Annotated in this window: 51 protein-coding genes, 1 tRNA gene and 3 pseudogenes (2 of these 55 only partly in view); 20 read left to right on the top strand and 35 right to left on the bottom strand. The window is 68.4% G+C overall.

Annotated features, from left to right (window positions below):
* A protein-coding gene (locus MMSR116_RS19090; protein ID WP_010686957.1) for a complex I subunit 5 family protein crosses the window boundary here: on the top strand, positions 1 to 338 show its end. Its footprint begins 1,417 nt before the window's first position; 338 of the gene's 1,755 nt are visible here — the last part of the coding sequence; its start codon lies off the left edge, out of view; its stop codon occupies positions 336 to 338.
* 551 nt (positions 339 to 889) lie between these two features.
* Here the strand turns inward: MMSR116_RS19090 and MMSR116_RS19085 are convergent.
* From MMSR116_RS19085 to MMSR116_RS19060, 6 genes and pseudogenes are all read right to left on the bottom strand, one after another.
* The gene (locus MMSR116_RS19085; RefSeq protein ID WP_010686959.1) at positions 890 to 1,864 is read right to left on the bottom strand and encodes a lytic transglycosylase domain-containing protein; all 975 of its coding nucleotides are present in this window, start codon (positions 1,862 to 1,864) and stop codon (positions 890 to 892) included.
* Between the two features lie 6 nt (positions 1,865 to 1,870).
* Positions 1,871 to 2,774 (bottom strand): annotated as a pseudogene (locus MMSR116_RS32570) (CsgG/HfaB family protein).
* 133 nt (positions 2,775 to 2,907) lie between these two features.
* Positions 2,908 to 3,408 (bottom strand): curli assembly protein CsgF, encoded by a 501-nt coding sequence (locus tag MMSR116_RS19075; protein WP_010686961.1) that lies wholly within the window; start codon positions 3,406 to 3,408, stop codon positions 2,908 to 2,910.
* Positions 3,409 to 3,412: 4 nt separating this feature from the next.
* Positions 3,413 to 3,988, bottom strand: coding sequence for a hypothetical protein (locus MMSR116_RS19070; RefSeq protein WP_010686962.1), 576 nt, complete (start codon positions 3,986 to 3,988; stop codon positions 3,413 to 3,415).
* A gap of 321 nt (positions 3,989 to 4,309) precedes the next feature.
* On the bottom strand, positions 4,310 to 4,633 hold the full coding sequence (csgH, locus tag MMSR116_RS19065; protein WP_010686963.1) for a curli-like amyloid fiber formation chaperone CsgH: 324 nt from the start codon (positions 4,631 to 4,633) through the stop codon (positions 4,310 to 4,312).
* Positions 4,634 to 4,733: 100 nt separating this feature from the next.
* Positions 4,734 to 6,821, bottom strand: coding sequence for a beta strand repeat-containing protein (locus MMSR116_RS19060; RefSeq protein WP_010686964.1), 2,088 nt, complete (start codon positions 6,819 to 6,821; stop codon positions 4,734 to 4,736).
* 1,650 nt (positions 6,822 to 8,471) lie between these two features.
* Here MMSR116_RS19060 and MMSR116_RS19055 point away from each other — a divergent pair.
* The gene (locus MMSR116_RS19055) at positions 8,472 to 8,900 is read left to right on the top strand and encodes a hypothetical protein (RefSeq protein ID WP_010686966.1); all 429 of its coding nucleotides are present in this window, start codon (positions 8,472 to 8,474) and stop codon (positions 8,898 to 8,900) included.
* A gap of 398 nt (positions 8,901 to 9,298) precedes the next feature.
* Entirely contained in the window at positions 9,299 to 9,493 is a 195-nt protein-coding gene (locus MMSR116_RS19050; RefSeq protein WP_158169068.1) for a hypothetical protein, read from the top strand.
* A gap of 223 nt (positions 9,494 to 9,716) precedes the next feature.
* On the opposite strand, the gene MMSR116_RS19045 is transcribed toward MMSR116_RS19050, so the two are convergent.
* Positions 9,717 to 10,331: a curlin repeat-containing protein gene (locus MMSR116_RS19045; protein ID WP_010686968.1), complete on the bottom strand. Its 615-nt coding sequence runs from the start codon at positions 10,329 to 10,331 to the stop codon at positions 9,717 to 9,719.
* A 1,251-nt stretch (positions 10,332 to 11,582) separates the two neighbouring features.
* On the opposite strand from MMSR116_RS19045, the gene MMSR116_RS19040 reads away from it, so the two are divergent.
* Positions 11,583 to 12,218: a response regulator transcription factor gene (locus MMSR116_RS19040; protein ID WP_010686969.1), complete on the top strand. Its 636-nt coding sequence runs from the start codon at positions 11,583 to 11,585 to the stop codon at positions 12,216 to 12,218.
* A gap of 10 nt (positions 12,219 to 12,228) precedes the next feature.
* On the opposite strand, the gene MMSR116_RS19035 is transcribed toward MMSR116_RS19040, so the two are convergent.
* Positions 12,229 to 13,034 (bottom strand): IS5 family transposase gene (locus MMSR116_RS19035; protein WP_085988008.1). Its coding sequence is split into 2 segments (ribosomal slippage): positions 12,229 to 12,704 and positions 12,704 to 13,034, totalling 807 coding nucleotides; the frame shifts between segments, so codons are not numbered across the junction.
* Between the two features lie 98 nt (positions 13,035 to 13,132).
* On the opposite strand from MMSR116_RS19035, the gene MMSR116_RS19030 reads away from it, so the two are divergent.
* Positions 13,133 to 13,357 carry a hypothetical protein gene (locus tag MMSR116_RS19030; protein ID WP_010686970.1) on the top strand — a complete coding sequence of 75 codons (225 nt, stop codon included), beginning with the start codon at positions 13,133 to 13,135 and terminating at the stop codon, positions 13,355 to 13,357.
* Between the two features lie 32 nt (positions 13,358 to 13,389).
* Here the strand turns inward: MMSR116_RS19030 and MMSR116_RS19025 are convergent, their stop codons facing one another.
* Both MMSR116_RS19025 and MMSR116_RS19020 read right to left on the bottom strand, forming a co-directional pair.
* Positions 13,390 to 14,643 carry an acyltransferase family protein gene (locus tag MMSR116_RS19025; protein ID WP_158169067.1) on the bottom strand — a complete coding sequence of 418 codons (1,254 nt, stop codon included), beginning with the start codon at positions 14,641 to 14,643 and terminating at the stop codon, positions 13,390 to 13,392.
* A gap of 185 nt (positions 14,644 to 14,828) precedes the next feature.
* On the bottom strand, positions 14,829 to 16,187 hold the full coding sequence (locus MMSR116_RS19020) for a hypothetical protein (RefSeq protein WP_158169066.1): 1,359 nt from the start codon (positions 16,185 to 16,187) through the stop codon (positions 14,829 to 14,831).
* Positions 16,188 to 16,777: 590 nt separating this feature from the next.
* Between MMSR116_RS19020 and katG the strand changes: the two genes are divergently transcribed.
* Positions 16,778 to 19,099, top strand: coding sequence for a catalase/peroxidase HPI (gene katG / locus MMSR116_RS19015; RefSeq protein WP_010686972.1), 2,322 nt, complete (start codon positions 16,778 to 16,780; stop codon positions 19,097 to 19,099).
* 297 nt (positions 19,100 to 19,396) lie between these two features.
* Here the strand turns inward: katG and MMSR116_RS19010 are convergent, their stop codons facing one another.
* A complete protein-coding gene (locus tag MMSR116_RS19010; RefSeq protein ID WP_010686973.1) occupies positions 19,397 to 19,594 on the bottom strand; it encodes a hypothetical protein in 198 nt (65 codons plus the stop codon).
* Positions 19,595 to 19,760: 166 nt separating this feature from the next.
* On the bottom strand, positions 19,761 to 20,432 hold the full coding sequence (locus tag MMSR116_RS19005; protein WP_010686974.1) for an FkbM family methyltransferase: 672 nt from the start codon (positions 20,430 to 20,432) through the stop codon (positions 19,761 to 19,763).
* Positions 20,433 to 20,687: 255 nt separating this feature from the next.
* On the opposite strand from MMSR116_RS19005, the gene MMSR116_RS19000 reads away from it, so the two are divergent.
* Positions 20,688 to 20,996: a hypothetical protein gene (locus tag MMSR116_RS19000; protein WP_010686975.1), complete on the top strand. Its 309-nt coding sequence runs from the start codon at positions 20,688 to 20,690 to the stop codon at positions 20,994 to 20,996.
* A gap of 102 nt (positions 20,997 to 21,098) precedes the next feature.
* Here MMSR116_RS19000 and MMSR116_RS18995 read toward each other — a convergent pair whose 3' ends face one another.
* From MMSR116_RS18995 to MMSR116_RS32565, 3 genes are all read right to left on the bottom strand, one after another.
* Positions 21,099 to 21,386, bottom strand: a complete 288-nt coding sequence (locus tag MMSR116_RS18995; RefSeq protein WP_244625491.1) for a hypothetical protein — start codon at positions 21,384 to 21,386, stop codon at positions 21,099 to 21,101.
* Between the two features lie 72 nt (positions 21,387 to 21,458).
* Positions 21,459 to 22,547 (bottom strand): helix-turn-helix transcriptional regulator, encoded by a 1,089-nt coding sequence (locus MMSR116_RS18990; protein WP_010686977.1) that lies wholly within the window; start codon positions 22,545 to 22,547, stop codon positions 21,459 to 21,461.
* Positions 22,548 to 23,018: 471 nt separating this feature from the next.
* The gene (locus tag MMSR116_RS32565; RefSeq protein WP_158169065.1) at positions 23,019 to 23,198 is read right to left on the bottom strand and encodes a hypothetical protein; all 180 of its coding nucleotides are present in this window, start codon (positions 23,196 to 23,198) and stop codon (positions 23,019 to 23,021) included.
* Positions 23,199 to 23,233: 35 nt separating this feature from the next.
* On the opposite strand from MMSR116_RS32565, the pseudogene MMSR116_RS18980 reads away from it, so the two are divergent.
* Positions 23,234 to 23,428, top strand: a pseudogene (locus MMSR116_RS18980) (hypothetical protein); the annotation flags it as partial.
* Between the two features lie 81 nt (positions 23,429 to 23,509).
* On the opposite strand, the gene MMSR116_RS18975 reads toward MMSR116_RS18980, so the two are convergent.
* On the bottom strand, positions 23,510 to 24,601 hold the full coding sequence (locus MMSR116_RS18975) for a tartrate dehydrogenase (RefSeq protein WP_010687319.1): 1,092 nt from the start codon (positions 24,599 to 24,601) through the stop codon (positions 23,510 to 23,512).
* Positions 24,602 to 24,704: 103 nt separating this feature from the next.
* Positions 24,705 to 26,632 (bottom strand): annotated as a pseudogene (locus MMSR116_RS18970) (chloride channel protein).
* A gap of 131 nt (positions 26,633 to 26,763) precedes the next feature.
* Here MMSR116_RS18970 and MMSR116_RS18965 point away from each other — a divergent pair.
* From MMSR116_RS18965 to MMSR116_RS18950, 4 genes are all read left to right on the top strand, one after another.
* Positions 26,764 to 26,840: transfer RNA gene (locus MMSR116_RS18965), tRNA-His, on the top strand.
* Positions 26,841 to 27,156: 316 nt separating this feature from the next.
* Complete coding sequence (locus MMSR116_RS18960; protein WP_039894879.1) at positions 27,157 to 27,507, top strand: hypothetical protein; 351 nt, start codon at positions 27,157 to 27,159, stop codon at positions 27,505 to 27,507.
* A 184-nt stretch (positions 27,508 to 27,691) separates the two neighbouring features.
* On the top strand, positions 27,692 to 28,258 hold the full coding sequence (hpt, locus tag MMSR116_RS18955; protein WP_010687321.1) for a hypoxanthine phosphoribosyltransferase: 567 nt from the start codon (positions 27,692 to 27,694) through the stop codon (positions 28,256 to 28,258).
* Between the two features lie 164 nt (positions 28,259 to 28,422).
* The gene (locus tag MMSR116_RS18950) at positions 28,423 to 28,788 is read left to right on the top strand and encodes a response regulator (RefSeq protein WP_010687322.1); all 366 of its coding nucleotides are present in this window, start codon (positions 28,423 to 28,425) and stop codon (positions 28,786 to 28,788) included.
* Between the two features lie 54 nt (positions 28,789 to 28,842).
* Here MMSR116_RS18950 and phnE (MMSR116_RS18945) read toward each other — a convergent pair whose 3' ends face one another.
* The 7 genes from phnE (MMSR116_RS18945) to MMSR116_RS18915 form a co-directional block, all read right to left on the bottom strand.
* A complete protein-coding gene (phnE, locus tag MMSR116_RS18945; RefSeq protein WP_010687323.1) occupies positions 28,843 to 29,667 on the bottom strand; it encodes a phosphonate ABC transporter, permease protein PhnE in 825 nt (274 codons plus the stop codon).
* Positions 29,664 to 30,470, bottom strand: coding sequence for a phosphonate ABC transporter, permease protein PhnE (gene phnE, locus MMSR116_RS18940; RefSeq protein ID WP_010687324.1), 807 nt, complete (start codon positions 30,468 to 30,470; stop codon positions 29,664 to 29,666). Before phnE (MMSR116_RS18940) ends, phnE (MMSR116_RS18945) begins: the two co-directional genes overlap by 4 nt.
* Positions 30,467 to 31,282 (bottom strand): phosphonate ABC transporter ATP-binding protein, encoded by an 816-nt coding sequence (gene phnC, locus MMSR116_RS18935; RefSeq protein ID WP_010687325.1) that lies wholly within the window; start codon positions 31,280 to 31,282, stop codon positions 30,467 to 30,469. Before phnC ends, phnE (MMSR116_RS18940) begins: the two co-directional genes overlap by 4 nt.
* A complete protein-coding gene (phnD, locus tag MMSR116_RS18930; protein ID WP_010687326.1) occupies positions 31,282 to 32,304 on the bottom strand; it encodes a phosphate/phosphite/phosphonate ABC transporter substrate-binding protein in 1,023 nt (340 codons plus the stop codon). Before phnD ends, phnC begins: the two co-directional genes overlap by 1 nt.
* A gap of 326 nt (positions 32,305 to 32,630) precedes the next feature.
* Complete coding sequence (gene efeB / locus MMSR116_RS18925) at positions 32,631 to 33,875, bottom strand: iron uptake transporter deferrochelatase/peroxidase subunit (RefSeq protein ID WP_010687327.1); 1,245 nt, start codon at positions 33,873 to 33,875, stop codon at positions 32,631 to 32,633.
* A gap of 75 nt (positions 33,876 to 33,950) precedes the next feature.
* Positions 33,951 to 34,838 (bottom strand): iron uptake system protein EfeO, encoded by an 888-nt coding sequence (gene efeO / locus MMSR116_RS18920; RefSeq protein ID WP_010687328.1) that lies wholly within the window; start codon positions 34,836 to 34,838, stop codon positions 33,951 to 33,953.
* 246 nt (positions 34,839 to 35,084) lie between these two features.
* Positions 35,085 to 35,270 (bottom strand): hypothetical protein, encoded by a 186-nt coding sequence (locus tag MMSR116_RS18915; protein WP_010687329.1) that lies wholly within the window; start codon positions 35,268 to 35,270, stop codon positions 35,085 to 35,087.
* 209 nt (positions 35,271 to 35,479) lie between these two features.
* Between MMSR116_RS18915 and MMSR116_RS18910 the strand changes: the two genes are divergently transcribed.
* Together MMSR116_RS18910 and ugpB are read left to right on the top strand one after the other, a co-directional pair.
* Positions 35,480 to 37,825 (top strand): sensor histidine kinase, encoded by a 2,346-nt coding sequence (locus MMSR116_RS18910; protein ID WP_010687330.1) that lies wholly within the window; start codon positions 35,480 to 35,482, stop codon positions 37,823 to 37,825.
* Complete coding sequence (gene ugpB, locus MMSR116_RS18905; protein WP_010687331.1) at positions 37,822 to 39,174, top strand: sn-glycerol-3-phosphate ABC transporter substrate-binding protein UgpB; 1,353 nt, start codon at positions 37,822 to 37,824, stop codon at positions 39,172 to 39,174. The genes MMSR116_RS18910 and ugpB overlap by 4 nt, the downstream gene beginning before the upstream one ends.
* Positions 39,175 to 39,291: 117 nt before the next feature.
* Here ugpB and MMSR116_RS18900 read toward each other — a convergent pair whose 3' ends face one another.
* From MMSR116_RS18900 to MMSR116_RS18880, 5 genes are all read right to left on the bottom strand, one after another.
* Positions 39,292 to 40,929 carry an ABC transporter substrate-binding protein gene (locus MMSR116_RS18900; protein ID WP_010687332.1) on the bottom strand — a complete coding sequence of 546 codons (1,638 nt, stop codon included), beginning with the start codon at positions 40,927 to 40,929 and terminating at the stop codon, positions 39,292 to 39,294.
* Complete coding sequence (locus MMSR116_RS18895; RefSeq protein ID WP_010687333.1) at positions 40,926 to 43,232, bottom strand: sensor histidine kinase; 2,307 nt, start codon at positions 43,230 to 43,232, stop codon at positions 40,926 to 40,928. The genes MMSR116_RS18900 and MMSR116_RS18895 overlap by 4 nt, the downstream gene beginning before the upstream one ends.
* A 262-nt stretch (positions 43,233 to 43,494) precedes the next feature.
* On the bottom strand, positions 43,495 to 43,710 hold the full coding sequence (locus MMSR116_RS18890) for a hypothetical protein (protein ID WP_010687334.1): 216 nt from the start codon (positions 43,708 to 43,710) through the stop codon (positions 43,495 to 43,497).
* A 15-nt stretch (positions 43,711 to 43,725) separates the two neighbouring features.
* Positions 43,726 to 44,007 carry a hypothetical protein gene (locus MMSR116_RS18885; protein WP_010687335.1) on the bottom strand — a complete coding sequence of 94 codons (282 nt, stop codon included), beginning with the start codon at positions 44,005 to 44,007 and terminating at the stop codon, positions 43,726 to 43,728.
* 141 nt (positions 44,008 to 44,148) lie between these two features.
* Positions 44,149 to 44,904, bottom strand: a complete 756-nt coding sequence (locus MMSR116_RS18880; RefSeq protein WP_051072319.1) for a response regulator — start codon at positions 44,902 to 44,904, stop codon at positions 44,149 to 44,151.
* Positions 44,905 to 45,038: 134 nt separating this feature from the next.
* Between MMSR116_RS18880 and MMSR116_RS18875 the strand changes: the two genes are divergently transcribed.
* The 4 genes from MMSR116_RS18875 (at position 45,039) to MMSR116_RS18865 (ending at position 48,882) form a co-directional block, all read left to right on the top strand.
* A complete protein-coding gene (locus MMSR116_RS18875; protein ID WP_010687337.1) occupies positions 45,039 to 46,793 on the top strand; it encodes a DUF3369 domain-containing protein in 1,755 nt (584 codons plus the stop codon).
* A gap of 149 nt (positions 46,794 to 46,942) precedes the next feature.
* Positions 46,943 to 47,074 (top strand): hypothetical protein, encoded by a 132-nt coding sequence (locus MMSR116_RS32285; protein ID WP_010687338.1) that lies wholly within the window; start codon positions 46,943 to 46,945, stop codon positions 47,072 to 47,074.
* A 208-nt stretch (positions 47,075 to 47,282) separates the two neighbouring features.
* Positions 47,283 to 48,446 carry an acyltransferase family protein gene (locus MMSR116_RS18870; RefSeq protein WP_010687339.1) on the top strand — a complete coding sequence of 388 codons (1,164 nt, stop codon included), beginning with the start codon at positions 47,283 to 47,285 and terminating at the stop codon, positions 48,444 to 48,446.
* A 190-nt stretch (positions 48,447 to 48,636) separates the two neighbouring features.
* The gene (locus tag MMSR116_RS18865) at positions 48,637 to 48,882 is read left to right on the top strand and encodes a hypothetical protein (protein WP_010687340.1); all 246 of its coding nucleotides are present in this window, start codon (positions 48,637 to 48,639) and stop codon (positions 48,880 to 48,882) included.
* A gap of 20 nt (positions 48,883 to 48,902) precedes the next feature.
* Here the strand turns inward: MMSR116_RS18865 and MMSR116_RS18860 are convergent, their stop codons facing one another.
* On the bottom strand, positions 48,903 to 49,184 hold the full coding sequence (locus tag MMSR116_RS18860; RefSeq protein ID WP_010687341.1) for a PilZ domain-containing protein: 282 nt from the start codon (positions 49,182 to 49,184) through the stop codon (positions 48,903 to 48,905).
* A 398-nt stretch (positions 49,185 to 49,582) separates the two neighbouring features.
* Here MMSR116_RS18860 and MMSR116_RS31405 point away from each other — a divergent pair, with 398 nt between their 5' ends.
* On the top strand, positions 49,583 to 49,720 hold the full coding sequence (locus tag MMSR116_RS31405) for a hypothetical protein (RefSeq protein ID WP_010687342.1): 138 nt from the start codon (positions 49,583 to 49,585) through the stop codon (positions 49,718 to 49,720).
* Between the two features lie 54 nt (positions 49,721 to 49,774).
* Here the strand turns inward: MMSR116_RS31405 and MMSR116_RS18855 are convergent, their stop codons facing one another.
* The 3 genes from MMSR116_RS18855 to MMSR116_RS18845 form a co-directional block, all read right to left on the bottom strand.
* Positions 49,775 to 50,980, bottom strand: coding sequence for a DUF2252 family protein (locus MMSR116_RS18855; protein WP_010687343.1), 1,206 nt, complete (start codon positions 50,978 to 50,980; stop codon positions 49,775 to 49,777).
* Positions 50,981 to 51,113: 133 nt separating this feature from the next.
* On the bottom strand, positions 51,114 to 52,277 hold the full coding sequence (locus MMSR116_RS18850) for an alpha-hydroxy acid oxidase (RefSeq protein ID WP_010687344.1): 1,164 nt from the start codon (positions 52,275 to 52,277) through the stop codon (positions 51,114 to 51,116).
* 221 nt (positions 52,278 to 52,498) lie between these two features.
* A complete protein-coding gene (locus MMSR116_RS18845; protein ID WP_158169062.1) occupies positions 52,499 to 53,716 on the bottom strand; it encodes a flagellin in 1,218 nt (405 codons plus the stop codon).
* A 476-nt stretch (positions 53,717 to 54,192) separates the two neighbouring features.
* Here MMSR116_RS18845 and MMSR116_RS18840 point away from each other — a divergent pair, with 476 nt between their 5' ends.
* The gene (locus MMSR116_RS18840) at positions 54,193 to 54,360 is read left to right on the top strand and encodes a hypothetical protein (protein ID WP_010687346.1); all 168 of its coding nucleotides are present in this window, start codon (positions 54,193 to 54,195) and stop codon (positions 54,358 to 54,360) included.
* Between the two features lie 203 nt (positions 54,361 to 54,563).
* Here the strand turns inward: MMSR116_RS18840 and MMSR116_RS18835 are convergent, their stop codons facing one another.
* Both MMSR116_RS18835 and MMSR116_RS18830 read right to left on the bottom strand, forming a co-directional pair.
* Positions 54,564 to 54,827 carry a hypothetical protein gene (locus MMSR116_RS18835; protein WP_039894883.1) on the bottom strand — a complete coding sequence of 88 codons (264 nt, stop codon included), beginning with the start codon at positions 54,825 to 54,827 and terminating at the stop codon, positions 54,564 to 54,566.
* Between the two features lie 92 nt (positions 54,828 to 54,919).
* On the bottom strand, positions 54,920 to 55,134 hold the 3' portion of the coding sequence (locus tag MMSR116_RS18830; RefSeq protein WP_010687348.1) for a hypothetical protein. 175 nt of this gene lie beyond the right edge of the window; 215 of the gene's 390 nt are visible here — the last part of the coding sequence; the start codon falls outside the window, past its right edge; it ends in the stop codon at positions 54,920 to 54,922.

Raw genomic sequence — 55,134 nt, 5'->3', positions numbered from 1 at the left:
GCTGCGCGCTGCTCGCCCTCGATGCCGGGCTGCCGGCGAGCCTGATCGAGCACGCCCTGCCGCGGGCGGCCGCGGCCTTCATGCACCGGTCCCCGGGCGGGTCGCTCGCCGAGGGGCCGGGCTGGCTGCCGTGGGCCTCCGTGACCACTGCACTGGCGGGCGCCGGCTACGGGCTGTTCCGTCAGCGGCTGCCGGCCTTCGTGGTCCGGCCGGTCAGCGCCACGCAGTCGGCGCCGACGCGGGCGCTGGAGATCCTGCACAGCGGCCTGATCGGCGACTACGCGACGTGGCTCGCTGTCGGAGTGGCGGTGATCGCGGCCGTACTGGCCATGGCGTGACCGGCGCGGATCTTCCCCTGCCCCGCCACTCTGCGGGACCACCACGGCTTGAGTGTACAGGCTAGGACCGTCCTGAGCATCCGATCCGCCGGTGAGGTTTGACGGCGAACCGGAACGGATCGATCGTGCCAATGTTCTGCCGGTGACAATGCATGTGGCCGCGGGCTGGCGCGGCGCGTTCCTCACGCTGAGAGGTCTGCCGTGTCCGGATGGAAATGCAGGGCGGCCATCTTCGGAGTTGCTGCCGCCCTGAGCGCTTCCGGTGCTGTCGCCCAGGGCGCGCCGGTGCCGAACGTGAACGACTGTACCTTCATCCGCGATCCGACGGCGCTCCGGGACTGCATCGAGCTGTACGAGGGGCAGCGCCTCGCTCCCGGGCCGCGGCCAGCCGGCTTGCAGCAGGCGCCCACGATTGATCGAACTCTGCTGGATGCCGCTGGACCGATCCCGCCGCGCGAGGCCTCAGGGCGCGGCAAGCGGCGCAAGCTGCGTCAGAGCCGCCGACCCGCCGAACCCGGCCAGGGGGTTCGCATCGAGCAAGTCGCGCCGCCTCAGTAGGTCGCCTGCACGAGACAGGTCCGTCCCTCACCGTTCAGGAGCGCGCAGAGAGCCTGCTCGGAGCGCGGCTGCTGGGACCGCGCCGAGGGACGCTGGAGTGGCCGCTTGGTGGAGCGTGACGCCGGCGACGGAGCGCTGCGCATGCCCTGGGATGTCGCGGGAAGGCTCGTCGGGTGCACGGCCGGGTTCGTCGGCCAGGTCGTCGCGAAACCGAGATCGGCGGATGCCATGAAAGCGAGCGCGGGCTTCGGTGGGCTCCGGCCGCTCTCCGTGGCCCAATCCTCGAGGGTGCGGCCCGTGATGCGGACCACGTAGTCGCGCGTTTCCGCCGGCATGCCGGAGCGGCCGTCGAGCCACCCGCGCACGCGTTGCGGCCCGGCGTTGTAAGCGGCTGCCGCCAAGCCGAGATTGCCGAAACGCGCCCGGTGCTCGCGCAGGAGTTCCGCGGATTTCGGGATCGCCTCCACGGGATCGAACGGATCGCGCAGACCGCGCTCCGCCGCCGTGCCGGGCATGAACTGGGCGATGCCCTGCGCGCCGACCGGGCTCACGGCCAATGGATTAAGACCGCTCTCCTGCCGCAGCAGCCGCAGGAAGAAATCGGACGGCAGGTCGTTGGCCGTGGCCGCACTCGCGATCAGGGCACGCATGCCGGCCTCAGCCTGGGGGAACAGGAACTGCGGGGCCAGGACCTGGGGGAACAGGCGGGAGGCCTGCTCCATGGGCTGGAGGTCCCCTCGACCGACCACCAGCAGGTCGGTCATCGCCGGGATGTCCATCAGGACCGGATCCAGTTGCGCGATCGGCGCGAGGATGATCGACTCCGCCACCGGCTCGACATCTGCCTTGTTCGAAGCCCGCGGCGCGACGATGAACGTCAGGACCGCGGCCGCCACCAGGCAGGCGGCCAACGGCGCTCGCGGAATTCGGCGGTCGAACGGACGCGGATGGCCGACGAATGCCTGCATGGTGGTTCAGGATTTTACCACGAGCGGTCCTGGCGGCAGTTCCGGTCCCGGGACTTCGAGCGGCGTCGGCTTGTCGCGCGCCAGATACTCGTCGACCAAGCGCGTTCCGAGCACCGGGTCGCGGAAGCGCCACAGCTTCTTGCGGGTGCCCTCGATGATCGTCGCGTAGACCGCGAGGTCGATCGCCTCCCGGACGGCCATCTGGGTCGGCTCGTTGCGTGTCACGCCGGCCTCGACCTGCAGCAGCTTGGGCGACGGCGACGTACCGGTAGGCGTTGGCGTTGAGGGCGACCGAGTAGATCGTCTTAGTCACCGTCACGCTGTTCAGCACCTCGCCGGTCTGCACCGAGATGATGCGCATGGCCACCGTCACCTCGTCGCGCCGGTACTTGGTGTCTCCGCCGACGCCGAGGAGGTTGGCGCCCGCGCCGCCCGTGACCGTGTTGGCGTCGTAGCCGATGATGCCGCCCTCGACGATCAGGCCGGCGAAGCGGATCGGCGGCAGCGGCTTGGCATCCGTGCCGTCGAATTCCTGGCGGGTCGCCCGGATGAGCTGCCGCTCCTGCAGGAGGTTGGCGAGGCCGGTGCGCTCGACGACGGAGAACCACTGGCCGCGGCCGGCGCGCCGCAGGGCGTCGACCACGAAGGCGCTGCCGCCCTGCGTGACCGCGCGCGAGTACTCGGCGATGTTGTCGTTCGGTTTGTTCTGACCGGTCAGGTCAGGAAAGTTGTAGATCGCGACATCGATCTTGCGGACAGGCGGCGGCAGCGTCTCGAGGTTGAGGTCGGTCGGCGACGGCGGCGTCACCACGGGAGCCTGGGCCAGCAATTCGCGATCCCACGGCGCGCAGGCCGCGAGACCTCCGCAGAGTACCGCGGCGCCGACCAGGCTCTTCAGGAAATTACGCACGGAGATGTCCGTCTTCGTTCCGCGCCGCCGCGCTCGCGCGCGCTGCCCTTGCAGGCCGCCAGATTGGCGGCGGACGGGGGCGCCGGCCTCAACTTCGGGATGGGTGTTCGGTCACCCCCGGGAGCGTGATGCTTCAGGGGGCGCCCGAGAGCGGGGTAATCGGGGCAGAGGTGGCGCCGCTTGAGACGGCCGCGGTCGCCGGCACCACGACGGTGGTAGTCGATTGTCCGTCGAAGATCTGGAGCTGGATGTTGGCGCCAACGCGCTGAAACGAGACCTGAGAGCCGCCGAAGCTGTAGCTGCCGCTCTGCTGCGCGTTCTCGCCGAAGATCGCCTGGGTGATCTGGTTCGCCAGGGACGAATAGATCTGGGATTGCAGCTGCTGCGCGAAGATCTGGCCCGGGCTCTGCGTGGTCGAAGAGCTGATCGCGGACTGGATCTGCTGGAGGCGCTGGGCGCGGCGTTGCGCGTCGTTCTGCGCCGCCGCCTCGGCCTGGAGCCACGACCCGTTCAGCGGGCTTCCGCCAAAGGACGGGTTGACCGGCTGGTAGACGAGGCTGCCGGCCTGCGCCTGCGCTCCCGCGAGGAGAAAGGCTGCGAGCACCGCCGGCCGGAGCACACGAGAGTGACCCACGTCATTACCTCCGTGAAACCGTCAGGGGCGGGCCGTTGCCGATCCGCGTGATGCTGATGGCGCCCGTGTCGGCGGCCGATTGCTGCGTGGTGATGGCGTTGTTGCTGCCCACCACCGTGACCGCGGCCGAGGCGCGGCTGCCGTCCTGCTGAGTGCCGATGGTGTTGGAATTCCCCACGACGGAAACCGCCGACCGGTTGCCGTCGCCCATCTGCGTCTGCGTCACGGCGTTCTGTGCACCGATGACGTTCTGGATCGCGATGTTGGCCGAGCCCAGCTGGTCGATCGTCGACACGTTGCCGGAGCCGAGCTGGAGCGCCCGGGCTTGATTGGTGGCCGCCGACGACGAGGCGGCGGGATAACCGCTGGGGCTGAGCAGCGAGATACCGGACTGCGCGCCGAGGATGTAGTCGCTCTCCTGGATCCCAGTGCCGGGGTTGCCGCCCGTGGAACGTTGCGCCCGGACCTGCACCTGCTCGATCGACACGCGCTCCTGCGCGGCGGCGGAGCCGGCCGCGAAGGCAAGGACAAGGAGCGTCAGCGCCCGTCCCGTGGCCCGACGTTGATACAGGCGGCGCATGATCTCCCTCCCAAGCCTCGGACTAAGCCATAAACCAGTATTGTCGAAGACTGAATAGTCTCAGCAGGTGCCGGAGCCTTTATAGAGCGAGTCTGTGGTAGGAGGGTCACACGGCGATGGCGCGACCGTTGCAGGGTATCGCTGTGTTAAGGATTTTCCCCGAACGACAAGCTTAATGCTGGAAACAAGACCAGATGTTGGCGATCTTTTAGCCTTATCGGGACGTTTCGACCGGTTCCCGACATCAGAATTGGCGGCCCGGCCGGTTGCCTGGCGGCGCGATCAGATCCTGCGCCGCTGCTGTGGTGCGGATTTGCCGGGTCAGAGCCGGTCCTGGCCGTCCTGGCATTCCGCGGTGGCGGCGCCGGACGTGACGCGCAGGCGCGCCCTGTAGTTGGCGCCGGCCTCGACGCTGAAGGTCGTGTTTCCGACGACACTGGGCTCGGACGGCTGGGCGGTGAAGGCGCCGCCCTGGTTGATGACCGAGGTGCCGGAGGGCCCGGACTTCTCGATGCGCAATTGGTAGGTGCCGGGCCCCGGGGCGACGCTGAAGACCCGGCCCGAGATCGAGACCATTCCGCCGTTGACCTGCTGGGTCAGCTCGCAGCGCAGGGCGGGAGGATCGGTCGGTGCCGTGACCGGCATGCTGAAACCTCGTATCTGCGGTGACAGGTGAGGGCCGCGCTGGTCGGCGCGGCCCTCTTTGGTGATGGAACGCTGGCGTTACAGGACGCCGCAGCAAGTCTTAGCGCTGACGGACGGTCAACACGTTGCTGGTGCCAGCCTGAGCATAGACGGCGACGTTGCCGTTGTTGGTCTGGTTGACGGAAGCCTGGTTACCCGTGCCGCTCTGGAAGCCGATAATAGCGTTGAAGTTGCCGTTTTGGGCAAGCTCAGCCGTGTTGCCGGTGCCAGACTGCGTATTGGTGATGCCGTTGAAGTTGCCGATCTGAGACACGGTAGCCTGGTTGTTGGTACCAGACTGATAGTTGTACAGCAGGTTGCCAATGCCGGACTGCAGGGCAGCCTCAGTGGCCGTGTCAAAGGTGCCGGGAGCGGCACCGGGGCCGGTCAGCTTGTTGGTAACATCGCTCTGCCGCGAGAAGGCATAGTTGCCGCTGCCCTTCTGCTCGAGCCGAGCGACGGCGCCCGTGCTGCTGCTCGCCTGGAAGAGGTCAGCGCCATTGCCGTTTCCGCCGTGCTGGTACACGCCGATCTTGCCGCCGGTTCCAGCCTGCGAAATGCCGATCCGATTGTTGTCTCCGCTCGTCTGCCAAGTGAAGGCTTCGTTGTTCTTGCCGCTCTGGACGGCCGACACCTTATTGTTCTTGCCGCCAAGGGCCAGATTGCCAGAACCGAACGCGTAACCCTGCTGGTAGTAGGCGATGTTTCCAGTTTCCGTCTGAGACGCCGTGATCGAGCTGCCGTCCTGGTAGAGCTGAGCAGCGTACAGGTAGTTGAAGCCGTTGTTGGTGGCTGACTGAGTCAGATCGATCTTGCTGTTCTTCACATAGGTCTGATCGCCGAGGGCAAGGTTCCCACCGCCGGACTGAGTGATCTTGATCGAGCTGTCCTTGGCGCCGTTCTGAGTGGCCGTCGCATCCTGGAAGTTTTTGGTCTGCGTGACCGCGATCGTGCCGTTGTCGGTCTCAGCATTCTGGTAGGTGTCTGACTTGTTGTGGTCACCCGTCTGCGACACGGTCATCTTGCTGTTGCGCGTTCCGTTCCACTGCCGGCTGAGCGCAGTATTCTCGGTGCCGTCCTGCGTCACGGTCATGGTGTTCTTGAGGACGCCCTGCTGCTGCGAGGCATCGGTGACGATATTGCCGTTGCCGCCCTTCTGCGTCACGGTGATGGTGCTGTCCGTCACGCCGGCTTCCTGCCGAACCTGAGCTTTGTTGCCGTCAGTGTTCTGATTGAGGGTAATCTGCGAATTGTCGACACCGTTCCGCTGCAGGCTCTTCGCTTCGTTGCTGTTGCCCAGCTGATTGACGGTAGAGGCAGTCTTGTTGCTCGTGCTGCTCTGATCGACATACGCGGTGTTACCATATCCCGACTGCGTCGCCGACGCTGTGGTGTCCGTGGCGCTCTTCTGCGTGACCAGCACAGAATTCGCGATACCGCCGCTATTATTCGTCTGAGTGACGGTGATTGCGCTCCTGGACGAATCGGAGTCCTGGCCGGTCACGACCCGGTTTCTGTTGCCTTTCTGCGTGACCGTCTGGCTATTGGTTGAGCCGGACTGCTGCAGGTTGAAGACGTTGTCGCTGCCGGTCTGCGTCAGATCGATGAAGCTGCTCGAGGTCTTCTCGTCCTGCTTGATGAGGTTGGTGCCGTTTGAGGCACCGAACTGGCCCACCAGCGTGCCGCTCGATCCGGTCTGGCCGTTGTTGCCGCCGTTCTGCTGCAACTCGACGCGACCCTTAACGCCCTGCTGGGTGACATCGGCGGTGTTTCCCGAGCCGATCTGCTGACCCTGCTTCTGGTTGCCGAGCGAGTTTCCTGTGCCAGTCTGATTGACCTTCAGGACGTTGTCGCCGCTGCCGCCCTGCGTGAAGGGCCGGAAGAGCGAGCCGACCGAATTGCCGCCACCGGTGCCAGCAGTCACCGTCTCCGTCCCGGAGCCGTTGTCATTCTGGTTGACCGTGATCCGGTTCGTGTTGCCGGACTGATCCGTATAGGTCTTGTTGCCGCCCGCCGCGTAGGCGGAAGCCGTGAATGCGATGGCGGCGACGCCCATCGACAGCCCGATCAGGTGCTTATTCATCTGATACCCCTTTTCCTGAACCACTTTCTGGCGGGCGGCGCCGCTGTCTTGGGCGCTCAGTCTCATCCCGGGACATCCGTCTCGGCTGGACCTTGACCATTCAGTAACCGGAATTTTCAGTGTGTCCAGGCGCCTTATCAGCGAGTAGGTAGTTTTCGCTGGTAATTAACGACAACGATTGCAATAACGCCTCTCAAGATGGCGAGTACTACGTAGATCAATACTAGAGTTAATACTGAAACGGCAATGTCACCCGGCTGCATTGCAGCGGGTGTCTATTGAGGTCCTGGCTATCACTTGGAGCCGGCATGGCGGGTCGAGGCAGATCGCTGCCCTCGGCGCGCCTTAACACCCTGTTAACTGCCCAGCTTCGGTCTGTCCAGTAGAATTGGTAACGAAAAATTGATATCTGGCATAAACCAGCGGACTGGTTAATTCGGCGCAGAAAAATGAGGAACTAAAGCAATTGAGATCAAACCTTTAATCTACAAATAATCCGTGATAGTTCAGAAACCGATCTCAGACTATGATGTTATTCTGAAAAACATCGATCTTCATCGACGACTGGCACTCCGCTCCGGAGGAGACCTCTCTCAATCGCCGGAGTTTTCTCGGATAGCGGCTCCCGCAGCTCGGATGTTTCTTTTGGCGGAAGACGCCGAATTACGACAGTCAAAAATCTTGGCAGGCTCTCCCGGGATGTACAGTTTCAGACAATGGGATGTCGCATCCATCGCAGGCTTGGTGGTGACGGTGTCATCAAGCTTCAGGGCCTATCGACCACGGGCCGTATAATCTGCCCCGGTGCCCTGCCTGCGTCCGCAAACACAAGATTATAGCTTACGCGTGGGTCGTGGCCTGTGCCGGAGAAGCTAGCCGGGTCGGCCGGCGTCGGATGGACGACCTCGACCGCGAACGCCGTACCGTCAGATCTCTTCGAGAGTGCTGACCGCCGCCTTGAATGGCGCCGATTTCAGGCGATCGGACCTTCGTGGCGGCATCGCATACGCGATGATCGTCCCCATGCCGGAAAGCCCGCTCCGCGAGGTTGTTCACGGACGGCGAGCACGGCGGTCACAGATCGAAAGCGACGCACGCCAGGAGACAGGCCTCGTGGCATCCCATCGCCTCGACCCAGGAGCGGCGGGCTGCTTGTACCCGTGGCTTCGGAGAAAGCTGGCTACGCAGCCCTCCTCACTTCGTTCGCGACCATCAAGGCTCCGGCTCCACCGGCGAACCAGCATTCGATGCGGCAATTTCAACGATCGTCGCCGTGCCATTTTTGACACCCCGCAACATTTGTTCAGGCGATATGATGGATCGAGGGTGGTTCCAGCGCAGAAATGAAGGCTGTGCTAGCTGGCCGATACCAGTTCGGTCTGGGCGGTCCACTTTGTCGCCGGATGCCGGGGCTACAGTCGTAACCTAACCCGGTATCAACCAATCCAGAATATCGCAGGATCCAAGTCGTTCTTGCGGGCACGGACATGGGAGGACACGATGAGGCAGCGGGGCTCATCGCAGGGGCAAGCGGTGCTCGTTGCCGTGGCCGTCTGGTATGCGGGTGTTGCGACCGCCGGAGCGCAGCCGGCCGCCGCTGGGGGGCCATCGGCGGCGGCGCCCGCAGCTTCACAAGCGTCATCCGCGCCCACGGCAAACCCGCCGACGTCCGGCACATCGGGCTGTGACGCCAACTGCGTCCGAGCCAACAACGAGGTGGCTGGACAGCTCTGCGCGCCCAAAATCGAGGCGGAGGCACCAACCGACTACGAGTGGGTATCGCGTCCGTTCGCGAAGATCTTCCAACAAGCCGAGGCGCCGGAAGGCGCCGACGCGGTGGTCCGCTATCGTGGTGACTCGATCCGATTCCTCTCTCCGCAGAAGGAGTGGGTGCGCGTGACCTACGAGTGCGGGTTCGACGCCGCGAAGCGGTCGGTCAGCTACGTGCGGGTGCGGCTCGGTCGGCTCGACAGGCCGGAGGCGCCTGAGGGACAGGCGCGCACTCAGGCCCAGCCTGTGCCGCAGGCCCAGCAACAGGCGCGGGCCGCGCAGCAGCCCGCCCCAAAGCGGGTCCTGCCCTCCGAACCCAATGAGATCGAGATCCGGCAGGTCAAGCCCAGCCGCAAGCAGGCACAGCAACAATGACCGCACGACGCGACCGCACCGGCCTCGCCCGCGGGGCGGGCGCGCTGCTGCTTCTCTCACTCGCGTCCACCGCGGGGGCCCAGGTCACACCGATGAGTGTGAACGATTGCACCCTCCTCCCTGATCCGGGAGCGTTGCGCCGGTGCCTTGACCAAGCTGAGGGCCGTGTCGTCACGCCGCCGCCGCTGAATTCTGCGACTGGTCTCGACCAATCCAAACGTGCGGTCGAGGCCACGCGCCCGGTCGCCGAGCCAGCAACGCCGAGTCGCGTGGAGCCGAACTTTCTCACAGGGAAGGCGAGCCGCCCGATCGGGGTTCAGCCGAAGAATAAGAACGTGATCGATCTCGATTGATGTTCCTCGGACGCTCTCTCTGAGTTGAGCAGTACAAAATCGGGCATGATCGCCCTTCCGCGCCGTGCGCTGCTGTTCGAAGTCCGCTCAGCGGGGCTAAAGGGCGCCGTGGCTGCGCTGCTGGTGAATGGCACGAAGGCTTGCCTCGGCGTCGGAAGGTCGCGCGCCGCGGCTGTCTCGGACTTCGGCAGCAGCGAAACACATCCGACATCGACGCTCGGCTGTCGACGTGACCTGTGAAACGCCGCGTTCTGATGTTCACGCTTGCCTCACGGTTGTTGCTCCACCTTCCGTTATGTCGCTACCGCGACACACTCATCCGTTGCTCAGGTCAGAGCGGGCGCGACAGAAAGGAACATCGAGGGCGGATGGCAGCGCCTTGGGCTCCGTGTGCGAGTCCGAGAGATCGGCGATGCGATAGGAACTTCGAGCAAGCACCGTCACTTTGTCGGAGCCTCGAGGCTCAGTGCTGGCGAATGGTCAGGAGAGATCCGCTGCCAGTCTGCGCATAGCCGATGATCTGATTGACCCCGGATTGGACCAGTGTCACGGAGTTGTTAGCATCGTTCTGGTAGCCCACAATCGAATTGTGTGACCCGGACTGAACTAGGACGCCGAGATTGTTGCTGCCGCTCTGGGATACATTGATCTCGTTCTGAACGTCTCTCTGCGTCACGAGAAGCAAAGCCAAATCGACTTGAAGGGTTGCCGCCGGGTTGCCTGAAGCCGACCGCTCTGATCGGCCTGGTGCCTCAGAACCGCTCCGCTCGATGTCGAGCGGAGCGGCAGGTCCCGATTGAAAGTCAAACGAGCTCGTGTTCGCCCCCGATCTGAACCAAAACCGGTGATGCCCGCCGCTGATGGCGCGATCCTGTATCGCGCTACGCGGATTGCTCGTGAGATCGGGATCCAACTCGGGACTCGAAGCCTGTTCCTGACGGAGGTCAATCTGTGCACTCTTAGTCCTTTGATCTGCTGCAGAACTGTTCGCAGTCTGTGAGGCGACCAGGATGAACGCCAAAGCGATCGAACTCGCGCGCATTGCTACAGGTTGTGCAGGCAGAAACTGGATGCCCATCGTCTACAACACGCTACTCAGTGAGGATTTTCATCCTGATGGGACCACTAACGTTAAGGCGCCGTAAAAACGACTTTGAGGCGAGAGGCTTCTCTCACCCTGGTGCCACAAGCCTTTCTGCCCTTCGAAGCTGTTGCTGATTAATAACACCGTTTGCTAGGTACCTTTAAGAACGAAGATTCGGCTGTAGTTGCAATATTCGCAGGTAGAATAATGTCTTGTGGAAACTATGCAGCGGATATAGGTGTTTGTCAAAATTAATAGCCAATATATCCGGTTGATTGCAGCTTAGACAAAGGCGTCATTGCAGTGAATGCTTGGTCAACTAGTCAGCGTGGCAACCAGCATTTGGACGAATTCGTTGACCGTCACGGTGCCTATCAAGATCCTAAAACGACAGCGCCGGACAGCCCCGGCTCGTTCTGAGCCAGCAAAATCAGACCGACGACCGGCGTCATGGCGGCCTCACTGGCAACGATGTCGCCGACTTCCATGCAGCGTTCCATTTTTCGTCGAGGCTCTCCGCTGCGTTTACGGATTGCGGTTCGACCCGCGATTTTCCCTGCAAGTCCATGTCGGTCGACATGTTCGGGTCGAATGGGCTCACAATGGCGGCGCGCTCCGGGGGCATGGATCGATCGCAATCGGTGAGCCTGCCCAATCGAGCGACAGCGGATTGATACAGGTCCCTGGAGCAAGTTCGGCCGCTACTGCTTAAGTAGAATGGTCCAACGAGCTCGAGAATTGCGCTGCATGTCGCTCAAGGCCCTGGTCTTATAGGCTGAAATCGGATGGCCGTGGGTCCTCTGATATGTTTAGTCGTGAAAGTTCTGGCAATTCAGATTAGCGGCCTGAAATCAATCTTGACACCAGCTGACGTCCTGTCTAAAAGCCTAACGCTCTCAATTTAAAATATCCATGTATAGGAATTGATTGATTGAAGTAATCCTGTTTGCAAATGTGAAATAAGGATAGGGGTTAAAATAGATTTCCTGACCGACGCTGATGCAAAGGGTCTGACTAAGGAATGTGGTTGCGTGCCGACATTGTTTAAACTAGTCCCTTATCTGTTTAACGTCTCCGGATTTTCCGATGATGTATGGATGTCTCGATGATTGATGTTTGTTGTGCGTCTTCATTCAGATAATACAGGCGACGGTAGATTTCTTTAATTTCAGTCATCAGGTCCAAGATAGCAAACGATGCTCAAATCGGGCTCCGAAAGACGTCAGAGATCATAAAGAGTTGTGCATGACTAGTCTTACCGGCCCTCGTATAGTGATTGCGGATGATCATCCAGTGGTTCTCGCGGGGCTGGTTGCGCTCCTTCGTCAGGTCAATAATCTGAACGTTGTGGCGGCCTGCTCAGAGGGGGAAACCGCTCTCAAGAAGATCCTCGAGTTGCAGCCCGACATCGCATGTCTTGACGTCCAGATGCCGAGATATACGGGCTTTGAGGTTGTAGAGGCCGCGCGCCAAGCAGGGTCTAAAACGAGCTTCATGTTTCTGACCGGTTCCGTATCGCGCGAGGAATTCGCAACTGCGTCAGAGTGTGGTGCAATTGCAATATTTCATAAGGACTCAGCCAGCGTTGAGCTTGTAGAATGGTTTGAAAATTTTGACTTGAAGCGCGATGGTCGCTCGCTGGAGTTAAGGGACGCGGAATTCAGTCCTCGAAGCCTGACAGCTCGCGAACGCGAGATCGCAATGCTGGTTGCGCGCGGGTTGACAAACAAGCATATCGCTCGAGAGGCTGGTATCTCTGAAGGAACAGTGAAGATACATCTTTACAATATCTTCCAGAAGTTGGGCGTGGCGAACAGGACAGAACTCGCAAATTACGCAAACGTGCGCAGTGTTGTCGGACTGGAGGAACACCGCTTCTGACTAAGAGCGCCTAACAGAACCGTTTGATCTGCTTGAGGGTGATGAGGCTCGCGGCCAGGGTTGTGAAGGCCTCGTAGATGTCGCCGCGCCGCTCGTAGCGGATGGGCAGGCGGCGGAAGCGGTTGAACCAGGCATGGGTCCGCTCGACGACCCAGCGGTGACGCCCGAGCCTCTCGCTGCTCTCGATGCCTTTGCGCGCGATCCGCGGCACGATCCCGCGCGCCCGGCACTCCCGGCGTCGTGCTTTGGCATCATAGGCCTTGTCCGCGTGCAACTTGTCCGGACGATGCCGCGGGCGTCCGCGCCGCCCGTTGCGCAGGGGCGGGATGGCGTCGAGGGTCTGGGCCATCATCACGCTGTCGTGTCGGTTGGCGCCGCTCAGGCAGAAGCCGAGCGGCGTGCCGCGCGCGTCGGTGACGAGGTGGCGCTTCGTGCCCGGCTTGCCCCGATCCGTCGGGTTCGGGCCCGTGGCAGAGCCCCTTTTTTGGCCGGGACAGACGCACTGTCCAGGCTCGCGCGGCCCCAATCGATCTCGCCCGCCGCGTGCAGGCGCTCCAGCAGGATCTGATGCAGCCGCGCCCAGACGCCTGCCGCCTGCCAGTCGCGCAGGCGGCGCCAGCAACTCATCCCGCAGCCGCAGCCCATCTCGGCGGGTAGCATCTCCCAGGGCAGGCCAGAGCGCAGCACGAACAGGATGCCGGTCAGCGCCGCACGGTTCTCGAGCGGGCGCCGCCCGCCCTTCGGACGCGGCCGGGGCGGCGGAAGAAGCGGGGCGATCTCAGTCCACAGATCGTTGGGAAGAAGGGGGCGAGCCATCCCAGCCAACGCCCGACCACACGATCCGTGCCCGTTCTGTTAGGCGCTCTTAACCTGCGATCTTGCGCCGGTGCACCGTCGCCGGTCAGATTCGAGGCATGACAGAGACTGTTCCGCAGACCTCACAATACGTCATCACCGCCCACGCGCAGCGGGGCTTCATCCAGCAGACCCGCGCCCGCGCGGCCAGCGCGATCGTCCTTGCCCGACGATGGCTGGATGCGGGCTACAACGACGTCGAGGTTCTCGACCCCTCGGGCCGCCAGCTGAACGCGGAGCGCTACAGGAACGCCATCCTGAGCAGCGGCAAGCTCTTCCGCTAGCCCCTGCGCTCGGTCCCTCGGGGGGCCGTCGGTCACGCGATCGCGGCCCGGGGTCGCGGCCCGCGCACCAGCAGGCGCCGGAGACGGAGGGCGGGCCTCTCGATGTAGTCCCAGGAGAGGGACGCGAAGGATCCGGTCAGGACCAGCACCAGCGGGAAGATCACCGCGTAGGCGAGCCCCTTCGAGACGCCGCCGAGGTGCGGGATCAGGACCGCGACGGTGGCCTGCGTCAGCGGGAAGCCGTACAGGTAGATCCCGTAGGAGAGGTCCTTCTTCACCACCCGGTCGAACCAGGCGAAGCCCTGCATGCCGACATACACCATGCAGTAGGTGAGCAGCATGCCGCTGACGACCCCGAGGACGTCACCGAGCATCAGGACGTAGTACAACGTCCCGCAGGCCAGGAAGAGCGGGAAGCTGACGATCACGCGCCGCGCGTTCAGGAACATCGCCGCACCGAAGAAGAACATCAGCACGATGTACCACGTGGCGAAGTGCGTGTTGTCGTGCCGCACCGTGAAGCGGGCCGGATCGTACAGGCCGAGGCCCAGCGCCACCGCGGAAATCCCGGCGACCGCCAGGGTGAAGCGCGCCGGCGTCGCCAGCACGCCGCTCAGCATCAGTCCGAGCATGATCAGGTAGCACCAGAACTCGGGCGGCAGCGTCCAGAGGTTGGCGTTGACGATCGAGGGCCACGGGTTGTTCTGGAAGACGCCCGGCAGTTCGAGGGCGACGTGGCCGACGATGTTGCCGAAATAGTTCAGCAGCATCGGGTCCGCGAAGTACTGGTTGAGCGGCAGGGTCGTGAAGAACGGGCCGAGCACGAGCGCCGAGAGCGTCACCTCGACGGTGAGGGCCGGCACGATGCGCAGGCACCGGTTGGCCAGGAACGGGCCGACCCTGCCGGTCCTCAGCGCGCTGCCGGCGATCAGGAAGCCGCTCAGGGCGAAGAACAGGCCGACAAGGGCGAACAGGCCCGGCTGCAGGAATCCGCCCAGGACCTTGCCGTGGCCCAGGGCCGTCGTCACGCCCGCGGCGGCGCCGTTCTCCAGGGCGGCCTGAGCCGGGCTGGCGCCCCCGATGACCGCGACGCGGCAATGGTGCGCGAGGATCGCGACGGAGAGGGCGTGGCGGAGGAAGTGAAATCCCGGCCCGATCCCGCCATGGGCCGCCAGGATCTCGGCCAGATTGTCAGAGCCGCCGGGCGGCTTCTTCGCCCGGTCCCCGCCCCCCGGACGAAGCCCTTTGACGCGGCCGGCGGATCGATCCGAGCAAGGGCATGGCAATCAACTCATCGTCCGCGGACGCAGCCATTCAGGACCGCGAATGTCATCGAGCCGGTCGAGAATAATAATCGCTCCTAATTCTATCAATTAAATGAGATGATTAAGGTTTACATGGACCCTGCGCCGCACCTCGCGCAGCCGTTCATCACTGGATAGAGGCCCGCGTGCCGAGACAGCGGGCTGCTTCAGGCGGCGAATTCCAGGACGGTGAGGCGGTCGGACACGCGGATCTCGCCGGTTCCGCCGTCGAGGGCGACCGGCTCGGCCCGGACGTCACCCTCATCGTCGAACCGGTGCGCGACGACCGCGTTCCGTCCGACTCCGTCCTCGAGCCGCAGGCGGCGCTCGACGGGGGCTCGCGCCGTCCGGGTCGCCGGATCCCAGCCGGGAACGCCGAGCCAGAGCGGCAGCAGGACCACGCCGTCGCCGCGCCGGAAGGCGGCGCCCTGAACGTCCTGATGGTCGCCCGCCGTGGTGATGCGGAACGGGGCCGCCCGCGCGACCGGCGGGCTTCGTCCCGCCGCGCGCGGGCCCGAGAACAGGGCGATGAGACGCTTGACGGCCCGGTAGGTCGCGGTCTGCCCGCCGTCATGGGTCAGAAGCCCGAAGGCGGATTCGGGATCGGCATCGCCGCGGCCGAAGCTCGACCGGAGCTCGTAGAGATAGGTCCGCCGCATGCCGGCGAGATACGCGAAGAGCAGCAGGCGCGGCATGTAGCGCGCCCGGATCGGCTCCGCGACCGGCAGATGGGCCGACGCGGTCGCCAGCGCCGTGTGGTAGCCCGTCTCGGTGATGATGCTGTCGACCGCGCCGCAAACCGGCATCATCGCCTCGCGGAAGCCGCCGAGGCGCCCCGGCCCCCGGGTTTCGGGGTGCTCCATGCCCGGATAGGGGTGCAGGTTCGATCGCTCCGTGAACCCCGCCAGGGGCCTCGCGAGGGCGATGTTGCCCTGAATGTAGCTGGGCGAGGCCACCGCGATCCGGGATCCGGGCAGGTCCCGGCGGACGGTCTCGTGAAGCGCGCGCTGATGCAGCCACGACAGGGTCGGGTTGCGGACCGGGTCGGCGAGGAGCGCGGGCTCGTTGCCGCCCTCGACGATGTCGATCGCGCCCCCGCAGAGGTCGTGGATCCGCGGCAGCGCCGACGGAGGCGTCGTGACGTACTGGTCGCTCGGGTCGTTGCACACCACCGAGAACCGGCGGCCCATCCGCGTCAGGTCGCGCATGCGCCCGTACAGGACGTCGGTGATGCCGGGCGCCGGGCTGTAGACGCCCTGCCGGATCTGCATGATCGCGAGATCCTCGATCGCCGGAAGGATCGAGCTCTCGAAATACCGGTCGTAGACGGTGCCTTTCTGGGCCAGATGCACGTTGACGCCGATGCGGCCGACGAAGTCGTCGGCCTGCCACGGCATGGCGTCGTGTCGGCGACGCAGATCGGGCGTCTTCGGCTGACTGGCCGACAGGGTCGCCGACAGGCCGGTCGCCGTCGCGGCGGCCGTGGCGGCCAGGGCTTTCAGGACCGAGCGGCGATCGCGATGCATGTGTCCCGTCACCATGCCGGCCGCCCCGCGCGGACGGACGTCTCCCTGACCGCCGGCCGGGCCGCGCTCGACGAGCCGACACCGGTGCTTGCGCGGCGAGGTGAGCCGATCCGCGCCGAGCCGGAGGCCGGTCTGTGTCGCGTCGCGCGGCTGCGCGCAGAGCGGAGACTGTCACACACCGAAGGCCTTCCCCAAACCGCAGCGCCGGCCGTGCCGCATTGGTCGAAGGGCAGCGGCCGGCACGTCGGACAGCACGGGGCGGGCCAAGCGGACGAGGCCCCGTCCGTGCCGGATCGGGACAGCGCCGGGACAGCGGCTCGCGGATGATCACAGTCGCGCGAGAATCGGGCGATCCATGAGGCGATGCAGGACCCGGCGCCGGCCACGGCCACGCCTGCGGCAAAATCGGCAGCCCCTTGATTCCGATGCGCACCGCCAGATGTCGCGGGCAGCTTCAGGCCCGGCGGGAAGTGCTCCCGAAAGTGTGAGGCCGCCTGCAGCGTCCCGCCGTCGTCGGCGACCGGTGCAGGGAAAGAGGCCGGCGACGCCATCGGCCGCACGACATCGGTTTCGCGCCCGGGGGAACTTCGATGAACGAGATGACGATCGACAAGACCAACACGACGACTTTCGAGATGGAGGGCCGGTGCCCGTTCGGCGGCGACCGGATCGGCGGCGCCTTCGGCGGCCGGCCGGCGCTGGAGAACTGGTATCCCCATCGCCTTCGGGTCGAACTCCTCCACCAGAACGGGCTGGCGGCCGATCCCCTGGGACCGGACTTCGACTACGCCGCCGCGTTCACCGCGATCGATCTCGACGCCCTCAAGGGCGACATCAAGCAGTTCCTGACCTCGTCGGTCGACTGGTGGCCGTCCGACTACGGCAATTACGGGCCCCAGATGATCCGCATGGCCTGGCACTCGGCCGGCACCTACCGCATCGCCGACGGGCGCGGGGGCGCCGGCACCGGCATGCAGCGCTTCGCGCCGATCTCGAGCTGGTGGGACAACGGCAACACCGACAAGTCGCGCCGCCTCCTGCAGCCGATCAAGCACAAGTACGGCAATGCCCTGTCGTGGGCCGACCTGATGGTGCTCACCGGCAATTGCGCCCTGGAGATCATGGGCCTGCCGACCTACGGCTTCGCCGGCGGGCGGCTCGACGCCTGGGAGGCGGACAACGCCACCTATTGGGGCCCCGAGGTCGTCGACATGGGCACGGTGTCGAGCTTCGACGAGATGGTGAACCGCGACAAGCGCTGGCGGGCCAAGAACGGCGACGCCGACTACGACCTGGAAAACCCGCTGGCAGCCTCCCATCAGTCGCTCATCTACGTGAACCCCGAGGGGCCCTACGCCAGCGGCGATCCGATGGCGTCCGCGCGCGACATCCGGGTCACCTTCACCCGCATGGCGATGAACGACGAGGAGACGGTGGCGCTGATCGCGGGCGGCCACGCCTTCGGCAAGAGCCACGGCATGGTGCCCGCCAAGGAGATCGGTCCGCCGCCCGAGATGGCGCCGATGGAGGCGATGGGGCTGGGCTGGCACAATCCGAAGGGCACCGGCGCCGGCAAGGACACGATGACCAACGGCATCGAGGGCAGCTGGACCCCCGACCCGACGCAATGGGACAACGCCTACCTGGAGAACCTCTTCAAGTTCGAGTGGGAGCAGACCAAGAGCCCCGCCGGCGCCCTGCAATGGACGCCCAAGGACCCGAACGCGCCGCGGACCCCCGACGCCCATGTCGCGGGCCAGACGCATCCGCTGATGATGATGACCTCGGACATCGCCCTCAAGGTCGACCCGGCGTACCGCAAGGTCTGCGAGAAGTTCCTCGGCGACTTCGACGCCTTCACCCAGGCCTTCTCCAAGGCATGGTACAAGCTCACCCACCGCGACATGGGGCCGAAGCACCGCTATCTCGGCCCGGAGGTCACGATCGAGGACGGTCTCCTGTGGCAGGACCCGATCCCCGACGCGGCCTACGCGCCGGTGGGCGAGCCTGAGATCGCCGCGCTGAAGCAGGCGATCACGGCGACGGGGCTGTCGGTCTCCGATCTCGCCTTCACGGCCTTCTCGGCGGCCTCGACCTACCGCGACAGCGACAAGCGCGGCGGCGCCAATGGCGGCCGGCTGGCCCTCGCCCCGCAGAAGGACTGGACCGTCAACCGCCGCGCCGCGCCGGTGGTCGAGGCCCTGCGCGGCGTGATGGCCGCGTTCAACGGTGGCCGCAGCGACGGGAAGAAGGTGTCGCTCGCCGACCTGATCGTGCTGGGCGGCTGCGTCGCCGTGGAGAAGGCCGCCGCCGATGCCGGCACCGCCGTCGCGGTTCCGTTCACCCCCGGCCGCGTCGACACCACGCAGGAGCTGACCGACATCGAGATGTTCGAGTGGCTGAAGCCGGTGGCCGACGGCTTCCGCAACTACGTCGATGACGGGTTCGGGCAGATGACCCGCAGCGTCTCGCCGGAGGAGCTTTTCCTCGACAAGGCGAACCTGATGACGCTGACCGCGCCGGAATGGGCCGTCCTCACCGGGGGCCTGCGCGTGCTGAACGCCAACCACGACGGCTCGGAGCACGGGGTCTTCACCGACCGCGTCGGGGTGCTGACGACGGACTTCTTCCGTACGGTCACCGACATCGACCTCGTCTGGGAGAAGGCCGATCCGGAGGCGATGACCTTCGTCCTGAAGGACCGCGCCACCGGCCAGCCGCGCCGCGCGGCGACGCGCAGCGACCTCGTCTTCGGGTCGAACGCGCAGCTGCGGTCGGTCGCCGACGCCTATGCCGGCAGCGATGGACAGGCGCGGTTCGTGGCGGACTTCGTCCGGGTCTGGGACAAGGTCATGATGCTCGACCGCTTCGACGTGAGGGGCCACCGGCGCTACGCACCCATGGCCGCCTGATCGACGCGGCGGTCCCGACGACTGCGACGGGGATCCAAGTCCCCACCCTCATCCTGAGGTGCCGGAGCGCAGGGCGGGCCTCGAAGGAGCCTTCCGGGGACCGCCGCGACGCCCGGAGACCTCCTGTGAGGCTGCTGCGCAGCACCTCAGGTCGAGGAGAGTGGAGGTCGAACAGGCTCTCAGTCCAGCGCGGCCACGCGGACGGGGCGCGGATCGCGCGGCGCCGCATGCGCCGGGTGTCCGCAGGCGCGCGAGTGCCGCTTGCCCGCATCGGGGCAGGGTGGAATGCCGGCCGGGTCAGACCAGGGCGCCGGGCGGGCCGCCGATCAGCGACTTGCCCGCGCGGGTCACGAGCTTCGCGAACGCCAGGGCGGCGGCCGAGGCCTGGGTCTCGGACGGGAAGGTCCGGTCCGATTCGAGGACCGTCAGGTGCGTCGCATCGAGCAGCACCCAGGTCCAGAAGTGTCTACCGGTGGTGCGGATCTCGAAGTGCATGGCGGGCTCGCGGCGTGGGACATGCGTCCACCATGCATGAGGAAAAAGCTCGACGTGTTAATGGCTTGGCGAATGCAACAACCTGTGTTGACGGCGGGCCCCGCCATCCCCGCTATCCGCGCTGTTCACAGGCTGCCGTATCGCCGCCCCGCGGGCGGAGTCCGCGTCACCCCCAGGCACGCCGGTTGAACAGGAGCACGTCCCGCTCGAAGACTTCAACGACCTGGAAATCGGGCAGCAGATCCAGAATTCCCTGCAATCCAATCGCGTTCTCGTAGATCTCGCGATCGGAGAACTCGGTATAGAAATATTTGGTGGTTCGCAGCGTCTGCATCCCACCCAGGATCAGATCCTCCTCGGCCCCCTGCACGTCGGCCCAGATGAAATCGATGTCCTTGACCCTGGTCTCGGCACACCACGCGTCGAGGGTGGTGACCTCCACGTCGATTCTCTTGTCGAAGGAGATCCAGGGGAAGAGCGCGAGATGCTCCTTCGGGGCGCGCAGGGATCCGGATTGGTCCCACTCCTCGATCTGGCCCGTCTCGCGGTCGATCACGCCGGCGCCGAGATCCTGCCCGGAACTCTGGTGGAAGGTTGCCGTCCCGACGCTGCGCCCCAGGGCTTTCTCGGTCAGGTGGATCCGCGGACTGAGATTACGCGCCCGCATTTTCTTGATGGCGCGGGGATCCGGCTCGAAGGCGAAGATCTGACCATAGGGGAGCCATTTGGAAAAATTATCGCTCATATCCCCGTTATTGGTTCCAATGTCGAGGATTGTAGCATTTGAACGATCGATAAGGCGAATGATGTCGGCTTGTTCCAGTCCTTCACGCGGCATGCAAGTACGATCCCATTCCGTTCCGACCGTTCGCGCTGCGCGGTGCGATTGATCCGGCGGCGCCGGGGAAACTTTGACCCATAATTCTTTCGGTACGCAACGGTATCGATACCGATACTGCAGTCGAAGCCGCCCACAAATCGGAACTACCGGACCTTATGTCCGCGGAGCCGCCGCCGCTTCCGCATTGTGCCCCGGTCACCAAAGCGGGGCTCGCGCGTTGTCCCTGTCGTCAGATTCCGTCCGGAGCGTCCCATGCTCGCCCGATCCGTCCTGGTGTTCGTCCTCCTCACGTCGGGCGCGCAGGCCGCCTTCGACGACCTGAAGGGCTATCTGGCCTCCTGTCTGCGGTTCGAGATGAGCGGCGCCCCCGCGCAGCGGAGCCTGCCCCTGTCGGCCCGGGTCCGCGACGCGCTGGACCGGTGCGCGGACGACGTCGCGCGCCTCGAGCGGGCCGATGGCCGGCGGCTGCGCGGCGATGGCGGCATCAGCCCGTCGACCAAGGCGGTGATCCAGAGCGTCGTAGGACACAGCGGAAGCGGCATCGCCAACGTCCGGTACTGAGCGACTCGAACGATGCCGACGGCTCTGCGTCTTCGCGAGCGAGGCCGAAGCGTAACGCGCGGTCGCCGCCCGGATCGCGCCGGAGCCCGCCCGTCGCCGGACTCAGCCGTGACGCCCGTGCGTCGGCCGCACCGGCTTCCGCGACGGCACGTCGGCGCGTCTGCGGGCGGCGCGGACGCGTTCGATATCGGCCACGCCGATCGGCCGCGGCGGCTCCTCGCGGGTGAACGGCATGCGCGAGTGCATGTCGCCGTAATAGTCCGCCCCGCCCATCCCGAAGCTGCCCGCGACGACGGGACCGTCCATGCGCGCTTCCCCGGCGGAAGCGGCCGTGGCGACGCAGGCGAGGCAGAGGGCGGCGAAGATCGAGCGCATGCGTGACCCAGGCATCGGAGCTTCGCCCCGAGTAAGGCAGACCCGGTAACGATATCGTAAGCGCCCGGACGACCGGCCGCCCGGGGATCAGCGGTCCGGCAAGGCCGCGCCGGCGAGCAGCTGGACGAGTTCGGCCTGCCGCGCCGTACCGGTCTTGGACATCACGGCCTTGAGCTGCGAGCGCACGGTCGCCGACGACGTGCCGAACGCCGCCGAGAGATCCGCGACCGTGCTGCCGGCCGCGATGCCGCGGGCGACGCGTGCCTCCGCGGCCGTGAGATCGAACAGGCCCTCGAGCACCGACAGGCCAGGCACGTGCCGGGCCACCAGGGGCGTGAATACGGCGATCGCCTCGGCCGCCGCGAACAGGTCGGCGGCGGCACCCCGGATCGGCAGCAGGTGCAGGATGGTGGGCGGCCGCCCGTCGCGCGCGGCCAGGGGAATGGAGCGCGGCCCGGCACTCGCCGCGACCGGAAGCTCGGCCAGGGCGCGCGCGAGCAGCCGGTCCGCCGCCGGATCGACCAGAGCCAGGCGCGCGCCGTCGAGGATCTGATTGCGCAGGAGTTCCTCGCAGCTTCGGTTCATCGCCAGCGTGCGGCCGCGACGCCCCAGGATGGCCGCCGGCAACCCGACGGCTTCGAGCGCCTCGGCCGCCGCGCGGACCGTCCGCAGGTGCAGGCGCGCCGACATGGTGGCGGCGCGCGCGAGGTGCGGACGCACGCCGTCGAGGCGCGCCACCGCGTCCCGCGGGATCGGCCCGCGCGCGAGGGCGCGCTCCACGTCGAAGATCACTTGGTCGCCCGTGGGAACCGTGACGACGCTGGCGGCACCCATGCCGAAGCCGCGCGGATTGAAGAACTCGCGGAACACGGGCTCGCGTGCGAACTCCTCCGGCGTGTAGACGTCGAGGTCGGTGACGAATCCGGCATGGCGCTTGGCGAGCAGCCGCGCGGTGCGATCCGTGCGCGTCAGCCAGCCGTCCGCGATATAGGCGTCGACGCTCTCGGCGAAATCCGCAGTGGCGACGAAGCGGAAGCCGTCGAGGTCGGACGTGAAGAGCACGCCCGCATCCGCCCCGCCGAACCGGGCCAGGTCGGCGAGAACGGCCGGCCAGAACTCCGGCAGCACGGCGGCCTCGTAGATCCGATCCACGAGGTCGGCGGGCGGATCAGCCATGGTCGCGAAGTCCGTGCCGGGTCACGCGCGATTTTGCCGATGCAGGTCCCGGCCGATGCGCCCTCGCGTTTGGTTGCCTGCGGTCGACATCGCCGTCCTGATCGTCCCGGATCAGGTTCTAGGATCGATTTTTCACGAAGCAACTGAACGGGCTCTGATCGACCGGGACTTCCACAATCCATCGCGGTCCCGGTGGGGCGCCGCACCGTCGCGGCGATTGCCGGAACCGTCCCGGTCGTCCGCAGCCCGATACGAGACCGATCAGACCATCAGTCTCCTGAGCCACTCCGTCGCAACGCGGATTAAACTCTCGTCTGATCCGTTTACCGCGCCCCGACAAGTCGATGACAATAGCACCGGGCGCCCGGATGGAATGTCTCCCGGTCAACACGCCGAAAAATCGGACCCGGTCAGCTTCCCGATCTTAGTGTGACTTCGCGGACACATGATTCCCGGATGTTTCTGTTAGGTTCAGACCATACTGAGAAAGCGGGGGAGATACTTCCACATGAATAAGTCTCTGGCCACGTTGGCCACGTTCGCCGCCATGACGGCTGCCGCGTCGGCCGCCGACCTGCCGCGCCGGGCCGCGCCGCCGCCGGTGTTCACGCCGGTCCCGGTCTTCACCTGGACGGGCGCGTATTTCGGCATCAACGCGGGCTACGCCTACACCGAGGCGGACACGATCCGGACGGGTGCGGGTCCGGACGATGACCTTGCCGGACGCCTACCAGGACCACGACAGCCCGGAGAAGATGTACGCGCAGGCGGGGCTCGACGCCGCCACCATCGTCAGGACCGCGCTCGATACGTTGCCGGCGGAGGCCGGCAAGACCGAGCAGGCCAGCAACGTGGTGAGCGTGCGCCGCCGCCCGCGCTGAAATCGGGTCGATCGGACGGCGCAGTAATCCCCTCTCCCCCCGCACCGGGAGAGGGGGCCCCACGGCCCGGCCGGCAAAGCCCTAGCCCAGCGCCTGCTCCACCGCCTTGCCGCAGGCTTGCGTGTCGGCATTGCCGCCGAGGTCGCGGGTGCGCAGCGTCCGCTCGGACAGCACCCGCTCGATCCCGCCGACGATCTCGGCCGCCGCCGCGTGCTCCCCGAGATGCTCCAGCATCATCGCCCCCGACCAGATCTGGCCGATCGGGTTGGCGATGCCCTGGCCGGCGATGTCGGGCGCCGAGCCGTGGACCGGCTCGAACACGGAAGGGTGCACCCGCTCCGGGTTGATGTTGCCGGACGGCGCGATGCCGATCGTGCCGGTGCAGGCGGGCCCGAGATCCGACAGGATGTCGCCGAACAGGTTCGAGGCCACCACCACGTCGAACCGGTCCGGGTTGAGCACGAAGTGCGCCGTCAGGATGTCGATGTGGTACTGGTCCCACGACACGTCCGGATAGCCCGCGGCCACCGCCCGCACCCGCTCGTCCCAGTAGGGCATGGTGATCGAGATGCCGTTCGACTTCGTGGCCGAGGTCAGGTGCTTCTTCGGGCGCTTCTGGGCCAGATCGAAGGCGAACTTCAGGATCCGATCGGTCCCGTGACGGGTCATGATCGTCTCCTGCAGGGCGAATTCCCGCTCGGTGCCGGCGAACATCCGCCCGCCCGCGTTCGAGTACTCACCCTCGGTGTTCTCGCGGACCACCCAGAAGTCGATGTCGCCCGGCTTGCGGTCGGCCAGCGGGCACTTCACCCCCGGCATCAGCCGCACCGGGCGCAGGTTGGCATACTGGTCGAATTCCCGACGGAACAGGATCAGCGAGCCCCACAGGGAGATGTGGTCGGGCACGCGCTCGGGCATGCCGACGGCGCCGAAGTAGATCGCGTCGTGGGTCTCGATCCGCGACTTCCAGTCCTCCGGCATCATCCGGCCGTGCTGCTCGTAGTAGTCGCAGCTCGCGAAATCGAACCAGTCGAGCTGGAGCGCGAAGCCGTGCCGCTTGGCCGCCTGCTCCAGCACGCGCACGCCCTCGGGCACCACCTCCTTGCCGATGCCGTCGCCCGGGATCACCGCGATGCGATAGCGGCGGGACTGGCGGGTGTCTTGGCCGGGCATGGATCCTCCACGGGTTTCGGCGTTTGGGTCTCACAGACCCCGGGTTGCAGCCGCCAGGGTGATTGGTGCTGGCCCGTATCCGGTCAACACCCCGGCCTGACAATCAGTCGCTTTCCCCCGCCATGGCCCGGCGCTGGCGGTCGAGCTCGTCGCTGTAGCGCTTGAGGGTGTGGCTCTCGGTGAGCAGGCCCAGCACCTTGCGGGTCTCCGGCCCGTCGACCACGGCGAGCGCCTCGCTCTCGGTGCGGTCGAAGGCGGCCGCGGCGTCCTTGGCGTTCATGCCCGGCGTGAGGAAGGCGTCGGCGTGGAGCAGGAGGTCGGCCAGCACCGGCTGCGCGGCGGCCGCGGCGTCCCGCGCGGCCGCGTGCGCCTCGGGCACGTTCACGATCCCCGCGTAGCGCCCGCGTCCGTCGACGGCGATCACCCACGAGGGCGAGCCGAGGGGATGGGCCCGCAGGAAGGTGGGCAGCGGCGTGTCGAGGGCCACCGTGCCGGGATCCCGGCGCATCAGCCGGCCCACGGTGAGCGAGCGGATCCAGCCGACATCGTGGGGACTGCGGATGCTCTCGCCGCGCAGGTGGAAGCGCCATGTGGCGAAGGAGTAGCCGAAAGTCTTGCGCACGGTGAGCGAGGACGCGATCACCGCCGCCAGCACGACCCCGGTGATCGGCAGGCTGCCGGTAACCTCGAGCGCCAGGAACGTCATGGTCAGCGGGCCGCCGATGACGGCCACCGCCAGCGCGCTCATGCCGATCACCGCATAGGCGAGCGGGGTGAGGCCGAAATCCGCCAGGGGCGGCACCAGCACCGGCGCCAGGGCCGCGAACAGCTTGCCGGCGATGGCGCCGAGGAACAGCGAGGCGAAGAACAGGCCGCCGCGGAACCCGGAGCCGATCGAGATCGCCGAGGCCGTCGCCTTGGCGGCGAACAGCCCGGCGAGCACCGCGATCCCGTGGCCCTGCCCCTCGGCCGCGAAGTGCATGTGCAGCGCGCCGTGTCCGCCCGAGAGCACCTGCGGCGTCGCCAGCAGCGCCAGCGCGCCGACGCACAACCCCCGAAGGCCGGCGCGGCCGCCCGCGGCACCCCCGAGGCCTGGACCAGCCGCTCCACCAGGGTCACGCCTCGCATGATCAGGACGCCCAGCGCCGCGCAGAACAGCCCGAGGGCGAGGCTCGGCAGGATCTCCATGCTGGTGACGTGGGAGGTCGTGACCGCCTGCATGTCGCCAAGATCGACGAGCGGCTGCGCCTCGATCAGCGACCGCGAGACGAGGTTGCCGCAGAGCGCCGCCACGACCACCGGCGTCAGCGTGGCGATGGAGTAGGTGCCGATGATCAACTCGAAGGCGTAGAAGGCGCCGGCCAGCGGCGCGCCGAAGCCCGCCGCGATGGCACCGGCGGCGCCGCACCCCACCAGGGTCCGCAGGTCGCTCCGCCGCACCTCGAAGGCAATTCCGAGCCTCGAGGCGAGGCCGGCGGCGATCTGCGTGTAGCCGGCTTCCAGCCCCACCGAGGCGCCGCACCCGTTCGAGATGACGTTCTGAAGGGCGAGGTAGACGCTGTCGCGCAGGGACATTCGCCCGCCGTGCAGGGCGTTCGCCTCGATCGGGTCGATGGCGGGACGCTTGCGGGGACCGCGCACGTACTGCATCACGACGATCAACGTCCCCAGCAGCGCGCCGCCGAGGCAGGGGCCGACGAGCAGGAGCGCCGGCGTCACCGTATCGGCCGCGCTGAGGCGCAGGCCCTGGGGCAGAAGGAAGAGCAGCTCGCGCAGGCTCTGGGTCACCCAGCTCATGGCGGAGACGGCCGCCCCGGCGATGCAGCCCACCAGGGTGGCGAGCGCCACGAGTCCGCCCTCGCTCCGGCGGACGAGGCTGCGCAGGCGTCCCGGAGCCTGGACGATCCCGGCACCGGTCCAGCGCCGACGGGTGCGCCCGCCCGAACCGGCCGCCTTCCGGCCCGGCGCGTCCGCTGGCCTCCCGGCGGAGCTCTGCCCCTGCTCCGCCGCCGCTGGCTGTCGCGCGCTCACGGTCGGTTCCTCGCCCTCCGGTCCCGCCCCTGCACTTAGGGTCCGATTGCCTGCTGCGTCCACCGGCCCTGCATCCCGGCGCACAGATCGCCTTGAAAACCGCCGCGGCCCACGATACACCGCCCGCCAGTGCCGCCGTAGCTCAGTTGGTTAGAGCACCAGATTGTGGATCTGGGGGTCCCCCGTTCGAGCCGGGGCGGTGGTACCATCGATTTCGCTCGATAGCGCAAGGGGTTGGCGGATCGCCGACCCCTTTTTTCGTGTTCGGAACCCGGGCCCGGTCCGACAGGCCGGCTCGGAGGATGAGTCTCTCCTCGCCCGCCTATGGCGGAGGAAGCCCACACCGGGGAGGACCGGAGATGGTCCGCCCGAGCAGCCGGTCGCGCGCATCCGCGAACCAGTCCCTGTCAGGATTCAGATGACGAGGCCGGGATCTCGCCCGAACGAATGCTATACAATCGCCAAATTTGGCTGCTCACCTTCGGCAAGCCTGAGTTCGATTACGCGCATGAACTGAAATTGCTATGAACAGCACGACCCATCACAATCAGCTCCAGACCGTCAGCGCCTTGGCGGCCACGCTGGCCGACCGGATGCTGATGGAGCGCCTGACACGCGGGACGCTCCCCCTGGCGAATGCCAGCCGCCTCTGGACCGCCTCGCTCCTGCTCGAAGAACATCAGCATCCCATTCCCCGCATCGTGGTTGATGTCCTGGACGAGGTTCGGCACTGCGAGCCGGAGGACGAGACGCACGCCCCGGTCGCGGAAGCCGCGCTGGACGTGACCGTCCCGGCGCGGAGGCCGGTATCCACCCCGCCCAAGGGACGGCTGGTGCGGATGCTGCGGCCGTTCCGGCGGTCGGCCACGGCCTGAGACCGTCCGGAGAGGCCGAACTCCATCCGTAGCTCCATCCTCCCTGACGTGGCCTTGACGCGCCCGTGACGCGGCTCTGCCGGCCATGCCGATCCGCTGTTTCCCCCGCGCGTCAGGAACGCTAAGACCGTCGCCGATCGCGGCGGCGTCTTCCGTCCGCGGCCGGGCTCCCGGGACACGTGAGATGAGCATCCCTGAACGGCGCGTCCGAACCCTGTTCGACGAGGCGGCCATCGCCAAGCGCAACGACGAGTTGGCCCAGGAGATCCTGGCCGCGCGGCCGGAGAACCTCTTGGTCGTCGCGGTGCTCAAGGGCAGCTTCATGTTCGCCGCCGACCTGCTCCGGGCGCTGCACCGGGTCGGGCTGTCGCCGCAGGTCGAGTTCGTGCACCTGTCGAGCTATCGCACCGGGACGGTTTCCACCGGGCAGGTGGAGATCCTGCGCGACGTGCAGAGCGAGGTGCGCGGCCGGGACGTCCTGCTCGTGGACGACATCTTGGAATCCGGGCGGACCGTCGTTTTCGCCAAGGACCTGCTGATGGCGCGGGGCGCCCGGCGGGTGCTGACCTCCGTGCTTCTGGAGAAGCCCGGCAAGCGCGCCGTGACGATCGACGCGGACTTCGTCGGCTTCATCTGCCCCGACGTCTTCGTCGTCGGCTACGGGATGGATGCGGCCCACGCCTTTCGCCAGCTGCCCTTCGTGGGCGTCGTGGACTACGGCAGCGGCGATCCGGACCTGTTCGATCCGTGATAGAAGCGCCGTGCAGCGCGGCATTTTCGCCCCCGGTCCCGATGCAGCCGTGGTTTCGAGGTGTGACATCTTGACAGGCGACGGGTCCGTCTATGTCTGTCGTTTACCAAGAGCCTGGCCGCCTCGGCGGGCACTCGCACAATCGAGGACGTTTACGGGACCCCATGGCGCGCATCCTCCTGGTGGATGACGAAGAAACTGTCCGGGGCTTCCTGAAGCGGGGGCTCGAGATTGACGGCCACGCGGTCGTCACCGCCAACGACGGCAGCGACGGGCTCGACCGCCTCAACGAGGCCGATGGCGGCTTCGACCTCATGCTCACCGACATCCGCATGCCGCTCATGGACGGCATCGCCCTGGCGCTAGCCGCCAAGCGCGACTTCCCGGACCTGACCATCCTGCTGATGACCGGCTTCGCCGACCAGCGCGAGCGGGCCCGCGGGCTCGATGCCATCGTCACCGACGTGCTGACGAAGCCGTTCTCCCTGGCGGATCTGCGTGCCACGGTGAAGCGCGCGCTGGCCGCCTGAAGGGCCGGACAGACGCGAACGACACGCGCAGACCCTGACCCCGCCTCGGCCCGATCAGAGCGTACGCGACCGCAGCTGCGTGACCACGATCTCCGCCAGGATCACGACGCCGAAGATCGCCGCCAGCACCACCGCCACCTGATCCCAGTAGAGCAGGTTCAGCGCGGTATCGAGCGCGACGCCGATTCCGCCCGCGCCGACCAGGCCGAGCACGGCGGATTCCCGGATGTTGATGTCCCAGCGGAACAGCGCGATCGACCAGAAGGCCGGCTTCACCTGCGGCCAGTAGCCGAGCAGCAGGGTCGAGAGCCGCCCGGCGCCGGCGGCCTGCAGCGCCTCGATGGAGCCGCGGTTCGCCTCCTCCAGCGCCTCCGCGAAGAGCTTGCCGGTGAAGCCGACCGAGCGCAGCGCGATCGCCAGCGTGCCGGCGAGTGGGCCGGGGCCGAACACCGCCACGAACAGCAGCGCCCAGACCAGGGAGTTCACCGAGCGGGAGGTCACGAAGACGAACTTCGCCAGCAGGTTCAGGGGCAGGCTCGACGTCACGTTCCGCGCCGCCAGCAGCCCGATCGGGACCGCGATCGCGATCGCGATCAGGGTACCCAGCGTCGCGATGTGCAGCGTCTCCACCAGGGCCCGCAGGGTCGGGGCGACGTAGCCGGGATCCATCGGCCACATCCGGCCGAACAGGTCGGCGAGCTGGTCGGGGGCGTCGTAGAGGAATTCCGGGATCACCTCGATCGTGCGCAGGCTCGTCACGAAGGCGACGGCCGCCATCAGCGTGAAGGCGAACCGGGCGAGGCGCTTGCCCAGGGAGAAGCGCTGCCAGCGGCGTGGGGCCTGGGTGGCAGAGGCGGCGACCGAGGCGCCGGCGCTCACTGGAATACCTTGCGGGCCCAGCCCGACACGATCTCGGCCACCATGATCAGCGTCACGATGACGATCAGGATCGCCAGCACGACGTCGTAGTCGAAGCGTTGGTAGGCGGTGAACAGCGTCGCGCCGATGCCACCGCCGCCGACGATCCCCACCATGGTGGAGTTCCGGAGGTTGGAATCGAGCTGGTAGGTGGCGAAGCCGATGAAGCGCGGCAGCACCTGCGGCTGCACGCCCATGATCAGGGTCGACAGGAAGCCCGCCCCGGTCGCCCGCACCGCCTCGACCTGCTTCAGGGAGATCTCCTCGATCGCCTCGGCGAACAGCTTGGCGATGAAGCCCACCGAGGCGACGATCAGCGCCATCACGCCCGCCAGCGCCCCGAAGCCGATCGCCTTCACGAACAGGATCGCCACGATGATCGGGTGGAACGAGCGGCACAGGGCGATGAGCCCCCGCATCGGCCACGTCACCCAAGGCGGCATCAGGTTGCGGGCCGCCAGAAAGCCGATCGGCAGGGCGACCGCGATGCCGATCACCGTGGCGATCACGGCGATCTGCAGGCTCTCGACGATGCCGGACTGGATCAGCTCCCAGCGCGAGAAGTTCGGCGGGAACATCCGGGCCAGGAACTGTTGCCCGTGGGCGAGGCCGCTGGCGAAGCGCTCGGGCACGAAGCCGAGCTGGGTGGCGGCGTAGATCGCGTAGACGGCGAGAAGCGCCCAGCCGATCCGCGCCGTCCAGTTCGGACGGAAGGCGGCGCCGCGGGCGGCCTGCGAGGGGGTGGGTCCGGCGGTCGCGCTCATTCGAGCCAGTTCTCGCCGCCGTAGATGCCGCGCAGATCGCGCTCACTCAGGTCGCCCGGCGGGCCGTCGTAGACCACGTGCCCGCCCGACATGCCGACGATGCGCGCGGCGAAGCGCTGGGCCAGCGCCACGTTGTGGATGTTGACGACCACCGGCACGCCGCGCTCGGCCGCGAGCCGGGACAGGATCTCCATGATCTCCACGGAGCTCTTCGGGTCGAGGGACGAGGTCGGCTCGTCGGCCAGCACGATCTCGGGTTCCTGCATGATCGCCCGGGCGATGCCGACGCGCTGGCGCTGGCCACCCGAGAGGGCGTCGGCCCGCCGCGTGGCGAAGCCCGAGAGGCCGACCGCGTCGAGGAGGTCGAAGGCGCGGGCGATGTCGGCCTCGGGAAAGCGCCGCAGCCACGCCCGCCAGGCCGGCACGTAGCCGAGCCGCCCGCAGAGCAGGTTCTCCATCACGGTGAGGCGCTCGACGAGGTTGTATTCCTGGAACACCATCCCGATTCGCCGCCGCGCCCGCCGCAGGGACCGGCCGGAGAGCTGAGCGAGATCCTCGCCGCGGAACAGGATTTCTCCCGCGGTCGGCTGCACGAGGCGGTTGATGCAGCGGATCAGGGTGCTCTTGCCGGTCCCGGACGGCCCGATGATCGCGGTGAGGCCGGTGCCCGGCACCACGAGGTCGATGCCCTTCAGGACCGGCTGGCCGGCCCGGTACTCCTTGACGAGCCCGCGGATCACCAGGGCGCGCGGATCATCCGCCTGGACGCCTGCAGCAGGTTGGACAGTCTCGCGGAGCGCGGAGCCCGCCATCACTTCTGGCCCGCGCCTTCCGCCTTCTTGCGCGCCGCCTCGGCCTCGCGGGCGGCCTCCCGCTCGTAGGCGGCCTTGTTGTAGGGCGTGCCCGATTCCTCCGCGACCTTGCGGACGATCGCCCAGTCCTTGAGGTAGGTGATCGGCGCGAACCGGTCGTCACCCTCGAAATCCTTCACCATGTCGGGCGGGAAGCGGAAGTCGTAGAAGCACTGCTTCAGCTTCTCGGCGAGTTCCGGCTTGAGATCGTGGGCGTAGGCGAAGCCCGAGGTCGGGAACTTCTCGCTCGTGTAGATCACCCGATAGTCGTCGCCCTTGATCGTGCCGCGAGCGACCATCCGGTAGAACACGTCGGAGGCGACCGGGGCGGCGTCGTAGTCGCCGGTGCCGACGCCGAGCGCCGACTTGTCGTGGCCGCCGGAATAGATGAGCTTGTAGTCCTCGCCCGGCTTCAGGCCCTGCTCGGGGAACAGCGCCTTGGGGGCGAGGTTGCCGGAATTCGACGAGGGCGCGGTGTGGGCCACGCGCTTGCCCTTGAGGTCGGCGAGCGTCTTGTACGGGCTGTTCGCCTTCACCACGACGATGAGGTTGTAGCCCTCCGCGCCCTTCTCGGTGCCCTTGGCGGCGAACGGGACCGCGCCGGCCATGTTGACGGCGAAGCCGAGCGGGCCCGTCGAGAAGCCCGCCACCGTGAGCCTTCCGGAGCGCATCGCTTCGATCTCGGCCGAGTTCGACTGGACGGGATAGTAGATGACCCGCTTGCCCGTGCACTGCGACAGGTAGGTGGTGAACGGCTTGAAGGAATTCTCGTAGACCGCGGGATCCTCGACCGGCGTGTAGGCGAACACGATGACGCTCGGGTCGCGGGTCTTGGCCGGCACGTCGGCGACGAGATCCTTGTTGGCGTCGCAGTAGGCGTCGTCGAGCTGGCCGCGATTGGGACACTCGTCCGCCAGTGCGGGCGCTGCCGAACCCAGTCCCCAGAGCAGCGCTAGGGCTGCGCCGTATCGGGCGATTGTCACGCGGTTTCCTCCATGCGGAGCAGGGGCTTAGGCTGCCCCGTCCCGTTGCCGCCCGGTCCGTGCCGAGCTGAGTTGGCAAACTTGTAGGCGCCGGGGTCCGGATCGCGCAAGGCCGCGGGTGCGGGGGTCCTTGAGGGTTGGCGCGCGGTGACAGGGCCGGTCGATCCGCGGCCTGCCGGGATGGCCGGTCAGCAGCTCCGGCCGCCGTCTTTGCGGGCGCAGCGAAGCAATCCAGCCGGCGCCACGCGCACGGATGTCCCGCGGCCCTGGATTGCTTCGCTGCGCTCGCAAAGACGGTGCGGGAAGCCGCGACGCGGCGGGGCGGCCTACACCGCGGCCAGCAGCCCCTCCCCCAAAAAGCCCTCCGGCCCCGCGATGCCCGGCAGGGCGAAGAAGTAGCCGCCGCCGATCGGGCGGATGTACTCCTCCAGGCCCTCGCCGGAGAGGCGGTTCTGCACCGTGATGAAACCGGCGGTGAGGTCGGCCTGGTAGCAGACGAACAGCAGGCCCATGTCGAGCTGCCCGGCCGCGGTCAGCCCGCGCGAGTAGTTGTAGCTGCGGCGCAGAATCAGGCTGCCCTCCGTGCCGGGCAGGCGCGGGTTGGCGAGGCGGATATGGGCGGCGAGCGAGATGGCCTCGCCGTCCGGATCGCCGGCATAGTCGGGGACGTCGCGCTCGTGGCCCTGGCGCAGCGGCGCACCGCTGCCCTTGTGCCGGCCGATGATCGCCTCCTGCTCGCCCAGCGGCGTGCGGTCCCACCGCTCGACGAGGGTGCGGATGATCCGCACCACCTGGTAGCTTCCCCCGACGGCCCAGGCCGGCTCGTCCCGCCCCGGCCCGACCCAGACGTAGCGGTCCATCAGCCGGGGGTCGCGCACGTCGAGGTTGGCGGTGCCGTCCTTGAAGCCCAGCATGTTGCGCACGGTGTCGGCCCCCATGGTCTTCACCACGTGGGGCGGCAGGAAACCCTCGATCTTCCAGCGCGGCGCGAGGAGGCCGGGCGTCGCCTTGAGGACGTCGCGCAGGGCATGGATGTTGGTCTCGGCGGTGTTCGAGCAGAACTGGATCAGCAGGTCGCCGTGGCACTGGGCCGGGTCGAGGGCGTCGTTGGCGAAGCGCTCCATCGGCCCGAGATGGCGCGGGCGGGCGCGCGCCAAGCCGAACCGGTAGTCGAACAGGCTCGCGCCGACCGAGACCGTGGCGGTGAGGTTGTCGGGCAGGACCGTCGGCCCGAGGATGCCGGAATTGCGCGGCGGCAGTTGCGGATGGACGTCGGGCACGGCGCCGCCCCGGGTCAGGAAGGCGAGGCGCTCGGTGAGCGTCCGGAACAGATGGGGCAGCTCGCCGCGGCGCTCGGCCAGGACGTCGAAGGCGATGGAGAGGGCGGCGGCCGGCTGCGGCGTCACGATTCCGGCCTGATGGATCCCGTAGAAGGGCTGGGCGACGAGCGTCCCCTCGGTGGCGGTGGTCGGCGTCGCGTCCTCGGCCCGGGCGGGTCTGAGGAGCGCGGCCGCGCCGAGGCCACCGAGGAAGCTGCGGCGCGTGGAGACCGGGGACGGGAGACGCATCATCGCTCGATGAATTCTGGAGATTCGGCCGCTTGTTGCCTCGAATAAAGACCACAGGACGGCGCCTTGGCAATTTTATCAGTCCAAACCGAGCCTGCCGCGCAACGTCGACAGATCTTCGGCCAGCAGGGTGATCGGCCCCTTGAGGGCGTTGCGGTCCCGGGCCGTGAGGTTGTCGTAACTCTGGAAGCCGCCATCCGGGCTGCGGTAGCGGCCGAGCAGGTCCTCGACCCGCTTGTAGCTGCGCTCGACCCGGGCCACGAAATCCAGGTCCGGCAGCAGCGGGCGCAGGAGCGTGAACACCACCTTCGAGCCCTCGATGTTGGCCTGGAAGTCCCACAGGTCGGTGCGGCTGTAGCGCTCCTCCTCGCCGCTGATCTTGGTGGCGGCGATGCCCTCGATCAGGGCGGAGGCCGCCCCGACCGCCTTGGCGGGCGGGACGGCGAGGGCCGCGATGCGGTCGCGCAGGGTCACGGTCTCGGCGGCGAGGCGCTCCGCGACCTCGCCCAGCCCTTCCGTGGTGCCTCGGGTGAAGAGCACCATCTCGAGGCGGTGGAAGCCCACGAAGGCGGGATCGCGCTCGCGCAGTTCGAACTCGTCGCTGCGCACGTCGAGGCGCTTGATCAGGTCGGGGAACAGGGCCGCCACCGGCTCGATGCGCTCGTAGGGCGCGCGGGCCGGGGCGTAGAGCCGGCGGGCCTCGGCGAGCTGCCCCGCCTGGATCGCCGCGACGAAGCGCGCGGTCTCGCGCACGAAGGCGTCGGCCTGGGCGACGACATAGGTTCGATAGGCCGAGAGGGCAGCGGCCAGTTCAGGCGGGATCGGCCGGGTCGGACGCCCGGGACGCGGGCTGTCCGGCTGCTCCAGGGCCCAGCCCGGAGGCGGCCCACCGCAGCCGATCAGGATCGCCACGGCGAGGGCCGCGACGCGGCGTCGGTCCCTGTCGCGGCGTGAAGTCTCGGGCATGAGCGGCCGGAGGCGGAGCGTGGTTCGGAGCGCGGCGCGGGCCGGCCGGAGGTTCCGGCTAACCGAGGCCGTGCGCCCGAGCAACTGCCGGTTGTCGCCACGGCCTAGGATTCGCCGGCCCGGGGAGCCTCTTCGGACACGTCGCGGGTCGTGACCGTCGCGCGGTCAGACGACGAGCGGGAGCACGATGGCGAGCAGGACATTCGTGCCCACGAGCAGGACCAGGGGGAGCGCGTCCATGGCCGCTCAGCCCAGGCAGGCCAGGGCGCGGGCGCCGGACGCGGCGGCCTTCGCCGGGCAGGCGGGCGGTGTCACGGCAGAGGCCCGGGCGTCGGCCGGCCGGGCGGTGACGGCCTGCGAGAGCATCGGCAGGTAGGTGGTGCCGACCAGGATGCCGGCCGAGAGCAGCAGGCGAGCGATGACGTCGAGCATGGTGTTTCCCCTCTTCCGGCCTTCGAGGACCGTTGTGCGAGGCGGTGTCTACGGGTTTCGTGATGCGGGAATATTGCGTCCCGTGTTGCTTCGGCGCTCTCGGGAAGTCATCGCGCGGATGTCACAATAGCCGAATGTGTCGTCGCGAGGTCGGCGACGGGTTCGGAGGCCGCAGCTTTGGCGGGGCGCGGGACAGGGTGCGGGATGCGATGACGCGCGGGTTCGGTAGGTCCGGCATCGCGCGCCGCGTCCTCGTGGTGGGCGCGATCCCGATCCTGGTCGCCGCCGCGATCGCGGTGGGCGCCTGGATCCTGCTCCACGAGGCCGAGCGTGCCCGGGCCGGCGCCGTGGTGGCGACGGAAACGGCGCAGACGCTGACGGCGATGAACCGGGCGCGGACGGATGCCCTCAGCGGCAGCCCCGAGCGGCGGGACGAGGCCGAACGCCGGTTCGACGAGCGGGCCGCCACCGCTGCGGCGCAGCTCGACCGGCTTGAAGGGCTGGCACGGACGAGCGGCCAATCCGCTCTCGTGGCGACCGTGACGGGCGACCTGACCTCGCAGGTGACGCGGATGCGCGCCCTCCTCCTCTCGGAGCGGAGCGCGAACGCGACGATCGCCGACATGGCCCAGCGGGCGGACGCCCTGGTGGCCCTCACCGACGTCGCGCGACGGCGCCAGCAGCAGGACAACGCCCAGCTGATCGCCGTGCTGGCCGTCAAGGACGCCGAGCTGGAGCGGAACCAGGGTGTCGTCACCGCCCTGCGGGAGCTGCGCGAGGGGATCAGCACCGCGGAGCTGAACCGGGCGCGCATCGGCCGGCCCGTCTTCCCGATCGAGTTCGACGAACTCGCCGCCGACCTGCGGCAGCTCGATGCGGTGGGCGAAAGACTGCGCCGGGTCCTGCGCGTCGACGGCGAGGCCGGGGCGGCCGACAGGGCGACGGAGCTGCTGAAGGCCTACCGCGACCGGAGCCGGACCGAGGACGACCTCAACCGCGTGCTCTCCGAGGGGTTCGAGCTGACCCGCGCCACCCAGGCGGGCCGCGTCCTGGTCGAGTGGTGCGACCAGCTCGTCCAGGTCAACGTCGCGCGCCAGAACCGGCTCTACGAGGAGGTCGCGCTCCTCATCCGCCACTCGGTCCTCTCGAACGAGGCCGAACTCTCCGCCCAGGACATCGCTCTGACGGCCCTGCGGCTCGCCCGGCGGACGGATGCGGCGCTCGCGCGCCGTGACACCGGCGAGGCGTCGCGGGTGCTGGAGGCGGGCGCGGGTCTGTCCGGCACCTCCCGGACGCTGCTCATCCCGGTGAGCATCCGCGACGAGATGGCGGCGGCGATCGACGGCTGGCGCACGCAGCTCGCCGCCACGATCGACCGGATCGGCGAGCAGAACGAGACCATCGCCGACATGGACCGGCGCGCCGCCACCATGAGCGCCAACGCCCAGACGCTGAGCCGGGCCTTCATCGACGATGCCGACCAGTTCGGCAGCGTCATTCGGCAGCTCCTGATCGTCGGGGCGGTCGGGGCGCTGTGCCTCGGGATCGGGGCCGCCGCCGCAGTGGCGCGCTCGATCACCCGGCCGCTGCACGCCCTGCAGCACAGCATCGTCGCCGCCGCCGGCGCCCCCACGCCCGAGGATATCGGCCGGGACGACCACCTGCTCACCCGGAGGGACGAACTTGGCGACATCGCCCGGGCGACCAACGCGTTCCTGGAGCAGATCCGCCGCCGGGAAGCGGACCGGCGCAACGCCTCGCAGCGGGCCGACGACGCCCTGGTCACCCTGCGGCAGGCGCAGGAGGACCTGATCCGGGCTGAGCGGCTCGCCTCGCTGGGCCAGCTCGTCGCCGGCGTCTCGCACGAGATCAGCACGCCGCTCGGCATCGCGCTGACCACGGCCACGCAGGTCCAGTCCGACTCGGTGGCGTTCGAGCGCATGGTGGGGGAGAACCAGCTCTCCCGCTCGCGGCTGACCCAGTATGCCGGACGCATGCAGGAGGGCGCGCAGCTCCTGACCAGCAACCTGATGCGGGCGGCCGACCTCCTCTACAGCTTCAAGCAGGTGGCGGCCGACCAGGCGATCGAGGATCGCCGGGCGCTGAACCTCGCGGACTGGATCGACGAGCTCCTGAAGAGCCTGCGGGCCCTGGCGCGGCCGGGCCGGCACGTCTTCGTGGTCGAGTGCCCGAAGGACATCGTCATCGACACGCTGCCGGGCATCCTGGCGCAGGTCGTGTCGAACGCCGTCAAGAACGCGATCGAGCACGGCTTCCCGGACCGGGAGGGGGGGCGCATCACCATCACGGGGACCCGGACCGGGGACGGGATCAGTTTGTCGATCGCCGATGACGGGCGCGGCGTCGACAGCGCCGATCTCGGCCGGGTGTTCGACCCGTTCTTCACCACGGCCCGCGCCCGCGGGGGAACGGGCCTGGGCCTGCACATCGTCCACAACCTCGTGGTGAACCGCCTCCAGGGGCGGGTCGAGCTCCAGAGCAGCACGGGCGCCGGCACGGTGCTGCGGCTTTGGCTTCCGGAGCGGCTGGCATGAGCGGGGCGACGTTGACGGTATCGCGCGGCGGCCTCGTCCGCCTGGGGCTGCTGATCGCCGCCCTGCTCCTCGCGCTGCGCCCGCTGCCGGCCGCCGCCGTGACCGAGCTGCAGTTCTGGCACGCCCTCGACGGGCCCAACGGCGAGCTGGTGACCCGCCTCGCCGAGACCTTCAACGCGGCGCAGCCCGAGTACCGGGTCGTCCCGGTCTACAAGGGCTCCTACGCCGAGACGATCAGCAGCGGCATCACGGCCTACCGCACCGGCGCGGCGCCGCACCTGCTGCAGGTCTTCGAGGTCGGCAACGGCACCATGGCGGCGGCGATCGGCGCCGTCAGGCCCGTCGCCACCGTGATGCGGGAGGCGGGGCTTCCCGTGACGCCGGAGGATTTCCTGCCGGTCGTGGCCACCAACTACCTGGCCCCCGAGGGCGGGATGCTGTCCCTGCCGTTCAACGTCTCCTCGACGGTGATGTGGATCAACCGGGACCGGTTCCGGCAGGCGGGCCTCGACGTTAAGCGCCTGCCCACGACCTGGCCGGAGGTGTTCGACGCCGCGCGGCGGCTCAAGGCGACCGACCCGGCGCGCTGCGCGCTCTCCTCCGCTTGGCCGACCTGGGTGCATCTCGAGCAGCTCTCCGCCTGGCACGACCGGCCGCTCGCCACCCGCTCCAACGGCCTGGACGGCTACGACGCCGAACTGGTGTTCAACGGTCCGCTCCAGGTCCGCCACCTGCAGAACCTGGTCGACCTGAAGCGCGCGGGCGTGTTCGCGTACAACGACAGGGTCAATCGCGGGGAGAGCCGGTTCGTGTCGGGCGACTGCGCGATCTTCCTCACCTCGTCGAGCCTCTACGGCAAGGTCGCCGCCGCGGCCCGTTTCGACTGGACGGTCGCGCCGATGCCCTTCTACCCCGACATCGTGCCGGAGCCGCAGAACGCGATCCTGGGCGGCGGCTCGCTCTACGTGATGCAGGGCAAGACGCCGGACGAGTACCGCGGCGTCGCCCGGTTCCTGGCCTTCCTGATGGACGGGCGGCAGCAGGCAACGATGTACCGGAACACCGGCTACATCCCGACCACGCGCGGCGCCTACGACGACGCGGTGGCGGAGGGCTTCTTCGAGCGGCACCCGCAGCTCCACGTCGCCGTGCAGGAGCTGACCCGCCGCCCGCCGACGCGCAACACCGGCGGCCTGCGCCTGGGCAACATGCTGCAGATCCGCGACCTCTGGGCCGAGGAGCTGGAGGCGGCCCTCAACGGCGTGAAATCCCCGCAGAAGGCCCTCGACGACGCCGTGGCGCGGGGCAACCAAGTGCTGCGGGTCTTCCAGCAGCGGACCAAGAAGTGAGCGCGACGGGTCGGGCCGTCATCACGAGCGAAGCGAAGGGACCCAGGGTCGCGCGACATCGGCCTTTGTGGCGCCGCCCTGGATTGCTTCGCTCCGCTCGCAAGGACGGCGTTGCCGTCATCGCGGGCCTTGGAACCGCACCGTCTCGAACAGGTGGCGGCCGAGGGGATCCATCGTCAGGCCGCGCACGTCGCTGCGGATCGCCAAGTGGACCTTGGTGTGCGCCAGCGGGACCCAGGGCATCGCCTGCCGGACGATCGCCTGGGCCTGGCGGTACAGGGCCTGACGCGTGTCCCGGTCGCCGGTGCGGCGGGCGGCCTCGACCAGCCGGTCGTAGGCCGGGTCGCACCAGCGGGCGAGGTTGGCCCCACCCGTCTGGGCGGCCTTGCAGCCGAGCAGGACGTTCAGGAAGTTGTCCGGATCGCCGTTGTCGCTCGTCCAGCCGTAGAGCATCAGGCTCGGCTCGCCGCCGTAGAGCGCGGCGCGGTACGCGTTCCAGGGGCGGGTGACCAAGCGCGCGCGGATGCCGACCTGCGCGAGGTCGGCCTGGATCATGTCGGCGACGCGCTTTCCGTTCGGGTTGTAGGGCCGGCTGACCGGCGGATACCACAGATCGACATCGAAGCCCCCTGCGAGTCCCGCCTCTGTGAGCAGGCGCAAGGCTTCGGCGCGATCGAAGGGCGTGTCCGGCAGGTTCGGATCGTGGGCCCAGATCCCCGGCGGCAGCGGCCCCTGCGCGAGGAGGCCGGCATCGCCGTAGACGCCCGCCACGATCGCTTGCCGGTCGATCGCGAGGTTGACCGCGCGCCGCACCCGCACGTCGTCGAAGGGCGCGCGAGTCGTGTTGAGGGCGAGGTAGGCGACGTTCAGCTCGGCCAGCGCCAGCAGCGTCAGGCCCGGCTCCGCCCGGATCGCGTCGAGGTCGCCGGTCGCCGGGAACGCCATGGCGTGGCACTCCCCGGCCCGCAGCTTGGTCAGCCGGACCGCCGCGTTCGGCGTGATCGCGAAGACGAGACCGTCGGGACGCTCGCCCGGTTCGCCGTCGTCCGCCGCGCGGCGCCAGTAATCCGGGAAGGCGCGGTAGCGCAGGACCTGGTCCGGCCGGTAGCCCTCGAAGACGAACGGGCCCGTTCCGACCGGCGCCCGGGCGAGGTCGTCCGAGGCGTCGGCGGCCGCGAGGGCGGCCGCGTACTCAGCCGACAGGATGGCCCCGAAGGCCTGCGCGATGTTGGCGAGGAAGGTGGTGTCGGCCTCGCGCAGCCGGAAGCGGACATGGCGCGGATCCGGGGCGTCGATAGCCTCGATCAGGTCGGCGAGGCCGAGGTCGTGGAAGTAGGTGAAGCCCTGCGCGGCGCCGTCGGATCCGGAGCGCCGCTGCCGGCTGAAGGAGAACACCACGTCCTCGGCGTTCAGGGGGCGGGTCGGCGTGAAGCGCGCGTTGGCGTGGAAGCGGACGCCATCCCGCAGGGCGAAGACGTAGGTCCGGCCGTCCTCCGAGACCGTCCAGGATTCGGCGAGTCCCGGGCGGATCGTCGTGGTGCCGGGCGCGAACTCCACCAGCGTGTTGTAGACCTGCCACGCCGCGTTCATCGTGGTGGTGGTCGTGGCGCGGGCGGGATCGAGGCTTTCCGGGCTGCCCTCCGAGCAGAACACGAAGGTGCGGGCCGCCGCCGGGGCGGGGCCGAGGAGCGGGCCGGGGAGCAGGCCGGCCGCCAGGGCGAGGAGCCCGGCCCGGTATGCTGCGGCCGGGCTCACGGCGTCCCCAGCGCGGTGGGGAGCGGCCGGGACGCCGGTCCCGCGCGGCGGGTGGGAAAGTCGATCTGCACGACGGTGCCCTGGCCGAGTTCGCTCGCGAGGGCGATCCGGCCGCCGAGCTTGGCGGTCACGAGGTTGTGGACGATGTGCATGCCGAGCCCCGTGCTGCCGGAGCTGCGCGCCGTCGTGAAGAACGGATCGAAGATCCGGTCGAGGTGCTCCGGCGGGATGCCCTGGCCGGTGTCGCGGACCTCCATCCGCACGAGGCCGTCCTCCTGTTCCGACACCGCCACGGTGATCCGGCCCACCTGGCCCGCGCGAAACCCGTGCACGACCGCGTTGGCGATCAGGTTGGTCACGATCTGCGCCAGCACGCCGGGATTGGTGTCGATGACGAGGTCCGCCGGACAGGCGCGCTCCACCGTATGGCCGCCCTTGCGCAGCATCGGCCGCAGGCTCGCGAGCAGATCGTCGAGCCAGGTCGCGAGTTCGACGCTGCGGGTCTCGTCGCTGACCCGGTCCACCGCGACCTGCTTGAAGCCCTGGACGAGGTCGGCCGCCCGGGTGAGGTTCGTGCAGAGCAGGGTGGCACCCTCCTCCACGCGGTCGACGAAGTGGTTGAGCCGGGAGCGCGACAGCGTGCCGGCGGCGAGGTTCGTCCGGAAGGTCCGCGCCTCGTCGCTCATGAGCGTCCCGGTGGTGAGCGCGATGCCGAGCGGCGTGTTGATCTCGTGGGCGACCCCGGCCACGAGCTGCCCGAGGGAGGCGAGCTTCTCGGCTCGGACGAGGTTGTCCTGGGTCCGGCGCAGCTCGACCAGGGCGACGTCGGCCTGATCCTTGGCCCGGCGCAGCGCCCCTTCCCGGCGCGTGATCTCGGAGACGAAGACCGCGGTGGCGCGGGCGATGTCGCCGAGTTCGTCCCGGCGCCCGGTACCCCGCACGGCCGCCCCCGCCGGGTTGCCGGTCAGCATGACCATGTCGCCCTGGAGAGCGCGCAAGGGCACCAGGATCGAGCGGGCGACGAAGATCACCACCAGGGCGCCGAACAGCAGCAGCCCGGCCGCGCCGGCGAGCAGGATCCGCTGGATGAAGATGCCGAACCGGTCGGCATCCTCCACGAAGGCGTCGTTGAGGGCCTTGGCGCTGTCGATCATCGTGGCGGCGAGCCCGTCCATGGCGACGATCATGGCGTTCTGCTGCCGCAGGCCCCCGATGGTCGTGGTCAGGCGCGCCCGCCAGCCGTCGAGCGCCTGGACCATCTCGGCCTGGATCAGCGGCGAGATCGGCAGGGCGTTGGCGCGCCGGGCGAGGCGCTCGCCCGCGTCGCGCATGCGCTCGGCGAGAGCGTCGTCGCGGTGCAGCAGGGCGCCGGCGGTCCGCGGCCCGAGCTTGAGGGTGCCGATGGCGACGTTCTGCGTGGCCTGCTCGATCTCGTTGGCCTCCACGGAATAGGCGAGCAGCTGCGCCACCTCGTCGTGCAGGCTCTCCTGGCCGGAGGTCTCGATCTTCAGGTTGCGCTCGATCCAGCCGTCGAGCTTTCCGTCGCGATCCGGGATCGACTCGGCGGTGAGCGCGTCGAGCGCCTCGGCCTCGGCCGCCCGGCCGTCGTCCCGCAGCGCCGCCGACAGGTCGCGGCTGGCGGCGCGGAAGCGGCCCTGCGCGCGCTGGGCCTCGGCGTCCGAGGCCGCCGGTCCGGCCGGGTTCGTGCTCTGGCCGGAGCCTTGCGCGGCGATCACCGCGCTCTCGGCGGTCCGGGCCCGCAGGGTGTTGAGGTGGGCGACGAGGCCGCGGGCGACCCGAAGCGCCTCGACCTTCTCGGCCAGCGAGCGGGCGAGGTCGGCGTTCGAGGCCTGCTGGCGCAGCCGCGCCCGATCGGTGAGGTCGATCAGGGTGTCGGCCCGCTGCGTCATCTCGCGGATCAGGCCGTCGTTCTCCTGGGTGCGGCGGACGAAGGTCTCCATCTGGCCCCGGTAGCGGGCCAGGGCCTCCTCCACCGAGGCGATGCGCGCGCGCTGCGCGTCGATGCGGGCGAAGCCCGCCAGCCGGCCGAGGCCACCTTCCGCCCGCGCCGTCAGGCTCGCGAAGCGCTCGGCATAGGCGGGCCGGTCCTGCGCGTCGGCGGCGGCGTACTGGTCACGGACCAGGCGCGCGGTGGCGATGTCGTGGTACACGTCGGCGACCAGCACGGCTCCCCGGCGGGCGCGCTCCTCCTGGGCCAGGAGCAGCCAGCCGGCCATGGCGATCGCGCCGGCGGCGAGGATCGGCACGCCTCCGACCAGGGCGATCTTGGGTCCAACCCGCATCCGCGTCCCGACATAGGGGTCCGGCGGCAACTTAAAGCCGTGCCGGAGCGCGGTGCAATCGGGCGGCGTTCCGGCGGATCCCGGCGGCTCGGTGGCCGGATCATCCGGTCTCCGTTCGAGGACTTCGGTCGATGCCGCCCGCTCCGTCATCACGCGCGCAGCGCGGTGACCCAGGGCCGCGCGCGTCCCGTCGGTGCGGCGCTGCTGGATTGCTTCGCTGCGCTCGCAAAGACGGCGTCGAAGCCATCCACCACGCGCGGTCTCAGCCGCGCCTGGACCGGGCCGGTTGCGGGTCAGAGCCGACCAGCACCGCATCCTGCGGCTCACGCGCGCCATCGTGCGGCGTAGGTACGCCGAACCGCTCCGCCCGGGTCGGCAGGCGCCGCGGCGCGGGATCACGGCCGTGTAGCATGCGGCGCAACTGGAGCAGGAAGGCGGGATCTTCGTCGGCCCGGGGATCGTCGCTGAAGTGCGGCATGGCGGTACGCCTTCCTTACCGCGGGCGGGGCGCGGCTTCGACCGCGATGAGCCGCACGCGGCGGGACTCGGGCGCATCCGCCGCGCCGGCGCGCGCGCAGGCGCCCGGCGGATACGGCCAAGCCGTCCCGGCGCAGGGAGCGCCGTCACGAAGCGGTGCCCCCGCGGCCGGTGCGCCGCCGGCCGTCACCGGCGTCACCCCGCCCGGAGCACCCAGGCCGACGAGGGCCAGGACGCAGAGCGTGCCGGCCGCCGCGGCCGACGAGGTTCCGATCAGATGTCGCACGCTCAGTCGCATGGCCTGTCCTCCGGGGCCCCTCGGCCCCCGATCCTGCCACGCTCATAGGGTTGATCCGTGCCGCCATGATTGCGTCCCGGCCGATCTGAGGGCCGGAATGTTGCGTCCGCACGCCGGGACGCAACAATTGCCCGCCGAACATCAATCTCCCTCGGGCCGGAAGATGTATCCGAGGCCCCTGACAGTGCGGATGTAGCGCGGATTACCGGGATCCGGTTCGATTTTCTTCCGGATACGGTTGATCCGGACGTCGATGGCGCGGTCGAACGCGTCCGGGTCGCGAGCATCGGCGAGGTCGAGCAGGCGCTCGCGGGACAGGGCGCGGCGCGGGTTGTCGGCGAACGCCTTGAGCAGGTCGAATTCCGAGCGGGTGAGCGCCTGTTCGAGGCCGGCGTCGTCGCTCAGGCGCAGCGCATCGAGTTCCAGCCACTTGGTCCCGAACCGGATCCGGCGCGCCTCGTCCCTGCCGGGAGCCGCCGGCGTGGCGGCGATGGGCGCCTGTGCCCGGCGCAGCACCGACCGCACCCGGGCGACCAGCTCCCGCAATTCGCAGGGCTTGGGCAGGTAATCGTCGGCGCCGAGTTCCAGCCCGACCACCCGATCGATCGCGCTCGCCGTGGCGGTGAGCATGATGATCGGGATGGCCGTGCGGGCCTTGAGGTCGCGCACGATCGAGAGCCCGTCCTCCTCCGGCATGTTGAGATCGAGCACGATCAGGTCCGGGCTCTGCCGGGCGAGCTGCTCCCGCAACGCCCGCCCGCCGTCGCACAGGACCACCGCGAAGCCGTGCAGCTTCAGGTAATCCCCCACCATCTCGCGGGTCGCCGCCTCGTCGTCGACCACGGCGATCGAGGGCATCGCCGCGCCGCCGGGCGCCGGCCTGTCAGGAATGCTCATCGCGGCTGCGCGCACTTTCCGGTTCCACTTTGGAACGAATGTAGGAATCGTATCGGATCACGTTAGCGTGACAAGTTTTCACCACGATTGCTAGCGTACTCGTCAGGTTTCGAGCAGCATTTCAGGCCATAGCCATGGATGACGATACCCTCACGTTGATCCCAGACGATCTGGATGAGGCGCAGCCGAGCGCGGGGGCGTGGGTCATCGCGGTGATCGACGACGATCCGGCGGTCCATGACGGCACCCGCTACGCCCTGGCGAGCTACACCCTCGACGGGCGCGGCCTGGAGATCCTGACCGCCCGGTCGGCCGCGGAGGCGCGGGTGCTGCTCGCCGAGCGCCGCGACGTCGCGGTGGTGCTGCTCGACGTGGTGATGGAGACCGACAATGCCGGTCTCGACCTCGTCGACTACATCCGGCGCGACCTCCGGCAGGAGACCGTCCGGATCATCCTGCGGACCGGCCAGCCCGGGCAGGCGCCGGAGCGGCGGATCATCGTCGATTACGACATCAACGACTACAAGGCGAAGACCGAGCTGACCGCCGACAAGCTGTTCACCAGCCTCACCGCGGCCCTGCGCGCCTACCAGCAACTCAAGCGCCTGGACGAGACCCGGCGCGGGCTGGAGATCATCATCGATGCCGCGCCGATGCTGCTGGACCACAAGTCGATGCAGCGCCTGGCCGAGGGCGTCCTGACCCAGGTCGCCTCGCTGCTGAACGTCGCCTGCGCGGGCATCCTGGTCCTGCGCGAGACCGCCGCCCCGGCGGAGCGCTTCTGCGTGCTGGCGGGGTCCGGCTGCTACGGCCATTACGCCGCCCGCGAGCCGGCCTGGCCCCTGGAGGAGCGGGTGCAGCCCCTCGTCGAGCGCGCCTTCGCGGAGCGCCGCCACAGCTTCGGCGAGCACTGGTCGACCCTGTACCTGCACACCGCGAGCGGCAGCGAGATCGTCGCGCTGATCGAGGCCGACCGGCAGCTCTCCGAAATGGACCGGTCGCTGATCGCCCTGTTCACAAGCCGGCTGTCGATCGCCTTCGACAACGTCATCCTCTACGAGCGGCTGCAGCAGACCAATGCCGGCCTGGAGCGGCGGGTGGTCGAGCGCACCGCCGAGCTGATCCGGGCGAACCGCCGGCTGGACCTGCAGCGCTCGGACCTGCGGCGGGCCAACAGCCTCAAGACCGAGATCCTCGGCACCATCGCGCACGACCTGAAGAACCCGCTGGCGGTGATCCTGGGCCGCGCCGAGATGCTGTCAGACCTGATCGACCTGCAGGGCGACCGGGCGCAGATGCGCGCGCAGATCGAGCATGTGCGCACCAGCGCCAAGGGCCTGACCGCCATGATCGACAGCCTCATGGCGGACGCGATGAACGACGCCCTCGACATCAGCCTGCGCCGCGAGCCGGTCGATCTCGCGGGCCTCGCCCGGGAGGTCTGCGAGGCCGACCGGCCGCTGGCCGACGCCAAGGGCCAGACGCTCGTCTGCGAGGGCCCGGAGGAGCTGTTCCTCTGCGGCGACGCCGAGCGCCTGCGGGAGGCTCTCGACAACCTCGTCTCCAACGCCATCAAGTACAGCCCCGGGGGCGGCGCGATCACCGTGCGGGTGAGCCGCGAGCCGGGCCCGCGGGGGGCGGAACTCGTCTGCGCCGTCGCCGATCACGGGCCCGGCCTGTCGCCGGAGGACACGACCCGGGTGTTCGGCCGCTTCCAGCGCCTCTCGGCGAAGCCCACCGGCGGCGAGGGCTCCACGGGCCTCGGGCTCTCGATCGTCCGGCGCATCGCCGAGCTGCACGGGGGCCGCGCCACGGCCGAGAGCGCGGGGCCGGGGCTGGGCGCGGTGTTCTCGGTCCGCTTCCCCGAGGAGGCCGTGGGCGTCTACTGACTGTTCTTGTACGAACGCCCTGTCACCTCGACTGATCAATCTTTTGCACGACGGACGAAATATTCGACGCAATCATCACGCAAACGAGCTTGGCCATAAGCCCACCTCGAAGCGGCCGAGCGACGGTCGCCCTGACGGGGAGACGATCGATGGCCACGCAGATGATGACCGCCGGAATGACCGGCACGGACCGGATCGTGGCGTGGACCATGATCGCAGGACTGGCCCTGGCGCTGGTCCAGTACGCGCAGGATCTGGCGCTGCCGGCGCACTTCATCTGAGGACCCGCCGGGCCTCGCACGGCCCGGTGCGGTGGTCGGAGGGGGTCGTCAGCCCTCGCGGGGAGGAACGCGAGGGCCAGTCCCTGCGGATCCCGCCTCTGCCTACCCCGGATTGCCGTGCGGCCGGCGTCGCACGTCAGGCTGTGCCGCTTTCTTAGCGAATGGCCTGCGATGGAGGGCGGATCCGTCCCGCAACCGGACCTCGTCCATGCAGACCGTTGGCTCCATACTCGACAGGCGCGGCGGCCTCGCCCCGGGCTTCGACCTCCTGCGGATCGTCCTGGCGCTGTCCGTCGTGATCTGGCACGGGCGCGCCATCGTCAACAACGAGATCACCCGGGTCGACGGCTTCTTCGAACTCGGCAGCTACGGCATCATCGCGGCCTTCTTCGGCCTGAGCGGCTTCCTGATCACCGGCAGCGCCCTCCGGCTGCGGCTGCGCGACTTCCTCCTGAACCGGGCGCTCCGGATCGTGCCCGCCCTGGCGGTGGAGGTCGTGCTCAGCGCCCTTGTCCTGGGGCCGCTCTTCACCGTTCTGCCGCTGGCGGATTACGCCACCGACCCGCACACCGTCCGGTACTTCGCCAACATCCTCGGGTTCATCGTCTACACGCTGCCGGGCGTATTCGCCCACAACCCCACCGATGTCGTCAACGGCTCGCTCTGGACCATCCCGCACGAGATCGCCTGCTACGCGCTCATGTCGCTGTGCGTGCTGACCGGATCGCTGCGGCGGCCCGGGCTGGTCGTTGGCGCGGCCGGCCTGATCATCCTGCTCGGCTTCCTCCTCGGACTCGCCAGCCCGGGCGAGCCCGCGAGCCTGCCGGCGCGGCTCGCCGACAAGCTGCTCGTCGACAAGGCCTCACGCCTCTACGTGGCGTTCCTGCTGGGAATCGCCGCCTACCTCTACCGCTACCGCCTGCCCTACGACTTGCGCCTGATCGGCGTGGCCGTCCTGGCCGTGGGCGCGGCCGGCGCGCTCGACCTGACCGCCGTGACGGCGGTGCCGGTCTTCCCCTTTCTGAACCTCGTGGTTCTGCCGGCGCTGGTCTACCTCACGGTCTGCCTGGGCGTGACCGACCTCTGGGTCCCCACCCTGCTGCGGCGCGGCGACTATTCCTACGGGATCTATCTGTACGGCTGGCCGATCCAGCAGGCCCTGGTCGCCCTCGTGCCCGTGCGCGCCACGACCGGCCAGGTCCTGCTGGCGCTGCCCTGCATCCTCCTGTTCGCGATGGTGTCGTGGCACCTGATCGAGCGGCCGATCCTCGGCCTGCGGCGGCGCTTCTCGTTCGTCGCCGCGCGCCGGTTCGAGAGCGGGGGCGGGCGGCCTGCGGACCCTGCCGCGGCGAGCTTCGGACCGTCACGATAGGGCCGGTCGAGCCGTGCGGGACAGCGTGGTCGCCCGCGCAGACCTGGAACAGACCCGCGGCGGCCGGACGGCCTGCGGCGACCATCATCGGCGCCCGGATCGCGACAAGGAAAGACACAACGAAAGACCTTGACGGACAATATCGACGTCAGTCTCTCTGTGGCGGTGACAATCGCTCGGGGCGACGCCCATGGTCCGCCAAGCCTTCGCAGCCGCACTCTTGCTCGCCGTGACTGCGGGCCTGCCGTCCCCGGCGCATGCGGGCCACGTCCGCACCTTCGTCTACCGGCCCGTGGCGGGTGACAGCCCGCAGCGGATCAAGTGCAAGACGGAGGCCTTTCAGATGATCTCCGGCGCGAAGGGGGCGGCTCAGTACGCCGAATACAACCGGCAGCTGCGCAAACGGCATTTCAAGGCGTGCATGTCCGGCGGGTGACGCGCTGCCGCCCGGTGCCGTCATCCCGGTATGACGTCGGGGGTCCGAGCCCGGGATGCGAGGAAGGCCACGCCCACGTCGCTCGCCCGGCGCCACGCCACCCGCACCGCGTGTGGCTTCGGATCGGGACCGATGCGGAGGTTGAACATCCGGGGCACCGGCACTCCGCTCGGGAAGCTCAGACAGGCGCCGATATTCGACACGTTGATCACCAGGCACCGCACCTCCGCGGCCGCGCTCGGGAAGGCGGCATGCCCCGTCAGCGCGACCTTGGCCCTGAGCTTCGCGCGACGCTCCTCCATGGTGATGTCCCCCGTCACGTTCGTTGCAGGTGTAGAGTGCCGGAAGGGCCTTAAGGCTTTGCCCTGCACGACCGGTCCGGCGCCGGAGAGCGCACCACAACGAAGACTTGGAGCCGTGTCCGATCGCAACGCGCACGGTACACGACAGGGCGCTGTGGTCGGGTCATCGGGCGATCCCATCCGAACCCCACATCCTGAGGGGCTGTGCAGCGCAGGCCAGGCCTCGAAGGAGCCATCCAGGGATAGCAGGTCCCTCTGGAAGGCTCCTGCGGGGCCCGCTGACGCGGGCACCTCGGGATGAAGGGGGTGGGTGCGCGCACGTGTCCGGGGGAAAACCCTGATCCCGGGGAACGGCGCGGGCCTGTCGGCGCTTCATCGCCATCCACACGGAGGCGAACATGACCGAGAAGAAGGGCCACGGCAGCGCGACCGCCAAGAAGGCCAACGCCAAGGCGAGCCGCGAGGGCAAGTCGAACCCGCGCAAGTCCTCGTCGGCGCAGGCCGAGCTGGGCAAGAAGGGCGGCAAGAGCAAGTAGCCCCGGCAAGTAGCCCCAGCAACTGGCCCTCCGCGCCGCGTTCCGGATCCTCCCTCAGGCGGCTTCGCGGAGCGCGTAGCGGCGGCAGTGCCGCAGGTATCCGGTCTCGTGGAGGCCGGCGAGTTCGACGACGCTCGACCACAGCCAGGTCGGCGCCTGCGCGCCGTCGTCGGTGTCCCTCAGGATCTCGGCACGCCAGGACGCGGCCGTCTCCGCGTCCAATTGCCGGCCATGGGCCTTGCCGACCACGAAGGCGAGGTAGTGCGCCGCCCGCACCGCCTCTTCCCGGCTGAACTGGTCAACGTCGAGCTTGAGGTCCTGCGGCGCCAGTTCGCGCATCACCACGGGCTTGTCGAGGAGGCGCACCGACAGCATGCGCTCGCCCAGGTTCGGCGCGAGCGCCCGCGCCCCGGCCACGACCCGCTCGGCGGGATCCTGGGGCATGTCGGCGTCCGGTGCCGCCGGGGCCGCGGATGGGACCGCCTCCTTGAGGTCGACCAGCGCGAAGGTGCGCCGGCCATCCGGCTCGACGATGCGCACCAGGGTGGCGTAGCGCAGGAAGCCCAGGGAACTGCAGCCCTTCATCCAGTAGGCGGCGTCGACGAGGCGGACCTCCGACTCGGCGGCGCGCCGGTTGAGCTTCAGGACGAGGCGGCGCACCGCCTCCTCGCGGAACAGCGCGTCGAGGGCCGCCCGCTCGGCCCCATCGAGCGCCCAGAACTTGCGCCCGAGCGGGATGGAGGGCTCGACGTCCTTGAGGCGCTCCCGGGCGAGATGCTTCCAGCGCCGGCCCAGGGCCCGGCGCCGGACGGTGCGGACAGCGTCCGGTTCGGGGGGCGCTGCGTTCCCGCCGGGGCCCGACAGCCCGCTTGCGTAGCCGCTGAGCATCTCCTCCAGCATCCGGGCGGTGACGATCCCGGGCAGGTCCGAGCCGCGGGCCGCGCTGGCGAGCGACAGGCCGAGGCGGATGAGGTCGTGGGCGGGGTTGCCCACGACGGTCTGGTCCAGATCGCGGATCTGGATGTCGATCTGGCCCTCGGCATCGGCGAGCGGTCCCAGGTTGCCGAGATGGCAATCGCCGCAGATCCAGACCGGCGGTCCCTCGGGCAGGGTGCCGCGCGCCAGTCCGTCCAGCCACTCGTAGAACTTCACGGTGCTGCCCCGGACATAGGCGTGGGCCGACCGCGCCATCTTCCGCGTCCGCTGCCGCTCCAGAACCGCCGCACGCTCGTCGGGTCCGAAGCCTCGGATCTCGGCCATTACATCCACCTGCACACGTTACGCCGCGGCCCCAGCCCCGCCGCCCAGTCCAACGCACGGGAACAGGCAGGGTCCGCGCGTCGTATCGTCCTGTCTGTGGATTACCGGACCGTCGACTTCGTGGGGGCGGCGCTCACCAAGCGGGATGGTTGCTCAAGGGCGGCGCCCGGAGGATCGACCGGTCGACGTTCAGGATGTCGCGGTGGCCGCACAGGGCCATCGTCATGTCGAGTTCCCGACGGATGATGTCGAGGCACTGGGTGACGCCGGCCTCGCCGTAGGCACCGAGCCCGTAGAGGAACGCGCGGCCGACGAAGACGCCCTTGGCGCCGAGGGCCACCGCCTTCAGCACGTCCTGGCCCGAGCGGATGCCGCCGTCCATCAGCACCTCGATCCGGTGGCCCACCGCCTCGGCGATCTCTGGCAGGACCGCGATCGAGGAAGGTGCGCCGTCGAGCTGCCGGCCGCCGTGGTTCGAGACCACGAGCGAGTCCGCGCCCGTCTCGACCGCCCGCGCCGCGTCCTCGACGTCGAGCACGCCCTTGAGGATCAGCGGCCCCTTCCAGCGGTCGCGGATGCGGCGGACGTCGTCCCAGTCGAGGCGTGGATCGAATTGCTGCGCCGTCCAGGACGAGATCGAGCGGGTGTCGGCCACGCCCTCGACATGGCCGACGATGTTGCGGAACGTACGCCGCTGGGTCCGGAGCATGTGCCAGCACCAGCGCGGCTTGGTCATCAGGTCGATGAGCGTCGCGGGGGTGAAGCGTGGCGGCGCCGAGAGGCCGTTGCGGATGTCCTTGTGGCGCTGGCCGAGGATCTGGAGGTCGAGGGTCAGGACCAGCGCCGAGCAGCCGGCGGCCTTGGCGCGGTCGATCAGGCGGTCGTTGAAGGCGCGGTCGCGCATGAAATAGAGCTGGAACCAGAACGGCTTGGTGACGTGCTCGGCCACGTCCTCGATGCTGCAGATGCTCATCGTCGAGAGGGTGAACGGCACCCCGGCGGCCTCCGCGGCCCGCGCGGCCAGGATCTCGCCGTCGGCGCGCTGCATGCCGGTGAGGCCCGTCGGCGCGAGGGCCACCGGCATCGTCACGGCCTGACCAGCCATCGTGGTGGCGAGCGACCGGTCGGTCATGTCCACGGCCACGCGCTGGCGCAGCTTGATGGCGGCGAAATCATCCTCGTTCGCCCGATAGGTCGATTCCGTCCAGGAACCGGAATCGCAGTAATCGTAGAACATCCGCGGCACGCGGGCTTTGGCGACGCGACGCAGATCCTCGATCGTGGTGACGATGGTCATGCGGCCTCACGGAAGCAGGAGGATGGCGACGGTCGCGGCGCGGGTCGCGTCCCCGCCGAACCGTTCCGCCGGCCGACCGGAGGCGCGGCGCCCGATGGTCTATCATCGCGCCCGGGTGGGGAATACTGGGACCGCCGCGGGCCGCCGGCATCGCGCACGAAAAAGGCCGGCCGGGTCGCCCCGGCCGGCCGGTCTTGCGTGCGCGGCGCGCGCGGCCGCGATCAGCGCAGGAGCTGGAGCACGCCCTGCTGGGCCGAGTTGGCCAGCGACAGCGCCGAGATGCCCATCGACTGGCGCGTCGACAGCGCCTGCGAGTTCGCCGCCTCCTGGTTCAGGTCCGCGTTCGTCAGGTTGGCCGAGCCGGTCTGCAGCACGTTGATCAGCTGCTTGGAGAAGTCCTGACGGTTCTGCACCACCGACAGGTTCGAGCCCAGCGTGCTCGCCGCCGAGTTGAGCGCGCTGCCCGCCTTGGTCAGTGTCGCCAGGGTGCTGTTCACGTCCGCGTTCAGCAGGAAGTTGCCCAGACCGTTCGAGCTCGTCGAGCTGTTCGAGTTGGTGATCGCCGACAGGCCCAGACCGGTGGACGTGGCATCGACCGAGGCGACGTTCAGGTTCGAGCTGCCGGTGTCGTTGAACTTGATGTTCAGGTCGTTGCCCTTGCCGGCGATGAGGTTGACGCCGTTGTAGCTGGCGTCGCCGGCGAGCTGCGTGATCTGGTTGAGCAGGTTGTTGTACTGCTGGGCCAGGGAGGCGCGCTGGGTCACGCCGGAGACCGCCAGGTCGCTGCTGACCACCGTGGAGGCGGCGGTGCCGTAGGTCGAGGCGGTGGTGGAGGACGAGGTGAAGCCCAGGGCCGCCTGGCTGGTGGAGTTCTGGAACTCGACGTCGGCCTGGGCATTCAGCACGATCTTGGTGCCGGTGCTGTCGGTGGAGAAGATCGCGCCGGCGCCGAACGAGCCGTTGGAGGAGGTGCTGGCGGAGCTGACCGCGGCGTTCAGGGCCGCGACGGTGGCCGAGATGCTCGACGAGGCGGTGATGTTGGCCGACACCGAGGTGCCGTTGATGGTCAGCAGCACGGAGGCGCTGGAGGCGCTGGCGCTGTAGGCGTTGGCGGCGGTGCCGGTGGTGGAGAGCTGGGTCGAGAGCGCCTGGTTGGCGATCGACTTGGCCTGATCGACGAGCTTCTGGATCGAGGTGATGCCCTGGTTGGCCGCCTGGATCGACTGGATGCCGTTGGAGACGCCGTCGAGCAGGGTGTTGAGGGCGTTGGAGCGGCTGTCGAGGGCCTGGGAGGTGAAGAAGTTGGTCGGGTTGTCGAGGGCGGAGTTGACCGTCTTGCCGGTGGCGAGGCGGTTCTGGGTGGTCGCCATCAGCTGCGCCGTGTCCTGCAGCGAGAGCAGGTTCTGACGCGTGGCAGCGGATAGAGTAATCGAGGACATTCTACGAAATTCCTTTCGTACGCTTGAGCTTCAACCGTCCACCAAGCCGCTCCCCGAATGCATTCCGCCGAGAACAGCCCAATACCCTCAATTCGATGTTCTTCTTGCGTCGAATAAGATCCGATAGGATCTTGAGAGCTATTCGGACCAACTTCACACAAGAACGTTAAAAGTCTGCTAACCAATCCGAGAGACGCGCGGGAAACCCTGTCGCTTAACCATTCCACGTCTCCGCGCCGTCATCGAAGAAGGGCAGGCGCCAGGCAGATGCGCTGTGAAACGGTGCGGCTTATTCCACATCGAAACTCGCAGCGCAGCGGATGAGGCCAAATCGATTTCACTATATAGAACCATAAATCAAGTTTATGTCCCAATGATACATGAACTACAAAGATAACCATTGCGCAGCATGCAAATAGGAATCGGCGGAACCTGCGCTGCTCCGGCTTCACGGGCGCGAACAGAGGCTCACGATCATGAGTGTCGGCGCGCAGCAGATCGAAGCTCCAGTCGGACTTTCCAATCCGATCGCGCGGCTGCGTCAAGCATCGCCGGATCCGGGATCTGTCGACCCCTCCGACCGGTTCCTGCTGCTGCTCGCCCTCTGCCGGCTGGCGGGAGGGACGTTTCCCCTCGTGGCCTGACCTGTCTCTGAGGGCTTCCGGAACGCGGGCGGCCCGTGCGCGCCTGTGACCGGGGGCAAGCCCTGGACATTCCGGATCGCGCGTTCGGACGGGCTCTCAGATGAGATCGATGTCCGGAGACTCCGCACCGGCCGCCTCCTGGCCAGGGGCCCGGGCATCGACGGCGTGCCGGATCTGCGTGACGTAATGCGCCCGGGCGGCTTTCAGGATCTCCGCGGGACGGATCGTGCCCTCCGGCTCGCCCCCGCCGAGGCGCTGCCGCGTCCCACCCAAGATACTCGCGGAGCATCGCCATCGACCGCTTCGATCTGCTGGCGCATCCCATCCTTGAACGGGATCTGGCCGAAGACCGACAGCACCTGTTCGCCCACCGCGGCCGTCCGGTCTTTGAGCTCCGTCAACTCGGTCCGCGCCATCCCGAGGAGCCCCTGCGTCGTCGCCCGGGCGATCCCGTCGACGTCGGCCATCAGAGCCTGGAGCCGTGCTGCTCGGTCCGGGCCACGTCATCGCCGCGATCGGCGATCAGCACCTCGCCGATCGTCCGCTGGGCATTCGAGACCTAGAGACGCGCCTCCGCCCTGGCGGACGGCGACGTCTGGGCGAGATCCTGGAGCGCCCGGGCGATGACCTCGAAGCCGGCCCCGTGGATGCTGGCCCGGCCGGCCTCGCTATTCGCCTTGAGCGCCAGCATCCGGGTCGCGCCGCCGACCTCCTCCAGGGTGACGATCAGGGCATCGAGGGTGCGCATCTGCTCGGTCGCGGCGTTGACCGTGC

Source organism: Methylobacterium mesophilicum SR1.6/6 (assembly GCF_000364445.2).
In the GTDB taxonomy this organism is placed as follows: Bacteria; Pseudomonadota; Alphaproteobacteria; order Rhizobiales; family Beijerinckiaceae; genus Methylobacterium; species Methylobacterium mesophilicum_A.
Note: the sequence above shows the minus strand (reverse complement) of the source record. Positions and strands in the feature narration are given on the sequence as shown.

Bases quoted from the DNA above. Each gene is read 5' to 3' on its own strand.
- MMSR116_RS19085 (WP_010686959.1), bottom strand. From the start codon at position 1,864: ATGCAGGCATTCGTCGGCCATCCGCGTCCGTTCGACCGCCGAATTCCG.
- MMSR116_RS19070 (WP_010686962.1), bottom strand. From the start codon at position 3,988: ATGCGCCGCCTGTATCAACGTCGGGCCACGGGACGGGCGCTGACGCTC.
- csgH (WP_010686963.1), bottom strand. From the start codon at position 4,633: ATGCCGGTCACGGCACCGACCGATCCTCCCGCCCTGCGCTGCGAGCTG.
- MMSR116_RS19060 (WP_010686964.1), bottom strand. From the start codon at position 6,821: ATGAGACTGAGCGCCCAAGACAGCGGCGCCGCCCGCCAGAAAGTGGTT.
- MMSR116_RS19050 (WP_158169068.1), top strand. From the start codon at position 9,299: ATGATCGCCCTTCCGCGCCGTGCGCTGCTGTTCGAAGTCCGCTCAGCG.
- MMSR116_RS19045 (WP_010686968.1), bottom strand. From the start codon at position 10,331: ATGGGCATCCAGTTTCTGCCTGCACAACCTGTAGCAATGCGCGCGAGT.
- MMSR116_RS19040 (WP_010686969.1), top strand. From the start codon at position 11,583: ATGACTAGTCTTACCGGCCCTCGTATAGTGATTGCGGATGATCATCCA.
- MMSR116_RS19030 (WP_010686970.1), top strand. From the start codon at position 13,133: ATGACAGAGACTGTTCCGCAGACCTCACAATACGTCATCACCGCCCAC.
- MMSR116_RS19020 (WP_158169066.1), bottom strand. From the start codon at position 16,187: ATGCATCGCGATCGCCGCTCGGTCCTGAAAGCCCTGGCCGCCACGGCC.
- katG (WP_010686972.1), top strand. From the start codon at position 16,778: ATGAACGAGATGACGATCGACAAGACCAACACGACGACTTTCGAGATG.
- MMSR116_RS19010 (WP_010686973.1), bottom strand. From the start codon at position 19,594: ATGCACTTCGAGATCCGCACCACCGGTAGACACTTCTGGACCTGGGTG.
- MMSR116_RS19005 (WP_010686974.1), bottom strand. From the start codon at position 20,432: ATGCCGCGTGAAGGACTGGAACAAGCCGACATCATTCGCCTTATCGAT.
- MMSR116_RS19000 (WP_010686975.1), top strand. From the start codon at position 20,688: ATGCTCGCCCGATCCGTCCTGGTGTTCGTCCTCCTCACGTCGGGCGCG.
- MMSR116_RS18995 (WP_244625491.1), bottom strand. From the start codon at position 21,386: ATGCCTGGGTCACGCATGCGCTCGATCTTCGCCGCCCTCTGCCTCGCC.
- MMSR116_RS18990 (WP_010686977.1), bottom strand. From the start codon at position 22,547: ATGGCTGATCCGCCCGCCGACCTCGTGGATCGGATCTACGAGGCCGCC.
- MMSR116_RS32565 (WP_158169065.1), bottom strand. From the start codon at position 23,198: ATGCCGAAATACGCGCCCGTCCAGGTGAAGACCGGGACCGGCGTGAAC.
- MMSR116_RS18975 (WP_010687319.1), bottom strand. From the start codon at position 24,601: ATGCCCGGCCAAGACACCCGCCAGTCCCGCCGCTATCGCATCGCGGTG.
- MMSR116_RS18960 (WP_039894879.1), top strand. From the start codon at position 27,157: ATGAACAGCACGACCCATCACAATCAGCTCCAGACCGTCAGCGCCTTG.
- hpt (WP_010687321.1), top strand. From the start codon at position 27,692: ATGAGCATCCCTGAACGGCGCGTCCGAACCCTGTTCGACGAGGCGGCC.
- MMSR116_RS18950 (WP_010687322.1), top strand. From the start codon at position 28,423: ATGGCGCGCATCCTCCTGGTGGATGACGAAGAAACTGTCCGGGGCTTC.
- phnE (WP_010687324.1), bottom strand. From the start codon at position 30,470: ATGAGCGCGACCGCCGGACCCACCCCCTCGCAGGCCGCCCGCGGCGCC.
- phnC (WP_010687325.1), bottom strand. From the start codon at position 31,282: ATGGCGGGCTCCGCGCTCCGCGAGACTGTCCAACCTGCTGCAGGCGTC.
- efeB (WP_010687327.1), bottom strand. From the start codon at position 33,875: ATGATGCGTCTCCCGTCCCCGGTCTCCACGCGCCGCAGCTTCCTCGGT.
- efeO (WP_010687328.1), bottom strand. From the start codon at position 34,838: ATGCCCGAGACTTCACGCCGCGACAGGGACCGACGCCGCGTCGCGGCC.
- MMSR116_RS18915 (WP_010687329.1), bottom strand. From the start codon at position 35,270: ATGCTCGACGTCATCGCTCGCCTGCTGCTCTCGGCCGGCATCCTGGTC.
- MMSR116_RS18910 (WP_010687330.1), top strand. From the start codon at position 35,480: ATGACGCGCGGGTTCGGTAGGTCCGGCATCGCGCGCCGCGTCCTCGTG.
- ugpB (WP_010687331.1), top strand. From the start codon at position 37,822: ATGAGCGGGGCGACGTTGACGGTATCGCGCGGCGGCCTCGTCCGCCTG.
- MMSR116_RS18895 (WP_010687333.1), bottom strand. From the start codon at position 43,232: ATGCGGGTTGGACCCAAGATCGCCCTGGTCGGAGGCGTGCCGATCCTC.
- MMSR116_RS18890 (WP_010687334.1), bottom strand. From the start codon at position 43,710: ATGCCGCACTTCAGCGACGATCCCCGGGCCGACGAAGATCCCGCCTTC.
- MMSR116_RS18885 (WP_010687335.1), bottom strand. From the start codon at position 44,007: ATGCGACTGAGCGTGCGACATCTGATCGGAACCTCGTCGGCCGCGGCG.
- MMSR116_RS18880 (WP_051072319.1), bottom strand. From the start codon at position 44,904: ATGAGCATTCCTGACAGGCCGGCGCCCGGCGGCGCGGCGATGCCCTCG.
- MMSR116_RS18875 (WP_010687337.1), top strand. From the start codon at position 45,039: ATGGATGACGATACCCTCACGTTGATCCCAGACGATCTGGATGAGGCG.
- MMSR116_RS32285 (WP_010687338.1), top strand. From the start codon at position 46,943: ATGGCCACGCAGATGATGACCGCCGGAATGACCGGCACGGACCGGATC.
- MMSR116_RS18870 (WP_010687339.1), top strand. From the start codon at position 47,283: ATGCAGACCGTTGGCTCCATACTCGACAGGCGCGGCGGCCTCGCCCCG.
- MMSR116_RS18865 (WP_010687340.1), top strand. From the start codon at position 48,637: ATGGTCCGCCAAGCCTTCGCAGCCGCACTCTTGCTCGCCGTGACTGCG.
- MMSR116_RS18860 (WP_010687341.1), bottom strand. From the start codon at position 49,184: ATGGAGGAGCGTCGCGCGAAGCTCAGGGCCAAGGTCGCGCTGACGGGG.
- MMSR116_RS31405 (WP_010687342.1), top strand. From the start codon at position 49,583: ATGACCGAGAAGAAGGGCCACGGCAGCGCGACCGCCAAGAAGGCCAAC.
- MMSR116_RS18855 (WP_010687343.1), bottom strand. From the start codon at position 50,980: ATGGCCGAGATCCGAGGCTTCGGACCCGACGAGCGTGCGGCGGTTCTG.
- MMSR116_RS18850 (WP_010687344.1), bottom strand. From the start codon at position 52,277: ATGACCATCGTCACCACGATCGAGGATCTGCGTCGCGTCGCCAAAGCC.
- MMSR116_RS18845 (WP_158169062.1), bottom strand. From the start codon at position 53,716: ATGTCCTCGATTACTCTATCCGCTGCCACGCGTCAGAACCTGCTCTCG.
- MMSR116_RS18840 (WP_010687346.1), top strand. From the start codon at position 54,193: ATGAGTGTCGGCGCGCAGCAGATCGAAGCTCCAGTCGGACTTTCCAAT.
- MMSR116_RS18835 (WP_039894883.1), bottom strand. From the start codon at position 54,827: ATGGCCGACGTCGACGGGATCGCCCGGGCGACGACGCAGGGGCTCCTC.